Source organism: Isoptericola sp. NPDC019482 (assembly GCF_040632295.1).
In the GTDB taxonomy this organism is placed as follows: domain Bacteria; phylum Actinomycetota; class Actinomycetes; order Actinomycetales; family Cellulomonadaceae; genus Isoptericola.
On the sequence record NZ_JBEYBQ010000031.1, the window covers coordinates 1 to 54,708 of the forward strand.

Here is a 54,708-nt window from a genome sequence, read left to right on the forward strand (position 1 = left end):
GGGGCGCCCCCCCCCCCCCCGCCCCGTCCACCCGCACCCCCCCGCGGTTTTTTCTCGTCCCGGCGCGGGCCGGCGGGGGCGGCGCCCCGTCCGGGCTTCTCTATCTCGGCGTCAGGAGCGCTTCTGCTTCTTCAGCGCCTTCTCGCTGACCGGCGCGGTGCCGTCGGCCCGCTGCTGCGCGTAGTACGCGCGCGCCTCGTCCTGCCGCTCCGCCTCGATGCCGGACGCGATGACGGCCCGGAGGTGGTCCTGGCCGTAGCCCCACGCGTCGACCAGGTCGACGGCGTGCGGGCGCAGGCGGTCGAGCAGCCGGTTCACGTACGACGTCACGGTGCGCGCGCGCTGCACCGACAGGCGGCCGTTGACGAGGTACCAGGCGAGGTTGCGCTCGATGAGCGTGAGCCCGAAGACGTCGCGCACCCAGGTCATGACGCGGCGCGTCCCCGGATCCTCGATCTGCTCGAGCGCGTCGGTGAACGCCGACCAGCGCAGCAGGTCCGCGTGCGCCTTGGCCGCCTCGACGAGCTGCACCTGGTTCTCGTCGAAGATCCGCGCGGCCGTCGCGGGGTCGGCCTTCTGCGCGGGGCGCAGGGCCATGGCGACCTCCTCGACCATGGTCGCGACGCGGTCGGCGAGCAGCTCGCGCTGCGTCTCGGAGTCGCGCAGGTGCCCGGCGGCGCGGCGCGGGTCGCCGGCGTCAGCGAGCGCCTGGCCTGCGCGACGCAGGCCGGTGCGGTGCAGCGCGGCGTCCGCGGCGCGGTCGACGACGAACCGGGCGATGCCGGCCGGCGTCGACGTGGCCCCCTTGAGCGCCTTGGCGTAGTCGCCCACGAGGCGCTTCGCGACGAGCTGCAGCAGCACCGTGTTGTCGCCCTCGAACGTGGCGTACACGTCCATGTCGTGGTGCAGGCTCGTGATGCGGTTCTCGGTGATGAAGCCGGCGCCGCCGCAGGCCACGCGGGCCTCCTGCAGCGTCTCCAGCACGAACGTCGTCGACGTCGCCTTGAGCGCCGCCGCCATCGTCTCGAGGTCCTCGCGGTTCTCGGGGGTGTCCTTCTCGCCGGAGAAGACGTCGTCGAACAGGTCGAGCAGGCGGTCGTGCGCGAAGTGCGTCGCGTACGTCTCGGCGATGCGCGGGAACAGGCGGCGGCGGTGCGTCGCGTAGTCCAGCAGCACCGTCTCCTCGATCGGCGACGACGAGGTGAACTGGCGACGCTCGGCGCCGTACTTCACGGCGATGGCCAGGCCCAGCTTGGACGCCGTCGACGCGGCACCGTCCAGCGACACCCGGCCCTGCACCAGCGAGCCGAGCATGGTGAAGAAGCGGCGGCCGGGGCTGTCGATCGACGACGAGTACGTGCCGTCGGCGGCGACCGCCCCGTAGCGGGCCAGGAGGTCGGCGCGCGGGATGCGCACGTGGTCGAACGCGAGGCGCCCGTTGTCGACGCCGCGCAGGCCGCCCTTGAGCCCGTCGTCGTGCCCGCTGATCCCGGGCAGGAACGCCCCAGCCCGGCCGTCGGGCCCCGTCTCGCGCACCGGCACGTAGAAGCAGTGCACGCCGTGGTTGACGCCGTTCGTGATGAGCTGCGCGAAGACGGTAGCCGCCGTGGCGTGCACCGCCGCGTTGCCGAGGAACTCCTTCCACGCCGCGCGGAACGGCGTGTGGATCTCGAACTCCTCCGTCTCCGGGTCGTAGGTGGCCGTGGTGGCCACCGACGCGACGTCCGAGCCGTGCCCGATCTCCGTCATCGCGAACGCGCCCGGCACGGACAGGTCCATGGCGCCCGGCAGCAGGCGGTCCTGCTGCTCCGGGGTGCCCAGGTGCAGGATCGCCGAGCCGAAGAGGCCCCACTGGACGCCCGCCTTGATCTGCAGCGACGGGTCGGCGACGGCGAGCTCCTCGAAGCCCGCCAGGTTCGCGCCCGGGGAGTCGGCGCCGCCGAGGCGCGTCGGGTACCCGAGCCACACCTGGTGCTTCGGGTCGGTCGCGAGCAGCTTCATCTGCTCGAGCACGCGCTCGCGGTGCTCCGCCATCGAGAGCGACTCGTCCTTCCAGAAGGTCGGGTCGGTCGAGCGGGCGCGGGCGTGGCGGCGCCACTCCGGCCACCGGCCGAGCAGCTGCTCGGACAGGCCGGCGACGTCGACGCGCGGGGTCGCCTTGGGGGCGGGCGCGGCCTGCGTCGTCGCGGGGCGGTCGGACGTCGTGGTCATCGGTTCTCCTGCGGTTGTGCGGGGTGGGAGGTCGAAGGGACGGGAGGCGTCACGCCCTCGTGGTGGAGGACGCCGACGGGGCCGGTCCACAGCCAGAGCGTCACCTGCTCGGTGAGCTCCTCCCGGGTGAGCCGGTCGGCCCCGGCAGGTCCCGAGCCGTGGCCGAGCCACCACTCGCCGGCGCCGCGCACGAATCCGACGGCCCCGGCGGCCCACGCCGCCGCGAGCGCCGGCGGCACCTGCACGGCCTTGGCGAAGGGCTCGGCCACCAGCTCGATGACGGAGTCGAGGTACGCGCCGAGCGCCTCGACCTGGCCCGTCCCGGCGGCGCCGGGCGCGGGCTCGTTGCCGCCGATGGCGGTCCGGGTGACGAACCAGTAGACGTTGGGCGAGTGCTCGATCATCTCGAGGTACACCCGCACCATCGCGCGCAGCGCGGCGTGCGGGGTGGGTGCGGCCTCGGCGGCCTCGCGCAGGGCGTCGTGCATCGTCGCGACGACGTTCGCGGCCACGGCGAGGCGCAGTCCCGCCTTGTCCTCGAAGTACCGGTAGACGATCGACTTGGACGTGCCCGCCTCGCCGGCGATCTCGTCCATGGAGACCCCGGGGCCCTCGCGGTGCACCGCCTTGCGCGCGGCGTTGACGAGCTGCGCCCGCCGCGCGGCACGATGGTCGTCCCAACGGGTCGAACGACCGTCGAGGGCCGACCGCGCGTCCGGGGTCGAACGGGCGTCGAGCTGTTCCGCGGCCCTCATCGGCCGCACCTTGTGACTCGTCTCACGAGACTGAGAGTATCAGGTACTGTGAGTCCTACCTGACCGACGGAGTGAAGGATCTACCCCTGTGGCTACACGCAAGCCGTCCGGCACCTCCCGGAACACCCGCGAAGCGAACCCGTCCGCCCCCGCCGGCGTGCGCGACGCCGTGATCGTGGGCGGCAACCGCATCCCGTTCTCGCGCGCCGGCAAGAAGTACGCCGACGCCTCCAACCAGGAGATGTTCACCGCGGCCCTCGAGGGCCTCGTGGCCCGCTTCGGCCTGCAGGGCGAGCGCATCGGTGAGGTCGTGGGCGGCGCGGTCCTGAAGCACTCGCGCGACTTCAACCTGGTCCGCGAGTCCGTGCTCGGGTCGTCGCTGTCGCCCCAGACCCCCGCGTTCGACCTGCAGCAGGCGTGCGCGACCGGCCTCGAGGCCGCGATCACCGTCGCGAACAAGATCCGCCTCGGCCAGATCGAGTCGGGTATCGCCGGCGGCACGGACACCGTCTCCGACGCCCCCGTCGCCGTGAGCGAGGGCCTGCGCCGCGCGCTGCTCGACGCGTCGCACGCCAAGACCCTCCAGGCCCGGCTCAAGGCCTTCGCCAAGATCCGGCCCTCCGACCTCAAGCCGCTCACCCCGGCCACCGACGAGCCGCGCACCGGCCTGTCGATGGGCGAGCACCAGGCGATCACCACCGCCCGCTGGGGCATCTCCCGCGCCGCGCAGGACGAGGTCGCGCTCGCCAGCCACCAGCACCTCGCCGCAGCGTGGGACGCCGGGTTCTTCGACGACCTGGTCACGCCGTTCCGCGGCCTGACCCGCGACGACAACCTGCGCGCGGACAGCTCGCTGGAGAAGCTCGCGAAGCTCAAGCCCGTGTTCGGCCGCGGCCTGGCCGAGCCCGCCGAGCCGACCATGACGGCCGGCAACTCCACCCCGCTGACCGACGGCGCCTCCACGGTGCTGCTGTCGTCGGCCGAGTGGGCCGCCGAGCGCGACCTGCCGGTGCTCGCGCGCCTGGTGGACGCCGAGACCGCCGCCGTCGACTTCGTGCACGGCCACGACGGCCTGCTCATGGCGCCCGTGCACGCCGTGCCGCGCCTGCTGGCCCGCAACGGCCTGACCCTCGACGACTTCGACTTCTTCGAGATCCACGAGGCCTTCGCGTCGACCGTCCTCACGACGCTCGCCGCCTGGGAGGATGCCGACTACTGCAAGACGGAGCTCGGCCTCGAGGCGCCGCTCGGCAGCATCGACCGGGAGAAGCTCAACGTCAACGGCTCCTCGCTCGCCGCCGGCCACCCGTTCGCCGCCACCGGCGGGCGCATCCTCGCCACGGCCGCCAAGCTCGTCGCCGCGAAGGCGGCCGAGACCGGCCGGCCGGCCCGTGCCCTGATCTCCATCTGCGCCGCGGGCGGCCTCGGTGCCACCGCCGTCGTCGAGTCCGTCTGATCGGGAGAGGAACGAGATGACCGACTCCTACACCAAGGCCGTCAACTCCGGCTTCACCAAGACGCTCGCGAAGAAGCTGGGCCTGCCCCGGCCCGCGATCCTGCGGCGCTTCCGCGCGGGCGACCCGCTCACCGTCGGGCCGGTGCTCGTCGTCTCCGACGATGCCTCGACCACCGACGCGGACGCGCTCGCGAAGGAGCTGCTCGGCTGGGGCCTCGACGTGCGCCGCCAGCCCACCGACGACGCCCGCTGGGGCGCCGTCCTGCTGGTGCTCACCGAGACTCAGCGCCCCACCGACGTCTCCGCGGCGGTGCTGGCCACGGGCTCGGTCCTGCGTCGGCTCGCCACCAACGGGCGCGTCGTCACCGTCTCGCGCGCGGCCGCCGACGGCGACGCCCCGGCCCTGGCCGCGGCGCGCAACGGCGTCGACGGCTTCCTGCGCTCGCTCGCGAAGGAGCTGCGCGCCGGCGCCACCGGCAACGGGATCGTGCTCACCGACGGCGCCGCCGTCGACGACACCTCCGCCCTCGCGACGCTGCGGTTCTTCTTGTCCGCCCGGTCGGCGTACGTGGACGGCCAGCTGCTGCCGGTCGGGCCGGCGGACGCCGAGACTCCCGCCGACTGGGACCGACCGCTGGCGGGGAAGGTCGCCGTCGTCACCGGGGCCGCGCGGGGCATCGGCGCCGCGATCGCGAAGACCCTCGCCCGCGACGGCGCCACCGTCGTGTGCGTGGACGTGCCCGCGGCCGGCGAGGGCCTGGCCCGCACCGCCAACGCGGTGGGCGGCACGGCCCTGCAGCTCGACGTGACCGCGGACGACGCCGGGCGCCGGATCCTCGAGCACGCGCGCACCCGTCACGGCGGCCTCGACGTCGTGGTGCACAACGCCGGGATCCTGCGCGACAAGCTGCTGGCCAACATGAAGCCGGCCCAGTGGGACGCCGTCATCGCGGTCAACCTCGAGGCCCAGCTGCGGATCAACGAGCAGCTGCTCGGGCTCGACGGCGGGGACCGCGTCGAGGGGCTGCGCATCGTGTCGCTCGCGTCGACGTCCGGCATCGCCGGCAACAAGGGCCAGACGAACTACGGCTACTCCAAGGCGGGCGTCATCGGGCACACCCGCGCCACGGCGCCGCTGGCCGCGGCCCACGGCGGTACCGCGAACGCCGTCGCGCCCGGCTTCATCGAGACCGAGATGACGGCGTCGATCCCCTTCGCGACCCGCGAGGTGGCCCGGCGGCTCAACTCGCTGCAGCAGGGCGGACAGCCGGTCGACGTCGCCGAGGCGATCGTCTTCCTCGCGTCGCCGGCGTCCGCCGGCGTCAACGGCCAGGTGCTGCGCGTCTGCGGCCAGAACCTGGTGGGGCGGTGACGGCGAGCAGGCCGGCGCAAGGGCCGGCCACCAGCGCCGGCGAGCCGCTGCGCGTCGAGACCCTGCCCACCCTGCCGGGCCTCGGCAGCCTCTACGCGCGCGGCGCCGCCGCTTCGGGCCGCATCGCCGCGGGGCGCGCGATGCCGGGCCTGCCCGTCATCGGCCAGGGCCGGTCGGAGGTCGAGGGCGAGGCCGCACCGCTGACCCTGCCCGACGTCGCGTACCGCGTCACCGGCGTCCCGACGGCGGACCTCGCCCATCACCTGCACGACTACCAGCGGCTGCTGCACGAGCCGGTCACCGACGTGCTGCCCGCGGGCTACCTGCACGTGCTCGCCTTCCCGCTGGCGACCGCGGTCATGGTGCGCGGCGACTTCCCGCTGCCGCTGCTGGGGATGGTGCACCTGGCGAATGCCGTCGAGCTGCGCGGGCCCGTCGTCGCGGGCGACCTGCTCGAGGTGCGCGCGTGGGCCGAGCACCTGCGCCCGCACAAGCGGGGCGTGCAGGTGGACCTCGTCGCCGAGGTGCGGCGCCAGGCCGACCCCGGCGCCGGGCCGGTGTGGCGGGGCGTGTCGACCTACCTCGCCAAGGGCTTCCACCTGCCCTGGTCCGACGAGGCGGAAGCCCCGCGGGACGAGGCGGCGGACGCCGAGGACCGCGCGCCCGCGGGCACGTGGACGCCGCCGCTGCCGACCGGTCGGTGGGCGCTCGGGCCGGGCACCGGCCGCGCGTACGGCGCCGTCTCGGGCGACCGGAACCCCATCCACCTGTCGGCGCTGTCCGCGAAGGCGTTCGGCTTCCCGCGCGCCATCGCCCACGGCATGTACACGGCGGCGCGCGCCCTGGCCGACGTCGGGCACGCGCGCGGCGACGCCTACCGCTGGACGGTCGAGTTCGCCTCCCCCGTGCTGCTCCCCGGCACCGTGGACGTGGCCGTGACGCCCGACGACGACGGCTTCGCGTACGTCGGATGGAACGGCGGCCGGCGCCGCCAGCACTTCCGGGGCACGGTCACCCCGCTCTGACCGGGCTCCGCCCGACGCCGAACAGGCGGTTGACACCGTTATCGTGCTCCCCCAGGCCCGATAACGGTGTCCCCCGCCTGTTCGGCATCCCGGTGCGAAAAGTCCGTGCGGGCAGGCGCACGCGTGCTGGCGGTCGAGCTGCACCCCGGCCGCGCTGCTGCCCTGTGCCGCCGGGCGCGCGCCACGCGCGCCGGTTCGTGCTCGACGTCGGCGCGCCCGTGCCGCGGCGCGCGTTCCGGCCCCTGCCGCGCGTGGACTCCGCCGTCCTGCGCGTCCGCCGTCGCTGATCGGGGACTACCTCGGCAGCATCTGTACTACCTCGTGGGATCCGGTACTACCTCGACGGACGGGACTGGGGCAGGATCGGCCCATGGTGACCCTCGGCTGCATCCTCGCGCCCTACGGCAACCCGCCCTCGCGGTTCGTCCCGTTCGCCCGCACCGCCGAGGCCGCCGGCCTCGACGAGGTGTGGCTGTGGGAGGACTGCTTCCTCGAGTCCGGCCCGTCCGCCGCGGCGGCGATGCTGGCCGCGACGGAGCGCCTGCGCGTCGGGATCGGCGTCATGCCGCTGCCGCTGCGCAACGTGGCCCTCACCGCGATGGAGACGGCAACGCTCGACGGCATGTTCCCCGGCCGCTTCGTCCCCGGCGTCGGGCACGGCGTGCAGAGCTGGATGGGCCAGGTCGGCGCCCGGGTGGCGTCGCCGCTGACGCTCATGCGCGAGCAGGTCGGCGCCCTGCGCGCGCTGCTCGCCGGGGAGCACGTCACGACGTCCGGGCGCTACGTGACGCTCGACGACGTCGCGCTCGACTGGGCGCCCGCCGTCGCGCCCCTCGTCGTCGCCGCGGCGAAGGGGCCCAAGTCGCTGCGGCTGGTGGGCGAGATCGCCCAGGGAGTGGTCATCGACGGCGACACGGGCGTCTCCGGGGCCCGTCAGGCGGTCGCGCTCGTGGACGAGGGACGCGCTGCCGCCGGCCTGCCGCCCGTCGCCGAGTCCGCGCCCGAGGGCGAGCACCCGTTCCGGACGGTCGCGTTCGCCCAGGTCGCCACCGGCGACGGCGCGGCCGACCGGCTGCGCCGGTCCCTCGCGCGGTGGGACGTCGACGCCACGTCCGACGACGTGCTCGCCGACCACGCGAGCTGGGGGACCGCGGAGGAGGTCGCCGACGGGCTGCGCCGCTACGTCGACCTGGGCGTCTCGACGGTCGTCGCGCAGCCGACCCTGGACGAGCCGGACCTCGACGCCTTCGCGGCCTTCCTCGGGCAGGAGGTCGCGCCCCTGCTGCGCTGACCCGCGCCGAACAGGCGTCGAGGTCGGGGGTCAGGCGAGTCGTGCCTCGAGGCCCGCGCGGACGTCGGGCCACTCGTCGTCGACGATCGAGAAGTACGCGGTGTCCCCCACCGTGCCGTCGGCGGCGACGCGGTGCTTGCGCAGCACGCCCTCGGGCTTCGCGCCGAGCCGCTGGATGGCCCCGCACGATCGTGTGTTGCGCGAGTCGGCGCGCAGCGCGACCCGGCGCATCCCCCACTCCTCGAACGCGTGCCGCAGCAGCAGGAGCTTGCACGCGGGGTTGGTCGTGCCGCCCCACCAGTCGCGCCCGTAGAACGTGGTGCCGATCTCCACGCGGCGCGGCCCGGGGGCCAGCTCGTAGAAGCGGGTGGACCCGCGGACCGCGCCGTCGTCGCCCACGACGGCGAACGCCATCGTGCCCGGCGTCGCGACGCCGGCGGCGATCCACGCCTCGAGGTCCTCGACCGTCGTCGGTACGGGCGAGGTCATGCCGAACCAGAGGTCGGCGTCGACGAGGGGCAGCAGCGCGGCGGCGTGCTGCGGGCCGAGCGGCTCCAGCCGCACGCCGTGGCCGGCGAGGACGAGGTCGTGGGTCACGCGCCCCATCCTCGCCGAACAGGAGGTTGATGCCGGAATCCGTCCAAGATCGTCGCGATCACGGTGTCAACCGCCTGTTCGGCGCCCGGAGGGGCTGGATAGGTAGCGTGCGGAGCATGGACGACGCCCTGCACGAGATGACGGCCGCCCGGCTGCGTGACCTGCTGCGCGCGGGAGAGCTCACGCCGACCGAGGTGGCCGACCACTTCCTGGCCCGGATCGAGCGCGCCAACCCCGCGCTGGGGGCCTTCGTCAGCGTCACCCCCGCGGCGGCGCGCGAGCGGGCGGCCCGCCTCGAGCGGGACGGCGCGGAGACCCGGGGCGTGCTGTGGGGGCTGCCCGGCGGGGACAAGGACCTGTGGCTGCGGGCCGGCGTGCCTGCCGGGTTCGGCTCCCGCGCCTTCGCGGGCGACGACGCCGTGGTGGCGCCGGTGAGCGACGAGATCGTCGACGTCCTCGACGCCGCCGGCATGGTGAGCCTCGGCCGCACGACGGCGCCCGAGCTCGGCTTCCCCGCGTACACGGAGCCGCTGGCCGGGCCGGTGGCGCGCAACCCGTGGGACCCGTCGCTCGGGGCGGGCGGGTCGAGCGGGGGCGCCGCCGTCGCCGTCGCGGCAGGCCTGCTGCCGTGCGCGCCCGGGTCCGACGGCGGCGGGTCGGTGCGCATCCCCGCCGCGGCGTGCGGCGTCGTCGGGCTCAAGCCGAGCCGCGGACTCGTGCCCGCCGGGTCGGGGCAGGAGTCGCTCGGCGGTCTGGTCGTGGACGGGCCCCTCGCCCGCACCACGGAGGACACCGCGCTGCTGCTCGAGGGGATGCTCACCCGGACGCCCGACGGACGGGTGGCCCACCCGCTGACGCTGCGCGCGCCGTCGGCCCGCGCCGGGGAGTACCTGGCCGCGGCACGGCGAGGCGAGGTGGCGGGCAGCGGCGGCGAGGACGTGCAGGGCAGGTTCCGGGTGGCCGTCACGACCGACTCCGCCTGGGACGACTTCTACGCGATCACGACGTCGGACGAGGCACGCGACGCCCTCGACACCGGCGTGGCGACGCTCACCGGGCTCGGGCACGAGGTGGACGGCCTGTCCCTCGAGCCCGAGCCGACGTACGGCCCCGCGTTCCGCACCCTGTGGATGGCGGGCGCGTCCGCGGTGCCGATCGACGACCCCGCACGCCTCGACCGCCTCGAGCCGCTCACCCGGTGGCTCATCGGCCGCGGCCGCCAGGTGCCCGCCCGCGAGCTCACCGAGGCGCTGCGCGCCCTCACCGCCTTCGAGCGCCGGTTGGTCGCGCAGGTGTCGCGGTTCGACGCCGTCGTCACCCCCGCGCTCGCGATGACGCCGCGCCCGCTCGGCTGGTTCGACCCCGAGGACCCGGAGCGCAACTTCGAGCAGCAGTGCCAGTACACGCCGTGGACGTCGATGCTCAACGTGGCCGGCCTGCCCGCGATCACCGTGCCCACGCGGTGGACCGACGACGGGCTGCCGATGGGCGTGCAGCTGATCGGGCGGCCCGGCGGGGAGACGACGCTCCTCGCCCTCGCCGCCCAGCTCGAGGACCGGCTGCGCTGGGCGGACCGGCACCCGGCGGCCTGGTGACGGCGGACGCTGACCAGGGCACGGACCACGACCTGAGACGTCGGCGTGCGAGGCGGCGGACAGGCGTTTACCGTCGATTCCCGAGGTCGTTCGTACGACGGAAGGAGCCCCGATGGGACTGGGAGACAAGGCCAAGCACCTGGCGGAAGAGGCCGAAGGCAAGGCCAAGGAAGCCACGGGCAAGCTCACCGACGACGAGAGCAAAGAGGCCGAGGGCAAGGCCCAGCAGGCCAGCGCGAACCTCAAGCAGGCGGGCGACGACGTCAAGGACGCGTTCAACCGGTGACCCGCTGACACGACGGGGCGCCACCGCAAGGTGGCGCCCCGTCGTCATGTCCCGGCCCGTCGCGTCCTGTCGCGGGCGGGCGGGACGGCGGCGGCTCAGACGTCGTCAGGCAGGCAGCCGAACGCCTCGTCGGCGCCCAGCGCGGCGGTGGCGAGCAGCCCCTCCAGGCCGGAGCCCTCGGGCACGGGGCGCGGGTCGTCGACGACGACCCACAGGCCGTCCACGACGTCGTACTGCGCCTGCGGGCCCTCGGTGACGAGCGAACGGACGGCGGCGACGAGCCGCTCGACCTCCTCGCCCGCGGTGCCGAGCCCCACCGACGCGCGCACGGCGCCGGCGTCGAACCCGAGGCGACCGAGCAGCGGGTGGGCGCAGAACCGGCCGTCGCGCACGCCGATGCCGTGCTCCGCGGACAGGTACGCGGCGACGAGGCCCGGGTCGTAGCCGGTGACGGTGAACGTCACCACGCCCACCGGGTCGACGGCGTCGTCCCACACGTGCACGACCTCGACGCGGTCGATCTCGCCGAGCCCGTCCACGAGCCGGCGCCGCAGCGCGTCCTCGTGCTCGGACGCGGCCCACGGGTCGAGGGCGGCGAGCTCGTCGCACGCGGCCGCGAGCGCCACCGCGCCCACGACGTTGGGCGACCCGGCCTCGTGCCGGGCGGGGCCCTCGTGCCAGTCGGTCGTCGTGGTGCGCACGCGCCGCACGGCGCCGCCGCCGGCCAGGTACGGGGTGCCGGCGTCGAGCCAGTCGCGCCGGCCGACCAGGACCCCCGCCCCGAAGGGCGCGTACGTCTTGTGGCCCGAGAAGGCGACGTAGTCGACGCCCGTGGCCGCGAGCGAGAAGCGGCGGTGCGGCACCAGCTGGGCGCCGTCGAGCACGACGCGCGCGCCCGCGCCGTGGGCGGCGGCGACGACGTCGGCCACGGGCAGCGCCTCGCCCGTGACGTTGGAGGCGCCGGTGAGCGCGAGCAAGGCGTAGGGCCGGCCCGCGGCCGCGGCGGAGCTCAGCTCCTCCTCGAGCTCCGCGAGGGTGGCGGACACCGACGGCCCGCCCGTGACGACGGTCGCATCGGTGACGCGCTGCCAGGGCAGCAGGTTGGCGTGGTGCTCGATGTCGAGCACGAGGACGCGGCCCGGCTCGCCGGTGGCCGGGTCGGCGGGCACGCAGCCCGCGAGCAGGTTGAGCGAGTCCGTGGTGTTGCGGGTGACGATCGTGAGGTCGTCCTCGCGGGCGCCGACGAACGCGCCGATCGTGCGGCGCGCCGTCTCGTACAGGGCGGTCGAGACCTGGGACAGGTAGCCGGCGCCGCGGTGCACGCTGGCGTACAGCGGCAGCACGCGCGCGACCCGGTCGGCCACGGCCTGCAGGGCGGGCGCCGACGCCGCGACGTCGAGGTTGGCGTACGGCACCTGGCGGCCGTCGACGAGCGGCACGAGCGTGTCGCCGCCGACGACGGGCAGCACGGGGGCGACGTCGTGCACGGCGGCGGCGCGCACCACAGGCACAGTGGGCACCGCAGGCGCAGTGGTGAGCGTGGTCATGCGTGGTCCTCCTCGGTCGTGCCGGGGAGGTGGCTCCCCGCGCTTGCCCGCACGCCGGACGGCGTGGGGCCAGGTCGTCACCCGGGGCACCCCGCCGCGAGAGGAGGGTTGCCGGCCAGCGAGCCGGGGCTTCGCGCTGGCGCTCTTGACCTGCCGCCCATGGTGCGTGCGCAGCACCACACGGTCAAGCGGAGACCTGGCCCTTCTCACGATGCGGGCGCGTGAGACACCGGACCCGTGCCCCGCGCACCGTCCTGGCCTCCGGCGCGCGCCCGCAGGCCCACGTCGGCGAAGACGACCGACCGACCCGTCGAGGGCGGACCGTGGGTCAGATGCCGGGGCCGCTGCGCCAGCCGAGCACGTTGTCCGCGCCCTGGGGGTACGGCGCCTCGTGGGGGCGCCCACCCTCGGGGCCCGGCGGAGGCAGGTCGCGCGGGCGCTCGAGCGGCTCCTCCCGCTCGCGCCGGAACCAGCCCTTGATCGTGCTGAGGATCGACATGGCCCCACCTCGCGTTCGACGTGATCTTGCCCGGAATCTGACCGCAACTTTACCGGCCGGGGGCGTCCGGGCGCATAGAGGTCCGGCGCCGCTCGGGTCGCGAGACGGGGTGACCAGCACGCGGACGGCTGTCGTACGATCGCCGTGACCATCCCGAGCGGCCGAGTGACGTGGCACGTCGACGCCGCAGCAACCCGCGGGCCGGGCGCCGTCGACGGCGTCCGGGACGGACGAGGGTGCTACCGCCACGACCGATGGGAGGACTGCGATGAGCACCCAGATCGATCCCCGCCCCGCCGAGGGCTACGCCGGCGACCTCACCCCGCAGCAGGCGTGGGACCTGCTCGCCGGCGACCCCGACGCCGTCCTCGTGGACGTGCGCACCGAGGGCGAGTGGCGCGCGATCGGCGTGCCGGACACCGCGACCGCCGGTAAGAAGCCCCTCTTCGTCGAGTGGGTGCAGGCGGGCGGGCGCCCGAACGCCGGCTTCCTCGCCGAGCTCGCCGCCGCGGGGCTGACCGCGGACCGGCCGATCGTCTTCCTGTGCCGCTCCGGCCAGCGCTCGATCGGTGCGGCGCGCCTCGCGACGTCGTCCGGCCTGGGGCCGGCGTACAACGTGCTCGAGGGCTTCGAGGGCGGCCCCGGCTTCGACGGCGTGCGCGACCGCGAGGGCTGGAAGGTGCGCGGCCTGCCCTGGGGCACGTACGACGCCGCGACGCGGACGACCCCGCAGCAGCCGGAGCAGGCCCGATGAGCGACACGCAGGTCCCGACCGGCCCCGGCGCCGACCCGACGACCTTCGGTGGCTCGCGCCCGCTGCCCGCCACGGTCCGCCCCGCGACCCTCGCCGTGCGCGGCGGGCACCGTCGCTCGGACTTCCAGGAGATGTCCGAGGGCCTGTTCCTCACCCAGGGGTACACGTACGGCTCGGCGGCGGACGCCGAGGCGGCGTTCGCCGGCGAGCGGTCCCAGTTCCTGTACTCGAGGTACGGCAACCCGACGGTGCACACGTTCGAGGAGCGGCTGCGCCTCATCGAGGGCGCCGAGGCCTGCTACGCCACGGCGTCGGGCATGTCGGCGGTCTTCAACGCCCTCGCCGCGCTGGTCTCCAGCGGTTCGCGCATCGTGTCGGCACGAGCCCTGTTCGGGTCCACCAACGTCATCTACGACGAGATCCTCGCCAAGTGGGGCGTGCGCGTCGACCTGGTCGACGGGCACGTGATCTCGCAGTGGGAGGAGGCCCTGGCCACGCCGGCCGACGTCGTGTTCTTCGAGTCGCCGTCCAACCCCATGCAGGACCTCGTGGACGTGCGGCGGGTGGCGGAGCTCGCGCACGCCGCCGGCGCCGTCGTCGTGGTGGACAACGTGTTCGCGACGCCGGTGCTGCAGAAGCCGCTCGAGCTCGGCGCCGACGTCGTCGTGTACTCGGCCACCAAGCACATCGACGGGCAGGGGCGCGTGCTCGGCGGCGCGATCCTCGGCTCGGAGGAGTTCCTCTCCGGGCCGGTGCAGACGTTCGTGCGCAACACGGGCCCGTCGCTGAGCCCGTTCAACGCGTGGGTGCTGCTCAAGGGCCTCGAGACGCTCGACGTGCGCGTGCGCGCCCAGAACGCGGCGGCGCTGGAGGTCGCGACCGCCCTCGAGGCGCTCGACGGCGTGACCGGGGTGCGCTACCCGTTCCTGCCCTCGCACCCGCAGCACGAGCTGGCGAAGTCCCAGCAGTCCGGCGGCGGCACGGTCGTGACGTTCGACCTCGCGGTGCCCGAGGGCACCGAGCCGGCGGAGGCGAAGAAGCGCACGTTCGCGTTCCTCGACGCCCTGCAGGTCGTCGACATCTCCAACAACCTCGGCGACGCGAAGTCGATCATCACGCACCCCGCCACGACGACGCACCGCAAGCTCGGCCCCGAGGGCCGCGCCAAGGTGGGCATCGCCGAGACCACCGTGCGCCTGTCGATCGGCCTCGAGGACCCGCGGGACCTCGTCGAGGACGTGGAGCAGGCTCTGCGCGCCTGACACCTGCCAGACCTGGTGCAGACGCGCGTCTACACCAGGTCTAGCCTGGGGTACGTGAAGACCGTCGGCACCCGCGACCTCAAGCAGAACCCTGCCGCCGCGATCCAACGCGTCCTGGAGTCCGGCGAGGCCCTGGAGATCACTGCCTACGGCAAGGCGACCGGCGTCGTCCTCGCTCCGGAGAGCACCGCCCCTGCCCGGTGGGTCTCCGGGACCGTCCTGGCGGACCTGACCCCGATCGCCCCGGCAGAGGCCGAACGGTGGCACGCGGACACCGCGCGCGACCTCGACGACGACGTCAGCGACCCCTGGGCCGGCCGTCGATGATCCTGCTCGACACGAACGTGCTCATCGACCTGGAGCACTACCGCTTCGACCCCGACGATGCCTACGGAGCGAGCATCCTCTCGCGCGCCGAGCTCGAGTTCGGCGTCGAGGCCGCGCCGTCCCGGGAGTCGATGGCGGTCCGCGCCCGCCGGCTGGCTGAGCTCGACGACCGGTTCCGGTGGATCGAGTTCGACCTCGCGTGCACCCGCTCGTACGGGATCATCGCCGCCGGAGCCCGGGCGACCGGGGCGCGCGTCCGCAGCAAGGACGCGCTCATCGTCGCGCAGGCCCACCGCCACGGCGCGGCCGTGATGACCGCGAACCTGGACGACCTCGCCCCGTTCGACCACCTCGTGCGCGTCCTGGCCCCGACACCGCGAGACGCCTGAGCCGGCCCTCCGTCAGCGTGCGGTGCGGACGACCATCTTCCCGGTGTTGGCGCCGGCCATCATGTCGAGGAACGCCTGCGGGGCGTTCTCGATGCCGTCGACGACGGTCTCGTCGTAGGCGATCTTCCCGTCGGCGAACCAGCCGGTCATGAGCTCGCGGAACTCGGCGCCGTGCTGGAGGTAGCCACCCAGCGTGAAGCCCTTGAGCATCAGGCCCCGGGTGATGAGGTTGGCCATGTTGTCCGGGCCGGGCAGGCGGTCGATGGCGTTGTAGCCGGCGATGGCCCCGCACAGTGCGACCCGGCCGCCGTCGTTCATCACGTCGAGCGCCGCGGTGAGATGGTCGCCGCCGACGTTGTCGAAGAAGACGTCGACGCCGCCCGGCACCAGCGCGGGGAGCTGCTCGCGCACCGGCGCGTCCTTGTAGTTCAGGGCGGCGTCGTAGCCGTACTTCGAGGTGAGGAGCTCGACCTTCTCGGCCGACCCGGCCGACCCGACCACCCGCTCCGCGCCGAGCCGGCGCGCGATCTGGCCGGCCGCGGTGCCGACGGCGCCCGCGGCGCCCGAGACGAACACCGTGTCGCCGGCCTGCATACCGGCGATCGCCGTGAGGCCCACGTAGGCCGTGAGGCCCGTCATGCCGAGGATGCCGAGGTGCAGCGACAGCGGCACGCCCGGGAGCTCCGGCACGACGCGGAAGCCGCGCGCGTCCTCCTGCGCGACGTCGCGCCAGCCGTGCTGGTGCAGCACCACCGCGCCCACCGGGACGTCGTCGGACGCCGACTCGAGGACACGCCCGATCGCGCCGCCCGTCATGGTCTCCCCCAGCGCGAAGGGCGGGGTGTAGCTCTTCACGTCGTTCATGCGCCCGCGCATGTACGGGTCGACGGAGACGAACTCGTTGGCCACGCGGACCTGGCCCGGCTCGAGGTCGCCGTACGTGACCTGAACGGTGCGGAAGTCGTCCAGGCCGGGCCACCCGGTGGGGCGGGCGGCGAGCTGGACCTGGGTGCTGACGATCGAGGACATGCGGTGGAGCCTTCTTCCGGAGTGCGGGGACGGTGTCGCGTCAGAGCGCGAGTCCGACGACGAGCGAGATGACGGCGAGCAGCGGCAGGGCGCCCTGCGTGACGGCGGCGCGGCGCTTGTCGGGGGACGACAGGAACAGCACGAGGGCAGCGGCGAGCATGCTGCCGGTGCCGGCCAGCGCGAGGGCCGCGCCGGCGCCTGTGGTCCCGGCTGTGCTTCCGATCGCGACGAGCGCGATGCCGACCGCGGTCATGACGGCGAGGAACAGGTTGTAGAAGCCCTGGTTGAAGGCCAGCTCGCGCGTGGCGGCGGCCTCCTCCTCGGTCGTGCCGAACGTGGCCCGCGCCCGGGGCGTGGTCCACGCGACGGACTCGAGCCAGAAGATGTAGACGTGCAGCGCGGCGGCGGCTCCCGCCAGGATCAGTCCTGTGGCGACCATCGGATCCCCTGCCTCGCCCGGGCGCACCGGCCCCGTCGATTCTGAAACGTACGGTTCACAATCTAGAGTTGAACCGACCGTTCCACAAACCGGGAGGCACGATGGGCAGGGCGCAGGGGTTCGAGACCAGGAACGCGGTCCGCGCCGCCCGCGAGGTGTTCTGGCGGGACGGCTACGCCGAGGCGTCCGTCCCCGCGCTCGAGCGCGCCACGGGTCTGAACCGGTCGAGCATCTACCACGCCTTCGGGTCCAAGCGCGGGCTCTTCGACGCCGCCGTGCAGAGCTACCTCGACGAGGTCGTGCGGCCGCGCCTGCGCCCGCTCGTGGCCGACGAGGTCGCCCCCGATGCGCTCGTGGGCTACCTCACCGGGCTGCGCGCGGCGCTGGCCCGCGCGGACGAGGTCCAGGGCACCTCGGGCTGCCTGCTCGTGAACACGTCAGGCTCCCCCATCGCGGCCGACGACACCGTGCGCCGCACCGTCGCCGACTACCGCGCCGAGCTGCGCGCCGCCCTCCGGCGCGGGGTGGTCGCGATGCGGCCGGACGACACGGATGCCGACGCCGACCGGCTCGCCGACGTCTGCACCGCCCTCGTCATCAGCGCGTTCACCCTCGTGCGCGTGGACCCGCCGAGCGCGCTGCACTGCCTGGACACCGCCGTCGACGTGGTCGAGCACTGACGCCGCCGGCCGTGCCCACCACCGGCACGTCCCTCAGCCCAGGGGAAGGCCGAGCACACGACGCAGGTAGTCGTTGCGGAACCGGTGCTCAGGGTCGGCCGCCTCGGCCAGAGCGCGAAACTCCTCCAGACGCGGGTACGACGGCGCCACCTCTGCGGCGCCCAATGTGAACCACTTGCCCCAGTGGGGTCGCGGCTCGAACGGGGCGAGCGCCCTCTCGACGACGGGGAGCACCTCCAGCACCTCCCCGGGCGCATTGCGCCACGTCAGATGGATCCCGAGCGCATCGCGGCCGCCCGTGGGGCTCAGCCAGAGATCGTCGGCGGCCACCGAGCGGAGCTCCGAGACGAGCACGAGGTGAGCGAACCGGTCGGCGACCTCCCGCAGGGCCCGCAACGCGTCGGCGGCGCACAGGCGGTCGACGAAGTACTCCGTCTGGATCTCGTCGCCACGGCTCGGGCTGGCGTCCGGGCGAAAGTGCGGGAGCCGCTGCCACCATGGACCCGGGACGCCCCCTTGCACGGTCTGGTTGGGTTTCTGCCCCTCGGCGAGCTCGCCCTCCTCGGCGCGGGCCCACCTGGCGCCGAGCCGGCCGGGGTCCAGGCCTGGGTCCCACGCGTCGGTCCGCGACTTGAGCCAGACCTTCCCGGCCACGTCGGGGTCGCCCCAGCGCGGCATGACCGACACGCTGAACGCGGCGCCCATGACCTCGTCGAGCCGGTCGAGCAGGACCGACCAGGGCAGGTCGAACCAGACGTCCTGACGGACGTCGAACGTCGGCACCAGGTCGAGAGTGACCGCGGTGACGACGCCGAGAGCACCCAGCGCGAGCACCCGGCCGCCGAAGTCCGCCTGGTCCTCACGCGTCCACCGCCGCAGCTCGCCGTCGGCGGTCACCACCTCCACTGCCGAGACAGCGCTCGAGAGGTTGCGGTTCCCGTCTCCTGAGCCGTGCGTGCCCGTCGCGCACGCCCCGGCCACGGAGATGTGCGGCAGGGAGCCCATGTTGTGCAGCGCCCATCGAGACTCCCCCAGACCGGCCGCAACCTGGCCGTACGTGCTGCCCGCCGAGACGGTCACCGTCGCGGCGTCGTCGTCCAGCTCGAACCGGGCCGGCAGCCCCTGCACGCTGACGAGCGCCCCGGTGGTGTCGGCGACGTCGTTTAAGGAGTGCCGGGACCCGAGCGCCCGGACCTTGCCGGCCGTCCCGACGCCGTCCTGCAGCTCCTCGACCGTGCGCGGCGCCCACACCCCGCGGGCCGCGAACCGATGGCACCCGGACCATGTCGCGCCCGAGGTGGCGAGGTCGCTGAGCGCGCCGGGCCTCGCGGTCATGCGGACACCGCCCGGCCGGTGCTCGCGGGGCGGGCGTCCGGCACAGCGTCCCCGCCCACGTCGGCCAGGTCGGTGCGGAACGTCTCGCCCGCTCGCCAGATGCACAGGGCGCTGATCACGCAGGCGAGGATCAGGTAGCCGCCGGCGGGCCACCACGAACCGGCCGCGGCCGTGAGCGCCACCGCGATCGCCGGGGTCGGCCCGCCCCCGATCAAGGCCGAGCCCTGGTACACGACACCCAGGCCGGTGTAGCGCACGCGCGTGCCGAAGAGCTCCGCGAACAGCGCGCTCTGGATGCTGAACATCAGACCGGTGCCGACGGCGTGCACGACGACGATGATCGCCCAGGTCGCGAAGGTGTTCCCGGTCTCGATGATCGGGAAGTAGAGGAGGCCGCCGCCCACGGCGCAGATCGCGACGCCGGTGAGGTACACGGGACGGCGTCCGACCCGGTCAGAGATCCGGCCCGCCAGAGGCAGGACGCCGAGTTGGACGGCTGACGAGATCACGAAGCCGGTGAGGATGACGTCGCTGCTCATCCCGAGGTACGTCGTGACCCACGAGACCGCGAACACGTTGATCACGTTGAACGTGACGGCGTCGGCCATCCGGGCCCCGATGCCGAGGAGAACAGCCTTGGGCTGCTCGCGCAGCAGGGCCAGGAACGGGGACTTCCGCTCGGCCTGGGCGTCCGCGCGGAAGGCGGTCGTCTCGGGCAGGTTCTTCCGGATGTAGAACCCCAGGGCCAGGAAGGGGCCACTCAGCAGGAACGGGATCCGCCACCCCCAGCTGAGAAGCTGATCCTCCGGCAGCTGCTCCACGAGCGCGAAGATCCCCGTGGAGGCGAGCAGCGCCGCCGGGGTGCCGAGCTGGTGGAAGCTGCCGGCGAGGCCCCGCTTGCCCTGCGGCGCGTTCTCCAGCGCGAGGAGCGACCCGCCGCCGTACTCCCCACCGATGCCGACGCCCTGCACGAGCCGCAACAGGACGAGCAGGACCGCGCCCAGAGAGCCGGCGACGGCATAGCTGGGCAGCAGGCCCATGAGGAACGTGCCACCCCCGATGAGGAACACCGTGACCAGCAGCACCGGCTTGCGCCCCACCTTGTCCCCGAAGTGCCCGAAGAGGATCGCGCCCAGGGGTCGGGTGAGGAACGCGACCGCGAAGGTCCCGAAGGACTGCAGCAGCGCGACCGTGGGCGACGCCTCGGGGAAGAAGATGCGGGGGAAGACCAGTGCCGCGGCGGTCCCGAAGATCCAGAAGTCGTACCACTCCAGGAACGCCCCGCTGAACGCGGCGACGGTGGCGCGGCGGGACGTGACGGGAGCCGGCTGCTCCGTCTCTGGGCGGGGGCGTGAAGACGTCATCGTCGACCTTCCTTCGAAATCGGGCGCCGCGGTGGGCACCGCCGACGTGGTCCGCCGACGGATACCGCCGGCGCGATCTCCAGGACGCTAAGAAGCGTGCTTTTTTCCGTCAACAACCTGACAGAAAAAAGCACCAAGAGATTCCCGACACCTCCGCCCGCCCAGCCGCGAACCACACGGACATGGCACCCCTGTCCCCGCACCGCCCACCGAGGCGGGTTGTGCCGCGCGCCCCGCTGTATTCACCACGTTTTTTGCCGCCCCCTTGTCGGAAAAAACCGGCCGTTCCTACCCTGGCGCGATGACGACCTCGACCGATGGCACCGCGCTCGTACGGTGGCGGCACGAAGCACGCGTGCTCGCCGCGCTCCGCGAGCACGGCGCGCTCCGGCGCGCCGAACTCGCGGCCGCCGCCGGCCTGTCGCGCACCACGCTCTCCGAGATCGTCGCCGACCTGGTCGGCCGGGGCGCCGTGCGCGTCGTCTCGACCGATGCCGCGCGCCGACGGGGATCCGGCCGGCCCGCGGAGGTGCTCGCCCTCGACCCGTCGTCCGGCCAATACCTGGGCATCGACCTGGCGCACGCCGCCGTGCACGTCGCCGTCGTCGACGCAAGCCACGACGTCATCGCGTCCCAGCAGCGCGACGTTGCCCCTGGGACCGCGTGGAACGAACGGATCCGCACAGCGCTCGACGTGGTGGACGCCATCGCCAGCTCCGGGACGCGACTCGACGCCCTCCAGGGCGTCGGCGTAGGACTCCCCGGCCCGTACTCCCCCGCGTGGTCGGTGGACCGCTCCGGGGCCCGCGACTCGTCAGCCGCCGCGCGCAACGCCGTCGAGGACGCTGTCGGACGCCGGTTCGGCGTCGCGCCCCTCCTCGACACCAACACGAGGCTGGCCGCGCTCGCCGAGGCCGTCCGGACCCCCGGCACCGGCGAGGACCTCGTCTACCTGCGTATCGCCGCCGGCATCGGCGGCGGCATCGTCGTGGGAGGCCGGCTGGTGCACGGAGGACGCGGGCTGTCGGGCGAGCTCGGGCACGCGACCGTCCGGCCGGACGGCCCGCGCTGTCGCTGCGGCAAGCGCGGCTGCCTGGAGACGGTCGCGTCGGTCCCGGCCGTCCTCGCCGCGTGCGTCGAGCGCGGCGTCGAGCTCCGCGGACTCGCCGACCTCGAGCAGGCGGTCGACCGCGCCGACCCGGTCGTCGAAGCCGTGCTGCGCGAGGCGGGAGTCGCCACGGGCCAGGTCCTGGCCGGCACCGTCCTCGCCCTCAACCCCACCGACGTCGTGGTGGGCGGGGCGCTCGCGAGCGTCGCGCCACCGTTCGTCCAGCAGGTCGCGTCCACCATCACGTTCGAGGTGCACCCCATCGACGGCGCGCGCCCCCGCGTCCGCCCCTCCGACCTCGGGGACTCCGGCGGCGCCGTCGGCGCGATCGTCGCCCTGCAGCACCGCACCTCTCTGCTCGTCGACTACCCCGGAGGCCACGACGCCTCCATCGTCACGTCACCACCACGAAGGAGCACCTCATGACCGCAGCAACCGGGCCGAGCGACACGAGGCGCACGAACGTCCTGTTCCTCATGACCGACCAGCACCGGGTGGACACGCTGGGCGCCTACGGCAACCGGATGGCGCAGACCCCCACCCTCGACGCCCTGGCCGCGAGCGGGACCCGGTTCGACCGGTGGTACACCCCGACGGCGATCTGCACGCCGGCGCGCGCCAGCCTGCTCACCGGACAGGCGCCGTTCCGGCACCGCGTGCTGGCCAACCACGAGCGCAACGTCGGGTACCTGGAGGACCTGGAGGACGGCACGTTCACGTTCGTCGAGGCGCTGCGCGAGCACGGCTACAACACCGGCCTGGTGGGCAAGTGGCACGCCGGCACGGTGAAGAACGCGGCCGCGTTCGGCTTCGACGGCCCCGACCTGCCGGGGTGGCACAACCCCGTCGACCACGAGGACTACCTGGCCTACCTGGCCGAGCGCGACCTCCCGCCCTACGAGATCAGCGACCGCATCCGCGGCACCCTGCCCAACGGCGGCCCTGGCAACCTGCTCGCGGCACGGCTCCACCAGCCGCTCGAGGCCACGTTCGAGCACTACCTCGCGACGCGCACGATCGAGATGCTCGAGCGCTACGCCGACGACTTCCGCAGCGGGGCGAGGCCGTTCTTCCTCGAGCTCAACTTCTTCGGCCCGCACCTGCCGTACGTCGTCCCGGACAAGTACTTCGACCTCGTCGACCCGGAGACCGTCCCGCTGCCCCGCTCCATCGCGGAGACCTTCCAGGGCAAGCCACCCGTGCAGGCGAACTACAGCGCGCACTGGACGTTCGACACGATGCCGATCGAGACCACGCGCAAGCTCATCGCCGTGTACTGGGGCTACGTGGCGATGATCGACCTCGAGATCGGGCGGGTCATGGCGGCGCTGGAACGGCTCGGGCTCACGGACGAGACCGCGGTGTTCTTCTCCTGCGACCACGGCGAGTTCACCGGGTCGCACCGCCTGCACGACAAGGGGCCCGCGATGTACGAGGACATCTACCGCACCCCGGGCATCCTGCGGGTCCCCGGCGGGCCGGCGGGGCAGGTCCGCACGGAGTTCGTCAGCCTCCTCGACTGCACGGCCACGATCCTCGACCTGGCCGGCATCGACCCCGCCCCCGCGGTCGACTCCCGGTCCCTTGTCCCCCTGGCGGCGGGCGAGCACCCCGAGTGGGCGGACGACATCGTGTGCGAGTTCCACGGCCACCACTTCCCGTACCCCCAGCGCATGCTGCGCACGGACCGCTACAAGCTGGTAGTCAACCCCGACTCCACGAACGAGCTGTACGACCTCGAGACCGACCCCGACGAGCTCCTCAACGTGTACTCGCACCCGGAGATGGCGGGGGTACGGCACCGCATGATGCGCCGCATCTACCAGGTCCTGCGGGAACGGGGTGACAACTTCTACCACTGGATGACCACGATGTACGACGTCGGCGATGTCGACCACGACCCGACACAGTCCGGGCTCGACGAGACCACCTACGCCGTGGCGCCCGCATGACCCAAGCACCGGCTCGGGAGACGGTCGGGACGCGGCCGCCGTCTCCCCGCTGGGTGTACGCGGAGGGCGCCGACCCGGACCCGAGGTTCTCGCTCGCGAACGAACGCACCTTCCTCGCGTGGATCCGCACCACGCTCGCGCTGGTCGCCGGAGGAGTCGCCCTGGAAGGACTCGACCTCGCGTTCCACCCGGGTCTGCGCGCCGCTGCCGCGCTGCTCCTCCTAGCGATGGGGGTGTGCCTCCCGTTCGTGGCGTACGCCCAGTGGGGCCGCGTCGAGCGCGCGCTTCGCCGCGCGGAGCCACTTCCGGCGAACCACACCGGGCTGGTCGTCGCGGCCGGGACGGTGCTCGTCACCGCCCTGCTCGCGGCCAGCCTCCTGCCATGGTGACACCCTTCGACCCGGGCCTGCAGCCGGAGCGCACCGCGCTCTCCTGGCAGCGCGCCGCCACGGCGTTCACCGTGGCCGGGCTGGTCGTGCTGCGCTGCTCCGCGCACCTCGGCACGCTGCCCGTCGTCGCCGCGTGCTGCGCCCTCGTCCTCGCGGCGGTTGCCGGGTGGACCGGGGGACGACGACGGCGGGCGGTGCGCGAGGCGCTCGCACAGGACCGGCACCCGGGAGGCGGTGCGGCGCTACTCCTGCTCGCCCTGCTCACCGCCGCTGCCGCGGCCCTGGGTGCCGTCGCGGTGCTTGCCGGCACGTCCGCCGGCGGCCCGGCCTGACGACGATCAGCCGTCGGCGCCCCGCCGGCAGCCCGGGGGACGGCGGAGCCCGCCAGGAAGTTCGGGACTAGCCTTCGACCATGTCGGCCGAGACGACCCCCGCCACCGCGGGACGACGGCGTCCCGTCACGCGGTGGCTGCCCCTGGCGTTCGTCGTCGTGGTGGTCGCGTTGGGGGTGGCGCAGATCCTGCCGCTCCCCCGGACCGCCGACGTCGCGGTGCCGCCCGCGGACACCACGGCCGAGGAGGTCGTGCGGGCCCACCTGGAGGCGATCGATGCGCACGACTGCGGCACCGCGCTCGAGCTCGCCGCGCCGTCGTTCGCCACGACCACGGAGTCCATGTGCCGCGACGCCGCGAGCCTGACGACCACCGACCTGCAGACGGTCGGCACCGGCCAGGTCTTCGCCGACTTCGACGTCGACTGGCGGTTCCTCGCCGAGGACGTCTCCATCCCCGAGGGCGGGTTCGGCTGGACGTACTACCTCGACCGCGGCGCGGACGGGTGGCGCATCGAGGACGCCGGCAACGGCTGAGCGGAGCGGTCAGGCGCCCGGGACGACCAGCCCGGCGTCGTACGCCCACACGACGAGCTGCACGCGGTCGCGGGCGCCGGTCTTGGTCATGATCCGGCTGAGGTGCGACTTCACCGTGCTGGGCTCGAGGAACAGCGCCGCGGCGATCTCGGCGTTGGACGAGCCGCGGCACAGCAGCGAGACGATCTCCCGCTCGCGCGCGGTGAGCAGCCCGGTCGCGGCCGGGTCGGCGACGACGGGGCCGCGCCGGCGCGCGAACTCGTCGATGACCCGCCGCGTGAGGGTCTGGTCCACGAGGCCGTCGCCCGCCGCGACGCGCCGCACGGCGTCGACGAGCACCTCCGGCTCGGCGTCCTTGAGCAGGAAGCCGGACGCGCCGGCCTCCAACGCGCCGAAGACGTAGTCGTCGAGGTCGAAGGTGCTCACCACCAGCACGGGCACCGGGTCGACCACGCCTGGGCCGGCGAGCTCGCGCGTCGCGGTGATGCCGTCGCCGCCCGGCATCCGCACGTCCATGCACACGACGTCGGGGCGCTCACGTCGCGCCACGCGCACGGCGTCGGCGCCGTTCGACGCCTCGCCCACCACGTCGATGCCCTCGCTCTGCAGGATCACGGTGAACCCGGCGCGCACCACCGCCTGGTCGTCCACCAGCACGACGCGCGTCACCGGGCATCCCGCCCCGCGGCCACCGCGCGCGCGTCGGCGCCCTCGGGGCGCGGCACGACGAGGCGCACCAGCCAGCCGCCGCCCGACGTGCGGCGCGCGGTCAGGCGGGCCCCGACGAGCTCCGCCCGTTCGGTCATGCCGATGACGCCGTGGCCCGGGCCGGCCCCCTGCGGGGGTGCTGTGGTCACCGACCGGTCGGCGGGCCCGTTGCGCACGGTGACCGCCAGCTCGTCCGCGTCGTAGGCGGTCTCGACGTCGACGGCGCTGCCCGGCGCGTGCCGGCGGGCGTTGGCGAGCGACTCCTGCAGCACCCGGTACACGGTGAGCTGCACGGTGGGCGGCAGGTCGTAGGGCTCGCCGCGCCGCGTCTCCTGCACGCGCGTGCCGGTGCTGCGGGCGAGGTCGAGCAGGGCGGGCACGTCGGCGAGCGTGGGCTGCGGCGCGGACGGCGCGTCGTCGCCCTCTCCTGTGTCGCGGAGGATGCCGACGACGAGGCGCAGGTTCTCGAGCGTCTCCCTGCCCTGCCCGCGGATCCAGCGCAGCGACTCCTTCGCACGATCCGGGTCGTGGGCGACGAGCCGCTCGGCGGCGGCCGCCTGCACGACGATCCCCGACAGGTGGTGCGCCGCGACGTCGTGCAGCTCGCGGGCCATGCGGCCGCGCTCCGCGAGGACGGCCTGCGCGGCGAGCGCCTCACGCTCGCGCTCGGCCTGCGCCACCCGCGCCCGCAGCTGCGCCAGCAGCTCCCGCCGCGTGCCGACGTACGCCCCGACGAGGACCGCGCCGAGGTAGACCACCAGCGTGGACACCAGCCCGCCCCACAGCTGGGTGCCGACGGGCACGCCGAGCTCCGCCACCGACGCCGGCCCGCCCAGCACGTACCCGAGCAGCACCTGCACGACGGCGGCGCCCGCCGCCGCGCCGAGGGCCGGGCGCCGCGGGGCGTGCATCCCCACGGAGTAGGCGGCCACCAGCGTGGCAGGTGTCTGGAAGCTCATATACGCCGGCAGCAGCGGAACCAGGGCCACCTGGCCGAGCAGCACGAGCGCGAGGCACAGCATCGGGAACCGGCGCCGCAGGGTGAGCGCCATCGCCTGCCCGACGAGCACGACGCAGGCGGCCACGAGCGCCCCGGTGCTCATGTCGTCGAACGACGCCTGCGCGCCGAAGGTCTCGCCGAGGCTCGACGACACCACCTGCAGCACCGTCAGGAACAGCGCGACGGACAGCGCCGCGACGACGGCGCCGAGCAGCGCGTCGCGGCCCGTCGGGGTGCGGACGCCCAGGGCGTCGAGCCGCCGGCGCAGCGCGTCGAGCACAGGTCCTCCGAGCATGTTCGAGAGCTTTCACGTGGGATGTCGAGCCCGGCCCACGGTACGCCTCCGAGGGCCGGGCAGGACGTATCGTCGCTGGTCAGGCGGGTATCGATCTGATATCAGGCGAGGTCACGCCGGCGGAAGACGGCGCCCGCCGTGACGAGCAGCACCACCGCCCAGGCGAGCAGCCCCGCCAGCGCCGCGGCAGCGCCGAGCGCCGGGCCGGCGTCCGTCGTCGCGCCGAAGAGCTGGGCCGCCCCCTGACCTGCCGACGCGAGGGAGCCGAGGGTGATCGGCAGCCACGACGTCGCCGTCGTCGCGCCGCCCGTGAGGACGAGCGCGGCGGCCTGGATCATCGGTTCCACGAGGGCGAGCCCGACGACCACGACGATCGCCGCGACCTGCCCCCGCACGAGGGTACCGACCGCGAGCCCGAGCCACGCGAGCAGCACCATGACCGCGAGCCCGCGCGCCCACACGCCGAGCGCCTCGCCCGGCCCGATCGCCAGGCCCGCGCCCGGCGTCGTCGCGATCGCGACGACCAGCCCGACCGCCGTGACCAGCGCGAGCGCCACCCCGATCGCGAGGGCCGCCGTCGCCGTCGCGCCGGCCTTGCCGCCGAGGATCCGCAGCCGGTCCGGCACGGCGAGCGCGGTGGGCACGATGCCGCCGGTGCGGAAGTCGGTCGTGGCCGCGAGCGCCCCGAGCAGCAGCACGCACAGGGCCGTGACGCCGCTCGAGGACGACGCCGGGCCCTGCCCGAGGAGGTCGAGCATCGACCGCTGGGCCGCGGCGGAGCCGAGGTCGGTCGCGGCGGCGAGCCCGGACAGGAGCTCGCTGGTGTCCGCCGGGGACATCTGCGCCCCGACGTGGAACCCGGCGTCCGACCCGCCCAGCGCCTCCAGGGTGCGCAGGGTGCGGGGCAGCACGAGCGTGAGGGCCTGGGTGAGCAGCATCCCCGCGACGGCGACGGCCCCGATCACCCAGGGCGTCCGGGTGGTGCGCAGCTTGAGCAGCTCGGCGCGGAACGCGGCGGACATCAGCGGACTCCTTCGGTGGCGGCGGTGAGGTCGAGGTACACGTCCTCGAGGCTCCGGTCGGGGGTGACGAGCTGGCCCAGCGTGCCCGCGGCGACGACCCGGCCCTGCCCGACGACGACCAGGTCGTCGGCCACCTGCGCCACCTCGCCCAGCACGTGGCTGGCCAGCAGCACCGTGCCGCCGTCGTCGGCGAAGGTGCGGAGCAGCTCGCGCAGCCACCGCATCCCGGCGGGGTCGAGGCCGTTGGCGGGCTCGTCGAGCACCAGGACGTCGGGGCGGCCGAGCAGGGCGGTGGCGATGCCGAGGCGCTGCTTCATGCCGAGCGAGTAGGTGCGCACGCGGCGGTCCGCGGCGGGGACCATGCCGACGGCGGCGAGCACCTCGTCGACCCGGCCGGCCGGGAGGCGCGACGCCGCGGCGAGCACCCGCAGGTGGTCGCGGCCGGTGCGCCCGGGGTGCAGCCCGCCCGCGTCCAGCAAGGCCCCGACCACCTGCGCCGGGCGCTCCAGCTCGGCGTACCAGCGGCCGTCGAACGTCGCCGTGCCGGCGTCCGCCCGGGCCAGGCCGAGCAGCACCTGCAGCGTCGTGCTCTTGCCCGCGCCGTTCGGGCCCAGCAGGCCCACGACCCTCCCGGGCTCCGCGGTGAACCCGACGTCGTGCACGGCCGCGAAGCCGCCGTAGGACTTGTGCAGCCCCTCGATCCGGATGGTGGTCATCCGTCCCCTCCCTCGTCGTCCGGCGCTCCGTCGTCTCACCGGCGCCGGTAACCCGAGCCTCCCGGGCGACCGGGAGGCTGGTCTTGAGGCGGAGGGCGGAACCTGGGTTGCGTCTTTCGGGGGAGGTCGTGCTTCTCGGGGGGCGTCGGGGTGCGCGCTCAGGCCGCGGCGAAGAGGCGGTCCAGGTGCTGGTCGACGGCCGCCAGCGCGGCCTCGGGCCCGATGACGCCGAGATCGAGCAGGGGCGTGAGACCGGTCAGCGCCAGGAGCAGGTCCGTCTCGACGTCGGGGTCGCGGTCGGGGGCGAGCCGACCCTGCCCGATCGCCTGCCGGACGAGGCGCTCGACCGTGGCGCGGCCGTCCCGGAGACCGAGGCCCGCCTGCCGGCGCAGGGCCGGGTCGTGCAGCGCCTCCAGGACGTACGCGGCGCTCATGCGGGACGACGCGCGGGCATCGGGGTGCAGGGGCAGCATCTCCGTGAGCACCACGCGCAGCACGTCCCGGGGGTGCGGCGGTTCCTCGAGCGCGGCGAGCCCGCGTGCGACCCGGTCGGCGGTGCGCTCTGCGGCGAACTCCATCGCGAAGGTCAGCATCGCCGCGCGCGACGCGAAGTAGTGCTGCAGCTGTCCCAGCGACACCCCCGCCTCGCGGGCCACCTCGCGCAGCGTCGCGCGGCTCCAGCCGCGCTGGTCGACGACGCGCCACAGCGCGTGCGCGATCGCCTCGCGTCGCTCCTGGTGGTCCACCAGCTTCGGCACCTCTGCTCCTCCCTGGATGTCCTACGCTTATCACAATACGCTTGACCGAAAACAAGCCTGGACGGGAGGCACGATGACCGACGAGCAGCCTCCGGCAGCCTTCTTCAACCCGTACGCCGTCGCCATCGACGACGAGGTGGCCATCGCGCTGCTCGCCGAGATGCACATCCGCAAGGCGATCGAGCGCGGCGACTTCGACGACCTGCCCGGCAGCGGCAAGCCCCTCGAGCTCCAGGACCTCCACGACCCGGACTGGTGGCTGAAGGCCTTCATGCGGCGCGAGAAGCTCCTGGTGCTGCCGCCCTCGATCCAGCTGCGCAAGGACGACGCCGCCCTGGACGGGCGCCTCGACGAGCTGTGGAGCGAGGACGACGTCCGCGAGGAGGTCGAGGAGTTCAACCGGAGCGTCCTGCGCGGCCGCTACCAACCGGCCGCCGGGCCGCCGCTGGTCACCATGCCGCGCGACGTCGAGGCGACGGTCGCCGCGTGGGCGCAGCGTCGTGCGGCGCGGGCCGCGCAGGCGCGGGAACGGCGTCAGGCCGAGACGCCGGACGGCGGTCGACGCCGTCGGCGCTCCCGCCGGCGGGGACGGCCCGCCGGACACCAGCCCGGAGGCGGACGAACCGACTCGTCGACGGCGAGCGGACGAGATCGATGAGGTGCGTGACGTCGGCCCCGACACCGTCGGCGCCGAGGCTGCCTGGGACCGTCCTGTCTCGCTGTTCCCGCCGCCGCACAGCCGGCCGGCCCCGCTAGGCTCCGACCATGTCGGGGTTCGCGTGGCGGCGGAGCTGCAGAGTTGTCTTGGCCGTGGCGTCTGGCGGCGCAGCCTTGGGCGGCTGCGTCGGCGCACCCGCCGGTTCCTTGGTGGCCACACCAGCACCCGACGCCGCGCCAGCTCAGGTGGTCCAGGCGTTCGTCGACGCCGTGAACGACCGCGACGTGGAAGTCGTCGGAGAGCTGGTGACACCGGACTTCCGCGACCACCTGGATCAGACCTGGTTGGCCCGCGGGTACCTGACCGACGCGACCATCGGCGCGACTTTCGAGGACGCCGGACCGGGAACTGCCTACAGCGAGGGGAAGACCGCCTCGGTGAACCTGACGTTCACGCCCGAGCAGGCCGACCCCTCGATGACGAACGGGGAGTCAGTTACCTGGTCGGTCTTGCTCGTGGAGCAGGACGACCGCTGGGTGGTCTTTGACATGGGAGCCGGCTAGGGATGACCGTGATGAACGGTCGCCCTCTGCGCTACCTCCGGTAGGGGTGCGTCGGTGGGTTGGCTCGACGTCGACGCCGAGGTGATCAGGGGAGGCGTCGGATCCCGCCGCGCGGGTCGCTGACGAACCGCCCCGACCGGCGCCAGTTCAACGTCCGGTCGTCCGCGACGAGCTCCCAGGCGGTCCATCGGTCGTCGTCGCGCCGGCGCACGACGGTGCCGGTCGTGAGGTCCGCGAGGGCCACCTCGGACAGGCTCATGACCCGGTCCGGCCGCAGCCCGACCCTGAACTGGGACTTGCGGACACCACCCTCGCGGAGCCGCCGCACGGCCGCGGCCTTGTCGGGGGCGACCACGCCGAGCTCCGAGTGACACGACGACGCGTCGGCGTCCTCGACCTCGAAGACAAAGATCTGGTCCATCGCCGGAGTGCGGCACGGCACCGGCGAGCGTCGAAGGCGATGCCTGTGGATGACCGACTGCCCATGTCGGCGCAGGCCCGTAACCTGGCCGACGTGCTGCACGTCCATCGGTCCGAGCGCTCCGACGCGCTGGTCGCTCCCCTCGCCGACGTGCTCGCCGTGCCGCCGGACGACCCGTTCACGCCCGACGTCGTCGCCGTGCCCACGCGCGGCATCGAGCGGTGGCTGGCGCAGCGGCTGTCGCACCGGCTCGGCGTCCCCGGGGGCTCGGGCGCGGGCATCTGCGCCAACGTGGACTTCGCGTCGCCGTCGCGGCTGGTCGCGTCGGCCGTGACGGCCGTGACCGGCGTCGAGCCCGACGACGACCCGTGGCGCCGCGCCCGGCTCGTGTGGCCGGTGCTGGAGACGATCGACGCGTCCCTCGACGAGGGCTGGGCGGCGCCGCTCGCGCGGTACGTGGGTGAGGACGGCGACGGCGTGCGGCGCTCGCGCCGGGTCGCGCTCGCGCAGCGTGTGGCGGAGCTGTTCGCCGCGTACGCGCAGCAGCGGCCGAGCCTGCTCGCCGCGTGGCTCGACGGTCGCGACGACGACGGCGCGGGCGCGCCCGTCCCCGACGACCTCGCGTGGCAGCCGCGACTGTGGCGGCGGGTGCGGGAGCGGGTGGACGCGCCCGGCCCGGCGGAGGTGCTGGCGGAGGCGACGGCCGCGCTGCGCGCCGAGCCCGGCGGCGTCGACCTCCCCGCCCGGCTGTCCGTCTTCGGCCCCACCCGGCTGCCGGAGGACCAGCGGCAGGTGCTCGCCGCGCTCGCGCTGCACCGCGACGTCCACCTGTGGCTGCCGCACCCGTCGCCCGCGCTGTGGCAGTCGGTCGAGGGCCTGGTGGCCCAGGGCGCCGTCGCCGGGGCGCGTCGCGACGACCTGCCCCCGGCCGCCCGCCACCCCCTGCTGGCCTCGACCGCACGCGACTCGGTCGAGCTGCAGCTGCGGCTCTCCGGTGCCCTCGACGCCGACGAGGACGGAGCCCCCGAGGTCCGCGTCTCGCCACACCCCGCGCCGGACACGCCGGGCACGCTGCTCGGCGCGCTCCAGGCGGCCCTGCGCACCGACGACCCCGACGCCGCACCGCGGCCCGTCGCCCCCGACGACCGCACCGTCCAGGTGCACGCCTGCCACGGCCGCGCGCGCCAGGTCGAGGTGCTGCGCGAGGTGCTCACCGGGCTGTTCGCCGCCGACCCGACGCTGGAGCCGCGCGACGTCATCGTCATGTGCCCCGACGTCGAGTCGTTCGCCCCGCTCGTGACGGCCACGTTCGGCGCCGCGCCCGACGGCGTCACCCAGGTGCACCCCGGCCAGCGGCTGCGGGTCAGCCTCGCCGACCGCGGGCCCGGCGTGATCAACCCCGTGCTCGGCGTGCTGGCGACCCTGCTGCGGCTCGCCGACGGGCGTGTCACGGCGTCCGAGGTGCTCGACCTCGCCACGACCGAGCCCGTGCGCCGCCGCTTCCGCCTCTCCGACGACGACCTCGACCGCTGGCGCGACTGGGCCGTCGAGGTGGGGGTGCGCTGGGGCGAGGACGGGTCGCGGCGCGAGCGGTTCGGCATCGACCCGCGGGTGCGGCAGGGCACCTGGGACGCCGCGCTGGACCGGGTGCTGCTGGGCGTCGCGATGGCCGAGGAGGACTCGCGGTTCGTGGGCCCGGCGCTCCCGCTCGACGACGTCGGTTCGACGGACGTGGACGTCGCGGGCCGGTTCGCCGAGCTGGTCTCGCGGCTGACCGGGCTGCTCGCCGACCTCGACGGCACGCACCCGCTGGAGCACTGGCTCGACACCCTCGACCGGGCGGTCACGCTGCTCGCCGACCCGGCGCCGGACGACGCGTGGCAGTCGCTGCAGGCGCACCGGGTGCTCGGCGACGTGCGTGCTGCGGGCGCGGGCCGGGCCACCGCGGGCGACGGGCTGCGGCTGGAGGACGTGCGCGCCCTGCTCGCCGACCGGCTGGCCGGCCGCCCCACGCGCGCGGGCTTCCGCACCGGCGCGCTCACCGTGTGCTCGCTGGAGCCGATGCGCGCCGTCCCGCACCGCGTGGTGTGCCTGCTGGGCATGGAGGACGGCGCGTTCCCCCGCTCCGCCACGCCCGACGGCGACGACCTCCTCGCGCGCGACCCGCTGCTGGGCGAGCGCGATCGCCGCAGCGAGGACCGGCAGATCTTCCTCGACGCGCTCACCGCCGCCCGCGAGCACCTGGTGGTGCTGCACTCGGGCGCCGACGAGCGCACGGGCGCCGCCCGCCCGCCCGCCGTGCCCGTCGCCGAGCTGCTGGACGCGCTCGACCGCGTCGGCGAGGTGTCGGACGGCGGACCCGTGCGGCGGCAGGTCGTCGTGCGGCACCCGCTGCAGGTGGTGGGCGAGCGCAACTTCGAGGCCGGCGCGCTCGGCGCCCCGGGCCCGTTCAGCTTCGACACGGCGGCGTTCCGGGGCGCGGAGGCCGGACGCGGGGCGCGCGTCGAGCCGGGGCTGCTCGTGCCCGAGCCGCTCGTCCTCGAGGCCGCCCCCACCACGGAGGTGGACCTCGACGACCTCGTCGCCATGCTCGAGCACCCGGTCCGGTGGTTCCTGCGGACCACGCTCGACGTGCGCGTCGCGCAGGACGAGGACGAGGTCGACGACCGCCTGCCCCTGACGATGGCGCCGCTCGCCGCGTGGGGCGCGGGCGACCGCATCCTCACCGCCGTGCTCGGGGGCACCGACCCGGGCCGGGCGTTCCAGGCGGAGTGGCGGCGCGGCCAGGCCCCGCCGCGCGAGCTGGGGCGGACCGCGCTGCGCGACGTCGTCGAGCGGGTGCAGCCGGTGGAGACGATGGCGCGGCAGGTCCGCGCCGATCAGGCGGCGCGCGCCGTCGACGTGTCCGCCGCGCTCCCCTCGGGCGTCCTCGTCACCGGGACCGTCCCCGGCGTGCACGGCGGCCGCGTCGTGCGCGCGGAGTACTCGAAGCTCGGCCCGAAGCACCGCCTGCGCGCCTGGGTGCAGACCCTCGCCCTCGCGGCCTCTGGCGCTTCGACAGGCTCAGGACGGCGCGGCGACGACGGGCTGCCCACTGGGCAGCAGTGGCACGCGGGGACGGTCGGCCGCGCACCGGGCCGCGGCGCGAAGGCGGCGTGGAGCCTGATCCAGGCCCCCGAGCCCGCCGAGGCGGCCCGCCTCCTCGACGACCTCGTCGCCCTGCGCGCCGAGGCCGCCCACGCGCCGCTCCCCCTGCCGCCCGACGCGTCGCACGCGTACGCGGTCACGCGCGGCGGCGGCACGGGCGATCCCGGGCAGGCGACGAGCGAGGCGCGCTTCACGTGGAACGGCGGCTTCGAGAAGTCCGACGCCTACCACCTCATGGTGTGGGGTGAGGGCGCGTCGTTCGATGCGGTCGCGGGCGTGCCGGCGGACGACGACCGGCGCCGGTTCCCCGACGAGCCCTCCCGGCTGGGCGCGCTCGCCCGTCGGGTGTGGGACCCGTTGCTGGCGCACGAGCAGAAGGGCACGACATGACGGCGGGGACAGGCTTCGGCACCGAAGCAACCGGGGGTCTGGCGGGAGTCCCCGAGCGCCCGGTCTTCGACGTCTGCGGCCCGCTCCCGGAGGGGACCACGGTGCTGGAGGCGAGCGCCGGCACGGGCAAGACGTTCACGATCGCGGCGCTCGCGACGCGGTTCGTCGCCGAGGGTCGCGCCGAGCTGCGCGAGCTCATGCTGGTGACGTTCGGGCGCGCGGCGACGTCGGAGCTGCGCGACCGCGTCCGCGAGCGGCTGGTGAGCGCCGAGCGGGCGCTGCGCGGCGCGGACCCGGCGGCCAGCGACGACCCGGTCGTGGCGCTGCTCGCCGACGTCGACGCCGAGGAGCTGGACCGCCGCCGCGCGCGCCTGACCGCCGCGCTTTCCCAGCTCGACGCCGCGACCATCACCACGACGCACGGCTTCTGCCAGCAGATGCTCACGTCGCTCGGCATCGCGGCCGACGTCGACCCCGCGGCGACGTTCGTGGCCGACGTCGCCGACCTCGTGCGCGAGGTGTCCGACGACCTGTACGTGCGCCGGTTCTCCGACGAGGCGCACCCCGCGCTCACCCCCTCGATGGCCGCCGACCTCGGCCGCGCCGCCGTCAGCGACCACCAGGCCGTCGTCGAGCCCGCCGAGCCGGGCGGGGGTGCGCCGTCCACCCCGGGCGCGCTGCGGCGGGCGGTCGCCCAGGAGACCCGCGACGAGACCCTGCGCCGCAAGCGCGCGCAGCACCTGCTGGACTACGACGACCTGCTGGTCATGCTGCGCGACGCGCTCGCCGACCCGGAGCACGGCCCCGTCGCCGCCGAGCGCGTGCGCTCGCGGTTCCGCGTGGTGATGGTCGACGAGTTCCAGGACACCGACCCGGTGCAGTGGGAGATCCTGCGCACCGCGTTCCACGGCCACCGCACGCTGGTGCTCATCGGCGACCCCAAGCAGGCGATCTACGCCTTCCGCGGCGCCGACGTCGTCGCGTACCTCGACGCGCAGCAGGACGCGACCGCCGTCGCCACGCTCGGCACCAGCTGGCGCAGCGACGAGCCGCTCCTGCGTGCCCTCGACACGCTGCTCGGCGGGGCGGCGCTGGGCGACGAGCGGATCGTCGTACGGCCGGTGGACGCCGCGCACCGCGGGTCGCGCTTCGACGGCGGCGCGCCGCTGCGGCTGCGGCAGGTGACGCGCGCGTCGCTCGGCATGTCCCCGGGCGAGACACCGCCGGTGGGGCCGCCGCGGCAGCTCGTCGCGGCAGACGTGGCGGCCGACATCGCCGGCCGCCTGGGCCGCGACCGGCTGGCAGACCGGGACACCGGGGCCGAGCAGGGCGCGTGGCGCCCGCTCGAGCCGCGCGACGTCGCCGTGCTCACCCGCACCAACGCGCAGGCCGAGGCGGTCCGGTCGGAGCTGACGAAGCGCGGCGTGCCCGCCGTCGTCTCCGGGCTGTCGAGCGTCTTCGCGACGCCGTCGGCCCGCGACTGGCTCACCCTGCTCGCCGCGCTGGAGCAGCCGGGCGCCCACGGACGCGCCGCCGCGCTCGCCCTGACGCCGTTCGTCGGCTGGGACGCGGAGCGACTCGCGACCGCGGACGACGCCGCGCACGACGCGCTCGCCGACACCGTGCGGCGCTGGTCGCGACTGCTGTGGTCGCGCGGCGTCGCCGCGCTCCAGGAGGCGGTGACGCGCGACGGCCTGGCGGAGCGGCTGATGCGCACCAGCACCGGCGAGCGCCACCTCACCGACCTGCGGCACGTGGGCGAGGTGCTGCACGCGGCGGCGGTCACGGAGGGGCTGGGGGCGTCGGCACTCACGGCGTGGCTGCGCCGGCGCATCCGCGAGGCCGCACAGGACTACGACGAGGAGCGCAGCCGCCGCCTGGAGACCGACGCCGCGGCGGTACAGGTCGTCACGGTGCACGCCAGCAAGGGTCTGGAGTTCGGCGTCGTCTACGTGCCGTTCGCGTGGGACCGGTTCGAGCCGCGCCAGCCCGAGGTGCTGCGGTTCCACGCCGGCGACGGGCGCCGCATCCTGCACGTGGGCGGCCCCGGTTCCTTCGGGTACGACGCCGCGCTGGAACGGCACCGGCGCGAGGAGGGCGGCGAGGACCTGCGCCTGTTGTACGTGGCTTTGACGCGCGCCCGGCACCAGGTGGTGGCGCACTGGGCCCCGTCGAAGGCGAACACCGCGAAGGCGGGCCTGACGCGGGTGGTGCTGGGCGACCGCACGCTCGGCGGCGAGCCCGCGCCGCACGCCCCCCAGCAGGCCATGCGCGACGACGCGGTCCGGGCGGCGCTCGGGACGCTCGCCCAGGACGCGGGCGGCACGATCGCCGTCGAGGAGGTGCTCGCGGCCCCGTCCACCGAGCGCTGGCAGCCGCCGGCCGAGGACGAGCCCGAGCTCGGCGTCGCCCACCTCGACCGGGTGCCCGACCCGACGTGGCGGCGCGCGTCGTACTCCGCGCTCACCGCCGCGGCCCACCACGGGGGCCGGTCGGGCGCCGCGGCGACCGCCCCTGCGACGGCAACCGGTGCCGCACCGGGCGGGGTCACCTCGGAGCCCGAGGGCGGCGGGATCCAGGACGAGCCGGCCGAGGCGGCGCCGACGGCGGTGCGGCCCGGCGGCACCGTCGACCCCGGAGACGCGCCGGGCGCCGACCTGCCGTCGCCGATGTCGGGCCTGCCGGCGGGCACCGGCTTCGGCACCCTCGTGCACGAGGTGCTGGAGTACGCGGACACCGCCGCGCCCGACCTCGACGCCGAGCTGCTCGCGCGGTGCGCGGCCGCGGCGACCACGCGGGTGCCGGGCACGGACCCGGCCGAGCTGGCCGCCGCGCTGGGCGTCGTCGCGCGGACTCCGCTCGGCCCCCTGGCGGGCGGTCGCACACTTGCGGAGATCACGCCGCGCGACCGGCTCGCCGAGCTGGAGTTCGAGCTGCCCCTCGCCGGGGGCGACGACGCCGGCACCCACGGCGGCGCCCCGCAGAGCAGCGTCCCCACCCCCGAGGGCGCCACCCTGGCCGGGATCGCCGCGCTGCTGGGCCGCTACCTCGGCGACGACGACCCGTTCGCCGGTTACCCCGCCGTGCTGGCGGAGCTCGCTGCCGCGGATCCCACGGCTCGTCCCCTGCGCGGCTACCTCACGGGGTCGATCGACGCGGTGCTGCGCGTGCCCGGGGACGACGGCGCCCCGCGCTTCCTCGTCGTCGACTACAAGACGAACCGGCTCGGCACGTTCGACGCCCCGCTCACGGCGCACGACTACCGGCCCGAGGCCACGGTCGACGCGATGCTCCACGCGCACTACCCGCTGCAGCTCGTGCTCTACCTCGTGGCGCTGCACCGCTACCTGGCGTGGCGGCTGCCCGCCTACGACCCGGAGGTGCACCTCGGCGGCGGGCTCTACCTGTTCGTGCGCGGCATGTGCGGCCCGGACACCCCCACGGGCCCCGACGGCGCGCCGCACGGCGTCGTGTCGTGGGTTCCGCCGCGCGGGCTCGTGCCCGCGCTGTCCGCGCTGCTGGACGGAGACGACGCATGACCGGCACCACCACCCTCCCGGCCGGCCCGGCCGAGCGAGCCGGAGTCTTCGGCGACGTCCGCCTCGCCGCCGCGGCGCCCGGCCTGCTGCGGGAGTTCAACGCCGCAGGGCTCGTCGCCGCGACGGACGTGCACGTCGCGACGCGGCTCGGCCGGCTGACGGGAGAGGACGACCCGACGGTGCTGCTCGCCGTCGCGCTCGCCGTCCGCGCGCTGCGCGGTGGGTCCGTGTGCGTGCGGCTCGACGACCCGGACGAGCTCGCGACACTGGCCCTGCCGGAGGACGCCGACCGGGGCGAGGCCCTCGCGGACGGCACCGGGGATGCCGCTCCCCCGCCGTGGCCGGAGCACGCGGCGTGGGTGCGGGCCATCGAGGCCAGCCCCCTGGTGGCCCTCGGCGCAGAGGGCCCGGAGGACCGGCCGGCGCGCTGGGTCGGCGGGCGGCTGTACCTGGACCGGTACTGGCGCGACGAGCTCACCGTGCGACGACTGGTCGACGCGCGCCTCCAGGCCCCGCCCCTCGCGCCCGCGGGCGCAGACCGGCTGGAGGCCGCCCTCGCCCGCCTGTTCCCCGAGGCCGGCGACGTACGGCAGCGGCTCGCCGCGGCCCACGCCGCCGGCCGCAGGCTCACGGTGCTCACCGGCGGGCCGGGCACGGGCAAGACGACGACGGTCGCGCGGCTGCTCGCCGTGCTGCACGACGTCGACGGCCCCGCCCTGCGGGTCGCCCTCGCCGCGCCGACGGGCAAGGCCGCCGCCCGGCTGCAGGAGGCGGTGCGCGACGTCGTCGGCGACCTGTCGCCCGAGGACCGCGACCGCACCGGCAGCCCGGAGGCCACGACGGTGCACCGCCTGCTCGGCTACCGCAGCGCCACCCGGTTCCGGCACCACGCCGGCCACCACCTGCCGCACGACGTCGTCGTCGTCGACGAGACGTCGATGGTGCCGCTGTCGCTCATGGCGCGCCTGCTCGAGGCGCTGCGCCCGGACGCGCGGCTCGTCCTCGTCGGCGACCCGGACCAGCTCGCGTCGGTCGAGGCCGGGGCCGTGCTGGGCGACCTCGTCGCGCGGCCGCCGGTGGTCGAGCGCCTGACCGGGCACGTCACCACCACCCCGCCGGCCGGCGAGCCGGACGGGGACGCGGCCCTGGCCAACGGCGTCGTGCGGCTCGTCACGGTGCACCGCCAGGACGAGCGCTCCGCGATCCTGCCGCTCGCGGCCGCCATCCGGGACGGCGACGCGGACGCCGTCCTCGACGTCCTGCGCGCCGGCGCGGGCGGCGTCGAGCTGGTCGAGGCGGACACCGAGCGCCTCGACGAGGCGGCGGTGCAGGGCCTGCACGCGGACGCCGTCGACGCGGGCCGGCGTCTGGTCACGGCAGCGCGCGCGGGCGACGCGGCCGGGGCGCTGGAGGCGCTGGGCGCGCACCGGGTCATGGTGGCGCACCGTCGCGGGCCGGTCGGCGTGGCCCGCTGGGCGGCGCAGGTCGAGGCCTGGGTCGAGGAGGCGACAGCCGACACCGCCCTGCCTCCGGCGGCATCGGGGACGCCGTGGGTCGTGGGCCGCCCCCTGCTCGTGACGACCAACGACGCCGACGTCGGCCTCTACAACGGCGACACCGGCGTGCTGGTCGCCGAGGGCGACCCTGCCGACGGCGCGGTGGTCGCGGCGTTCGGCGACCCGCGCGCACCCCTGCGCGTGCGCACCCACCGGCTGCCACCCGTCGAGACCGTGCACGCCATGACGGTGCACCGCGCGCAGGGCAGCCAGTTCCGCCGCGTCTCCCTGGTGCTGCCGCCGCCCTCGTCGCCGCTGCTCACCCGTGAGCTGCTGTACACGGCGGTCACCCGCGCCCAGGAGTTCGTGCGCGTGGTCGGCACCGCCGACGCCGTGCGCGCGGCGGTCGCGCACCCCGTCCGCCGCGCGAGCGGGCTGCGCGAACCGTTGCCCGGGGGCGCGGCGTGACGACGGTGCGGGTCCTGATGGTCGACGTCGACGGCGTGCTCGTGCGCCGCCCGGACGGGCGCCGCTGGGACGCGGACCTGCACGCCGACCTGGGGATCGACCCGGCAGGTCTTCAGGACCTGTTCTTCCACGCGCACTTCGACGACGTCCTCGCGGGGCGCGCGGATCTGTTCGAGCGGCTGGACCTGGTGCTGCCCGCGCTCGGGCCGGTGACCTCGCGGGAGCTCGTCGACTACTGGTTCACGCACGACGCCACGCTCGACACGGAGCTCCTCGACGACCTCGCGACGCTGCGATCCCGGGGGACCGACCTCCAGCTCGCCACCGTGCAGGAGCATCATCGGGCCCGCTACCTCTGGCACGACCTGGCGCTCCGCGACCGCTTCACCGCGATCCACTACGCCGCCGACGTCGGCCACCGCAAGGGAGACACCGGGTTCTACCGCGTCGTCGTGTCGCGTACCGGTCTGGAACCGTCGGAGCACTGCCTGGTCGACGACCGCCTCGGGAACGTCGAGACGGCCCGGGCGGCGGGATGGCGCGCCGTCCTCTGGACCCCAGGGCTCCGGATCGCCGACGCGCTCGCCGCCGTGGGGCACGCCACCTCCCACGACGGCGGTGACGAGGAATAGGCACGACGTCGCCGAGGGTTGTCCCAGGCGATGAACGCCGCCGCCCCCGCCCCCGCGCCCACGTCCCCCCGACTGTCCGTGCTGGACCTGGTCCCGGTCCGCACCGGCCAGTCCAGCCCGCAGGCGCTGGCCGCCTCGCTCGCGCTGGTGCGCCGGGCGGACGAGCTGGGCTTCGAGCGGTTCTGGTTCGCCGAGCACCACAACATGCCCGCCGTGGCGGCCTCGACGCCGCCGGTGATGATCGCAGCGGCCGCCGCCGTCACCGAGCGCATCCGCGTCGGCTCGGGCGGGGTCATGCTGCCCAACCACGCACCGCTCGTCGTGGCGGAGCAGTTCGCCGCGCTCGAGGCGCTGGCCCCCGGCCGCGTGGACCTCGGCATCGGCCGCGCCCCCGGCTCCGACCCGGTGGTCACCGCGCTGCTGCGCCAGTCCGGCCCGACGTCCGACGTCGAGCGGTTCCCGCAGCACGTGCGCGACATCCTCTCCCTGATGAGCCCCGACGGCGCCGCCCTGCGCCTCGGCGACGGCAACCTCTACGACGTGCACGCCACCCCCGCCGCCGACGGCACCCCCACGGTGTGGCTGCTCGGCTCCAGCGACTACTCCGCCCGCCTCGCCGCGGAGCTGGGCCTGCCGTACGTGTTCGCGAACCACTTCTCGGGCGCGGGCGTCGACCAGGTGCTCGCGCTCTACCGGGACAACTACCGCCCCAGCGCCGCCCACCCGGAGCCGCAGACGTTCCTCACCGCGAACGTCGTCGTCGCCCCCACGGCCGTCGAGGCGCACGAGCGCGCCCTGCCGCAGCTGCGGTCGATGGCCCGCCTGCGCACCGGCAAGCCGATGGGCCGCGCCGAGACGGTGGAGCAGGCCGCCGCCGACCCGCTGGACCCGATGGCGGAGCAGATCGTCGCGGACATGCGCTCGCGCTGGGTGGTCGGCGAGCCGCACCAGGCCGCCGCCCAGCTCCGCGACCTCGCCACCCGGCACGGCGTGGACGAGGTCATGGTCGTGCCCGTGGCCGGCTCCTACGAGTCCGAGCCGCTGGACGCCACGCCCGGCCGGATCCAGACCTTGGAGCTTCTTGCGGACAGTCTCGCTAGGTGACCATCGGCGCACGCGCACTGATGGACTAACCTGACTTAGTCTGATTGGTCCAGGAGGTGCTCGATGAAGACCGTCAACGTCCACGAGGCGAAGACCCACCTGTCCAGGATCCTCGCCGAGGTCGAGGCGGGCGAGGAGTTCACGATTGCCCGTGCCGGAAAGCCGGTCGCGCGCGTCACCGGGGTCGACCAGGAGCCGCTGCCTCGACGGCGCCTCGGCGCGCTACGCGGGCGAGCCGTCGTCCCAGACGACTTCGACACGTGGGCACAGGAGGAGATCCAGACGATGTTCGAGGGGTCCGGCGAGCAGGCAACCCCGTGAGATATCTCCTCGACACCAACCTCGTGATCCGCGCGTTCTACGAGCCGGAGAAGCTCTCCCCTGACACCGTGGACCTGCTGTCCGACCCGTCGGTCGACGTGCGGTTCAGCGCCGTCAACATCTGGGAGATCGCCATCAAGGCGGCGCTCGGCCGCCCGGACTTCACCGCGGACGCGCGCGCCGTACGGGACGAGGCGCTCGCGGCAGGCTTCGCGGAACTCGTCGTCGACGGCGCGCATGCAGCAGCGGTTGGCGACCTCCCCCCGATCCATTCCGACCCCTTCGACCGCCTCCTCATCGCCCAGGCGATCGTCTCGGACTCAGTCCTGCTCACATCGGACCGCACGGTCGCGCGGTACACGGCGCCGGTGCGGCTGAGCTGATGCCCGGCCGGTCGCGGTTCACCCACCCCGTCACCGTCGTCCGCGCAGACAATCCCGGACCGATGACGCTGGACGGCACACGCTCGTACGTCCTGCGCGCGCCGGGGACGCCGTCGTGCGTGGTCGTGGACCCCGGCCCGGACGAGGAGAGGCACCTCGCCACCCTGGCCGAGGCGGGCCCGGTGGAGCTGGTGCTGGTCACGCACCGGCACGCCGACCACACGGCCGGGTCGGCCCGCCTGCGCGCGCTCACCGGCGCCCCGGTGCGCGCCGCCGACCCGGAGCACTGCCACGGCGGCGACCCGCTGCGCGCCGGAGAGGCGATCGAGGCCGCCGGGGTGCGCATCGACGTCCTCGCCACGCCGGGGCACACCGCCGACTCGGTGTCGTTCGTCGTGACGGTGCCCGGCGGCGCCGGGACGGGTGCGCCCGTGGTCCTCACGGGCGACACCGTGCTCGGGCAGGGCACCACCGTCATCGCCGAGCCGGACGGGTCGCTGCGCGACTACCTCGCGAGCCTCGACGTGCTGGAGCGCGTCGGCGACGGCCACGTCGGCCTGCCCGGGCACGGCCCGGCGATCGACGACCTCGGCGTCGCGGTGCGCGCGTACCGCGCCCACCGGCTGGAGCGCCTCGACCAGGTGCGGTCCGCGCTCGCGGCGCTCGGCCCGACGGCGGACGCCGACGCCGTCGTCGCGCACGTCTATACCGACGTGGACCCGTCGGTGCGCCGCGCGGCGCGGCAGTCCGTCGTCGCGCAGCTCGCGTTCCTGCGCGACGAACCCGCCTGACCCGGGCGGGTGTCGGCGTCCCGCGGCACGATGGCTGGATGACGGTCACCCCTGCCCCGGAAGCCCGCCCCGCCGTCCGCCTCGGCATCGCCTTCGTCCCCACGATGGAACCGGAGTCGCTGCGGTCCCTCGCCACCGCCGCCGAGGCCGCCGGCCTGGACGACCTGTGGGTGTGGGAGGACTGCTTCAAGCAGAGCGGCGTCGCGTCGGCCGCCGCCGCGCTCGCCTGGACCGAGCGGATCCGCGTCGGGATCGGCCTCATGCCGGCCCCGTTGCGCAGCACGGCGGTGACGGCGATGGAGGTCGCCACGGTCGCGCGCATGTTCCCCGGCCGGTTCGTGCCGGCCGTCGGGCACGGTGTCCAGGAGTGGATGGAGCGGTCGGGAGTGCGGGTCAAGTCGCCCCTCACGCTGCTGCGCGAGCACACCGAGGCGCTCCGCGCCCTGCTCGCGGGCGACGAGGTGACCACGTCGGGGCGCTACGTGACGCTCGACCAGGTCCGCCTCGACTGGCCCGCGCCGGAGGTGCCGCTGGTGCTCGGAGGCGTCGGGCCCCGATCCCTCTCCCTGGCGGGCGAGCTGGGCGACGGCGTCATCCTCGCCAACGCCCTCACCTCCGACGACGTGCGCAGGGCCGCGGACACGGCCGGCGCCGGCGCTCAGGCGGCGGGCCGGCCCGCGCCGGGCATGTACGCCACGCTCATCGCCGCGACGGGCGACGGTGCGCAGCAGCGGCTCGACGCCGAGCTCCCGCTGTGGGGCGCGCGGCCTGGGAGCGGGGTCGGCGCGGCCGGCGACGCCCGCACCATCGCCGACGCCGTGCTCCGGCTGGCCGCGGCCGGCGCCTCCGCCGTCTCCGTGCAGCCCACGGCCGACGAGCCCGACCTCGCCGGCTTCGTCGACATGCTCGGCCGCGAGGTGCGGCCCCTGCTCGACCAGGCATGACCGCCCTCGACCGGTCCGCGAGATTCGCCCTCCCCGGGGACGAGTACCGGACCTACGATTCGGCCATGACGACGACGCCACCCGACCCGTTCGAGCGCCCGAGCACGCCGCCCTCGCCGGACCCGCAGGGCCAGCCGTTCCCCCCGGACGGCTCCACGGCCGGCGGCCCGCCGCCGTACGGCACGGGTGCCGTCGTCCCGTCACCGCCGCCGCCCGTCGTCTACCACCAGCAGCAGGCCTACCCGGCGCCCCAGCCCTACCCGCCGTACCCGCAGCAGCCGGTCCCCGCCAGCAGCGGCCTCTACGTCGCCGCCGCGGCGATCAACTGGGTCGTCCTGGCCCTCCTGACGGTCTCGACGTTCGGGATCGGCATCATCGCGGCGGCATGGATGATCCCGATGACGATCATGACCCACAAGGGCGCGAAGGACCGGTACCAGCACACCGCCCTCGCGGTCTGCACCCTGCTCTTCTGCGGTCTGATCTCCGGCATCCTCATGCTCGTCGACGAGGGCAACCGCCACCCGAGGCCGCTGCCGTAGAACGAACGAAGGAGCACACCATGGAGTGGAAGATCGAGCTGATCCACGTACCCGTGAGCGACGTGGACCGGGCGAAGGAGTTCTACGAGCGCGTCGGCTTCCACCCCGACCACGACCAGCAGGTGAACGACGACCTGCGGTTCGTGCAGATGACGCCGCCGGGCTCGGCCTGCTCCATCGCGTTCGGCACGGGGCTGGGCGGCACGCTGCAGCCGGGTCAGCTGGACGCGATCCAGGTGGTGGTGCCCGACGCCGACGAGGCGCTGGCGCACCTGCGGAGCGTGGGCGTCGAGGCCGACGGGGTGGACGACCAGGCCTGGGGCCGGTTCGTCACGTTCGCCGACCCGGACGGCAACTCCTGGACGCTGCAGCAGCTGCCCGCGTGGTCCGCGAACGCGGGCTGAGTCAGAGCCGCTTGCCGTAGCAGCGCTGCTGCTCGAAGTGCGCGTGGTCGCCGAACGACTCGATCGACTCGTACCCGATGGCCTCGTACAGCGCGATCGCCTCGGGCTGCGCGGTGCCGGTCTCGAGCACGAAACGGCGGAAGCCGACCTGGCGGGCGGCGCGCTCCAGCTCGGCCATCAGGCGCCGCGCGACGCCGCGACCGCGCACGTCGCCGTCCACGTACAGGCGCTTGACCTCGCCGGTCGCGGCCGGGTGGGTGGTGCCGCGGCCGCGCCGGTCGTCCGTGCCGGAGACGTCGCGCACGGCGGCGGTGCCGACGGGGCGCCCGTCCAGGCGCGCGACGAGCGTGACGACGATCGTCCGCGGGTCGATCGCCGGCGCCTCGTCGTCGCCGCCGTACCGCACGGCCATCTCCGCCTCCTGCGCGGCGCGCAGGGCTGCCGCGGCGGGGTCGTCCCACGCCACGGCGTCGACCGTCAGGCCCTCGGGCCCGACGGTCGTCGGGAGGATGGTGGTGGCGGTCATGCCGAGACGAGCGAGGCGAGCACCGACGTGAAGAAGCCGAGCCCGTCCGTGCCGGAGCGCGGGCCGGCCTCGCCGTCCGGGCCGAACCCGGCCTCGACGGCGTGCTCCGGGTGCGGCATGAGGCCGACCACGTTGCCGCGCGCGTTGGTGATGCCCGCGATGTCACGACGCGAGCCGTTCGGGTTCCAGCCCTGGTAGCGGAACACGACGCGGCCCTCGCCCTCGAGCTCGTCGAGGGTGCGGTCGTCGGCCACGAACTGGCCGTCCTGGTTCTTCAGCGGGATGGTGATGTGCTGGCCGGGCCGGTACTGGTTGGTCCACGCCGTCGACGTGTTCTCGACCGACAGCACCTGCTCGCGGCACACGAAGTGCAGGTGGTCGTTCTTCACCATCGACCCGGGCAGCAGGTGGGCCTCGGTCAGCACCTGGAAGCCGTTGCAGATGCCGAGCACCGGCATGCCGCCCTTCGCGGCGTCCACGACGGCGTCCATGGTGGGCGCGAAGCGCGAGATGGCGCCGGCGCGCAGGTAGTCGCCGTAGGAGAAGCCGCCGGGCAGGACGACGGCGTCCACGCCCTGGAGGTCGCCGTCGGCGTGCCACAGGGACACGGGCTCGCCGCCCGCGAGCCGCACGGCGCGCGCGGCGTCGCGGTCGTCGAGCGTGCCGGGGAAGGTGACGACGCCGATCCGCGCCGTGTCGAGACTGGCGAGGGTGCCGGCGGTCATCAGGCCACGCCCTCGGCGGTGATCGTCCCGGCGGCGTCGGTCGCGGCGTCCGCGACGCGCACGACGTCCTCGATGACCGGGTTGGACAGCAGCGTCTCGGCGGCCTGCTGCGCGGCGGCGAGCACCTCGGGCGTGACGTCGCCGTCCACCTCGAGCTCGAACCGCTTGCCCTGGCGCACCCCGCTGAACTGGGTGAAGCCGAGGCGGGGCAGTGCCCCGACGACGGCCTTGCCCTGGGGGTCCAGGATCTCGGGCTTGGGCATGACCTCGACGACGACGCGTCCCACGGGTGCTCCTTGGATCGTGACCGGTAGCTGGCCGGGTGGTCCAGCGGCCGCCGCTCCTCAGGTCCCGGCACGGACGGCACCGCGGGGGCGCGCGCGTGGCGGGCGGGGGCACGACGGCGGGATTCCGCGACGAGTCTACCGCCCGGCGCGCTAGCCTTCGGACGCCGTTCAGCGCGGCCGGGCGACGACGCCGTCGACGCCGCGTCATCCCCATCGCACCGACCCGAGGAAGCATGTCCGCACCCACCCCTCCGCCGTCCGGCGCCAGCGTCCCCGACCCCTACTCCACCCCCGGCGCCGACAGCCCGCCGGCGGCGCCGTACGACCAGCCCGCTCCGCCGCCCGGCGCTCCCACCGCCGGGACGACCACGCCGTACGGCGCGCAGCCGCCGTACGCGTTCGCCCCGCCCCGCAGGACGGACGGCGTGTCGATCGCGGCGCTCGTCACCGGCGTGCTCGGCATGGCGCTGATCCCGCTGGGCCTCGGCATCGCGGGCGTCGTGCGGACGAAGGACCCGGCCCGCTCCGGCCGCGGCCTCGCGATCGCGGGCATCGTCCTGGGTGCCCTGAGCACGATCGGCTGGGCCCTGGTCGCGACGCTCCTCGTCGCCGTCGCGACCGACGACGCCGTCCAGGACGCGATCGTCGACGGCTACCAGCAGGGGATCGAGCAGGAGCTGAGCTTCGGCTACGGCCAGGGCGAGTGCTTCGACCTGGCCGTCGACGCCGTCGACCTGAGCGAGATCGCCCCCGCCGACTGCGAGGGTTCGCACACCTCGGAGGTGATCGGCACCCACGACCTGGAGGGCGACGCCTTCCCGGGTGACGAGGCGATCGAGGAGACCTTCAACGAGCTGTGCCCGCGCACCTTCACGGTGTACGTCGGGTCGGACATCGCGTCCTCGAGCCTGACGATGTGGTACGTCGCGCCGAACGAGGCCACCTGGGCGCTCGGCGACCGCGAGCTGGTGTGCGTCGTCGAGAAGGGGGACGGCTCGCAGCTCACCGGCAGCGTGACGGCCTCGCGCATGTGACCCCCGCGCCGCTGCGCGGGCGGGCGTCACCGCCCGCGCTCAGCGCAGCGGCGCCCCGGTCAGCCGCTCGTACGCCTCGAGGTAGCGGTCCCGCGTGCGCTCGACGACGTCGGCGGGCAGCGCGGGCGGCGGCACGTCCGAGGCACGGTCCCAGCCGGAGGCGGGGGACGTCAGCCAGTCGCGCACCGACTGCTTGTCGAAGCTCGGCTGGGAGCGGCCCGGCTCCCACTCGTCCGCGGGCCAGAAGCGCGACGAGTCGGGCGTGAGCACCTCGTCACCCAGCACGGTCGCCCCGGTCGCGGGGTCGACGCCGAACTCCAGCTTGGTGTCCGCGAGGATCACGCCGCGCTCGCGCGCGGTCTGCTCGGCGCGGGCGTAGACCGCGAGGGTGAGGTCCCGCAGGCGCGTGGCGGCGTCGTCGCCGATCCGGCGCGCGACCTCCTCGAAGGGCACGTTCTCGTCGTGCTCCCCCACCTCGGCCTTGGTGGCGGGGGTGAAGATCGGCTCCGGCAGGCGCGACCCGTCGACGAGGCCAGCCGGCAGCGGGATGCCCGTGACCTCGCCGGACGCGCGGTACTCGGCCAGGCCGGACCCGGTGAGGTAGCCGCGCGCGACGCACTCGACGGGGAACATCTCCAGCCGGCGGCAGATCATCGCGCGGCCGGCGACCACGTCGGGCACGAGGCCGTCGCCGGGCTCGGCGCTCGCCTCGGTGGACACGACGTGGTTGTCCACGACGTCCGCGAGCTGCTCGAACCACCACAGGCTGAGCTGCGTGAGCACCACGCCCTTGTCCGGGATGCCGGGGGTGAGCACGTGGTCGTGCGCGGAGAGGCGGTCCGAGGCGACGACGAGGACGACGTCGCCCAGCGGGTGCACGCCGCCCAGAGCCGGCAGGTCCGGCTCGTACAGGTCGCGCACCTTGCCGGAGTAGACGTGCCGCCACCCCGGCAGGTCGAGCGGTCCACCCCCGAAGGCGTCGCTCTGGTCGGCACCGGGCTGGTTCACGTCGTGCGTCTCGGTCACGGCGCCCAGTCTCTCATCGCCCCGCGGGGCGACGCCGAGCGTCTCCAGCAGTCAGGATTCGGGCCTCGAATCCGGACCGGCAGAGACGCTCGCGCGGGTCCCGGGCCTCAGGGGACGGCGACCTCGCCGCGCTCGGCCTTGAGCGCGATGTCGCTGCGGTGGTGGGAGCCCTCCAGCGCGATCTTCGCGACCCCGGCGTAGGACGCCGCCCGCGCGGCGGCGAGGTCCGTGCCCCGGCCGACGACGGACAGCACGCGGCCGCCCGCGGACACCAGCGCGCCGTCGACGACGGCGGTGCCGGCGTGCAGCACGTGCACGCCGTCCAGCGCCTCGGCGTCGGCGATCCCGGTGATCGCGTCGCCCTTGCGCGGCGACTCGGGGTAGCCCTGGGAGGCGACGACGACGTTCACCACGGCGTCCTCCGACCAGTGCAGCGGCTCGATGCCGTCGAGGCGACCGGTGGCGGCGGCGAGCAGCACGCCGGACAGCGGGGTGCGCAGCCGCGCGAGCACGGCCTGGATCTCCGGGTCGCCGAAGCGCGCGTTGAACTCCACCACGCGGGTGCCGCGCGAGGTCAGCGCCAGCCCCACGTAGAGGACGCCCGAGAACGGGGTGCCGCGGCGGGCCATCTCGTCCACCGTGGGCTGCGCGATGCGGTCGACCACCTCGGCCACCAGGCCGGACGGCGCCCAGTCGAGCGGCGTGTAGGCGCCCATGCCGCCCGTGTTGGGGCCGGCGTCGTCGTCCCCCACGCGCTTGAAGTCCTGCGCCGGCACCATCGGCACCACCGTGGTGCCGTCGCACAGGCAGAACAGCGACACCTCCGGGCCGTCGAGGTACTCCTCGATCACGACGCGGCCGTCGTCGCCGCGCGCGTCGAGCGCCTCACGGGCGTGCGCGAGGGCGGCGTCGCGGTCCGACGTCACGACGACGCCCTTGCCGGCGGCGAGCCCGTCGTCCTTGACGACGTAGGGGGCGCCGAACGCGTCGAGCGCGTCGGCGACCTGGTCCAGGGTCGTGCACACGTGGGCCATGGCCGTCGGGACGGCCGCGGCGGCCATGACGTCCTTCGCGAACGCCTTCGAGCCCTCCAGCCGGGCGGCCTCGGCCGACGGACCGAAGACGGGGATGCCGGCCTCGAGGACGACGTCCGCGACCCCGGCCACGAGCGGTGCCTCCGGCCCCACCACGACGAGGTCGACGCCGAGCGTCCGGGCGAGGGCGGCGACGGCGCGGCCGTCGTTCGCGTCCACCGGGTGCAGCGCCGCCTGCGGCGCCATGCCCGGGTTGCCCGGGGCGGCGTGCAGCTCGTGCGCCGGCTCCTCCGACGCGAGGGCGTGGACGATGGCGTGCTCGCGGGCACCGGTCCCGACGACAAGGATCTTCACGGGCGACAAGTGTAGGAGGCGCGGGCGGGCGGCGTCGGTGGCGACCGCCATGCTGACGTCATGACCACCGCCGCTCAGCTGCTGCTGTCCCTGTCCGACCGGATCGACGCGCAGGACTGGGAGGGGCTGTCCGCCCTGCTCGCACCAGACTTCCGGGCCCGCTACGTGCACACCGGCGAGGAGTTCGACAGGGAGTCGTTCGTCCGGCTGAACCGCGACTACCCGGGCTCGTGGCGGTTCGAGCACGAGGACGTCGTCGACGGCGGCGACCGCGGCGTGCTGCGAGCCCGCGTCAGCGACGCGACAGGCGAGAGCGACGAGGTCTACCACGTGGCGTCGTTCGGCACCGCGGGCGACGACGGCCTGCTGCACGAGCTGGTGGAGGTGTGGGCCGACCAGGTGCCCGAGGCGCCCTCGCGCGGTCGCTCCTAGCCCTTCGGCGTCGGGACCGTGGCGTCCTGCCCCGACCGGGCGAGCGAGTCCGCGACGAAGCCGTCCGCGGTCAGCTCCGCGACGGCATCGCGCAACCAGGCCACGGCGACGGGGTCGCGGTCGCGGCCGGTCGCGACGGCCTGCCGGATCTCGGTGAACCGCGGCTCGACGACGCGCAGCCCGGGGTGCTCGGCGACGTACCGGGTCAGCGGCTGCCGGATGCCGGCCGCCACCTCGAGCCCGTGCTCCTCGAAGGCCAGCGTGCCGTCGGCGCCGCGCACCACCTCCGCGCGGGTCAGGGTGCGGCTGAGGAACAGGTCGTAGGCCGAGCCCTGCTTCACCCCGACGCGCACCCCGGGCCGGTCGACGTCGTCCGCCGTCCGCACGGGCGAGCCGTCCGGCACGGCGAACACGCCCTCGATGAGCACGTACGGCGCGGTGAACGCGACCTGCTCGGCCCGCTCCGGCTCGGCGGCGAGGAAGCCGACGTCGGCCCGGCCGTCCGCGACCGCCGCGAACGAGTGCCGTGCGGCGTCGACGCACTCCAGCGCGCTCTCGACGCCGAGGCGCCGCGCCAGCTCACGGGCCAGGTCGACGGTCACCCCGGACGGGTCCTGGCGGGTGCCCTGCGCGAGCACCGGGTTGCCGAGGTTGACCACCGCGCGCAGCGCGCCCGTGGGGGCGAGCGAGTCGACGACCTGGCCCGTCGCCGTCATGCGCGGGTGTGGATGAGGTCGTGCACCGGGATGATCTCGTCGCGCCGCGGGCCGACGCCGACCGCGGAGATGCGGCAGCCGGACAGCTCCTCAAGGCGCGCGAGGTAGGCCTGCGCGTTGGCGGGCAGGTCCTCGATGGTGCGGGCGTGCGAGATGTCCTCCCACCAGCCCGGCATCTCCTCGTAGATCGGCTTGGCGTGGTGGAACGCCGACTGGTCGTCCGGCATCTCGTCGTAGCGGGTGCCGTCCACGTCGTAGGCCACGCAGACCGGCACCTTCTCCAGGCCCGTGAGCACGTCCAGCTTGGTCACCACGAGGTCCGTGAGGCCGTTGATGCGCGACGCGTAGCGCGCGATGACCGAGTCGTACCAGCCGCAGCGGCGCGCGCGGCCGGTCGTGACGCCGTACTCGCCGCCGGTCTTGAGCAGGTACTCGCCCATGTCGTCGAACAGCTCGGTGGGGAACGGGCCCTCGCCGACGCGCGTCGTGTACGCCTTGATGACGCCGATGACGGAGTCCACGCGGGTGGGCCCGATGCCCGAGCCGGTCACCGCGCCGCCGGCGGTCGCGCTCGACGACGTGACGAACGGGTAGGTGCCGTGGTCGACGTCGAGCATGGTGGCCTGGCCGGCCTCGAACAGCACGTTCTTGCCCGCGTCGAGCGCCTGGTTGAGCACCAGCGGCGTGTTGGCGACCATCGGGCGCAGCCGCTCGGCGTGCGCCAGCAGCTCGTCGACCGTCTCGTCGATCTCGACGGCCCGGCGGTTGTAGACCTTCACCAGCAGGTGGTTCTTCTGGTCGAGGGAGCCCTCGACCTTCTCCCGCAGGATCTTCGGGTCGAACAGGTCGGCGATGCGGATGCCGACGCGGTTGATCTTGTCGGCGTACGCCGGCCCGATGCCGCGGCCCGTGGTGCCGATGCGGCGCTTGCCGAGGAAGCGCTCGGTGACCTTGTCCAGCGTGCGGTGGTAGCCCGCGATGACGTGCGCCTGGCTCGAGACCAGCAGGCGGGAGACGTCCACGCCCCGCGCGATGAGGTCGTCGAGCTCCTCGAACAGCACGTCGATGTCCACGACCACGCCGTTGCCGATGACGGGCACGACCCCGGGCGACAGGATGCCGGAGGGCAGCAGGTGCAGGGCGTACTTCTCGTCGCCGATGACGACGGTGTGACCCGCGTTGTTGCCGCCGTTGAACTTCACGACGTAGTCGACCCGGGACCCGAGCAGGTCCGTGGCCTTCCCCTTGCCCTCATCGCCCCACTGGGCACCGACGAGCACCACGGCTGGCATGTGAAATCTCCTCGCGTCGACGGGGCCCGGCGTGCCACCAGCATCTCCGTGAATCCCACGCCGCCTGAGGGGCGGGCCTCCTGGTCCGGGCCGCGCCCGAGTTTACCCGCCCGTGACCTGCCCGTCGGTCCGGCGCGCTCAGCCCGCCGGGTGGTGCGTGGCCGGGGTCGACGGCGCGGGCGCGGACTCGCACCGGTGGTCGCGGTCGATGCGGAACAGGTCGAGGGCCCCGCACACCTCGAGCACGAACAGGTCGCGCTCGTCCGCGCCGCGCAGCACCGTGGCGCCGCCGCGCTTGCGGCCGGCGTCGGCGAGGGAGATGAGGAACGCGGCACCGGTCGAGTCCATGAACGTGACGCGGCACATGTCGATCACCAGCAGCTGGCGCCGCAGCCCGACCACCCGGGTGGCGATCTCCGGGAACTGGTCGCGCTCCGCGAGGTCGAGGTCACCGGCGATCACGAGCGTCGTCGTCGTGGAAGACGTCGCGATCTCGATCATGGAGCGAGCGTACCCGCGACCGGCCTCGCGCGGTGCTCGAGGCGTCGATCTGTGGAGCAGGCGGGAGTCGGGCCAGAATGGGCGCCATGACCTCCCCTGTGGACGACCTGCTCGCCGGCCCGCCCCCGACCCGCCTGCCCGACGACCACCCCCAGGTCCGCGACGGCCTCGACGTCGGCGCTGACCCGGCCCAGCTCGCCGCGGACCACCCCGCGTCGTCCCTGGCCTGGGCCGTGCTGGCGGAGCGCACCCTCGACGGCGCGGGCGCCGAGCCCAGCGCCGCGCGGTCCGTCACGGCCTACGCGTACGCGCGCACCGGCTACCACCGCGGCCTCGACGCACTGAGGCGCGCAGGCTGGCGGGGCCAGGGCCCCATCCCCGCCGACCACGTCCCCAACCAGGGCTTCCTGCGTGCGCTCGCAGCCCTCTCCGAGTCCGCCGCGCAGATCGGCGAGGCCGACGAGGCGGAACGCTGCGCGCAGTTCCTGCGCGACTCCGGCACCTCGCCGGAGGAGGTCCGAGCGCTGCGCGACTGAGGGCGTCCGTGCCTTCCACCAAGGCAGGTCAGCGGGGCGCGACGGCGTCCGCGTGCAGCTTGGCCCACACGAGCTTGCCGGAGCCGGCGGGCCGCCAGCCCCAGTCGGCGAGCCGCTCGACGATCTGCATCCCGAACCCGCCGACGCGGTTGGGATGGCCGTCGGTCGTGACGGGCGGGGCGGGGTTGGAGTCCTCCACCTCGATGCGCAGGCCGTCCCCGGTGTCGAAGAGGCGCAGCGCGATGTTGCCCCAGCCGTGCAGCACGCCGTTGGCGACGAGCTCGGAGACCACGAGCTCCGCCGAGGCCGACTCCGGCAGACCCCACGCCTGGCAGGTGCGCAGCACGGCGTGCCGGGCGCGTCCGATGGAGGCGGGCTCGCTGGGCAGCAGCCACCGCCGCGACCGCGGGCTGAGCGGCTGCACCTGCGCGTCGGCGACCGGGTCGGGCACGCGCACGACGACGAGCGCGACGTCGTCCTCGGGGGCGTCGGCGAGCCGGGACAGCAGCTCCTCCCCCACGCCGGCGGCGTCGCGCGCGGTGATGCGCCCGGACGTCTCGACCAGCGCGTCCAGCCCGACCTTGAGCGACCGGTCGCGGCGCTCGATGAGGCCGTCCGTGTAGAAGAGCAGCACGTCGCCGCGGCGCAGCTCTGCCTGCCCGGTGGTGCGCGGCTTCGACCCGAAGCCCACCAGGGAGCCCGCCCCGCCCGCGAGCTGGGTGACCGTGCCGTCGCGCAGCAGCAGCGGCGGCAGGTGGCCGGCGCGCGTGTACTGCACGGTCCAGGCGTCGCCGTCCTGCTGGTGCCGGAGCGTGGCGTAGACCATCGACGCCGACCGCGGGATGCGCATCCCCGTGACGAGCTGGTCCACCCGGTCCACGACGATCCCCGGGGTCGCGAGCTCGAACGCGTACGACCGCACCACCGACCGCAGCTGCCCCATGGCCGCCGCGGCCTCGACGTCGTGCCCGACGACGTCGCCGACCACCAGCCCGACGGTGCCCTCGTCGATCTGCAGGACGTCGTACCAGTCGCCGCCCACCTGGGCGTGCTCGGCGTTGGGCGCGTAATAGGTCCACACGTCGAGGCCGGAGACGTCGGCCTGCTCGGGCAGCATCGCGCGCTGCAGCGCCTCGGCGAGGCGGTGCTCGCGGGCGTACAGGCGCGCGTTGTCGATGGCGGTGCCGGCCCGGCGCGCCACCACCTCGATCACCGTGTGCACGTGCTGCGGCTCGCCCGGGCCGGGCCGGACCTCCTCGGTGACGGTGCCGTCGGGGGCCACGCCCACGCCGTGCCACGTCGCGAGCAGCCCCAGCACCCGGCGGCGCCCCGCCACGGCGTGCACGACGACGGCGCGCGGCAGTGCCCCGGTCTCCTCGACCACGCGGCGCAGCAGGTCGCGGCGCAGCCAGC

At 74.8% G+C, this 54,708-nt stretch carries 56 protein-coding genes and 1 riboswitch (1 of these 57 only partly in view); of the genes, 32 read left to right on the forward strand and 24 right to left on the reverse strand.

Annotation, left to right across the window (positions count from 1 at the left end):
• Positions 1-111 precede the first annotated feature (111 nt).
• The gene (locus ABZ493_RS17005) at positions 112-2,211 is read right to left on the reverse strand and encodes an acyl-CoA dehydrogenase (RefSeq protein ID WP_430583333.1); all 2,100 of its coding nucleotides are present in this window, start codon (positions 2,209-2,211) and stop codon (positions 112-114) included.
• Positions 2,208-2,966, reverse strand: coding sequence for a TetR/AcrR family transcriptional regulator (locus ABZ493_RS17010; protein WP_430583334.1), 759 nt, complete (start codon positions 2,964-2,966; stop codon positions 2,208-2,210). The genes ABZ493_RS17005 and ABZ493_RS17010 overlap by 4 nt, the downstream gene beginning before the upstream one ends.
• 157 nt (positions 2,967-3,123) lie before the next feature.
• On the opposite strand from ABZ493_RS17010, the gene ABZ493_RS17015 reads away from it, so the two are divergent.
• The 4 genes from ABZ493_RS17015 to ABZ493_RS17030 all read left to right on the forward strand — a co-directional run bounded on the left by ABZ493_RS17015 (position 3,124) and on the right by ABZ493_RS17030 (position 8,110).
• Entirely contained in the window at positions 3,124-4,422 is a 1,299-nt protein-coding gene (locus ABZ493_RS17015) for an acetyl-CoA C-acetyltransferase (protein WP_430583385.1), read from the forward strand.
• A 16-nt stretch (positions 4,423-4,438) separates the two neighbouring features.
• Positions 4,439-5,794, forward strand: coding sequence for a 3-oxoacyl-ACP reductase (locus ABZ493_RS17020; RefSeq protein WP_430583335.1), 1,356 nt, complete (start codon positions 4,439-4,441; stop codon positions 5,792-5,794).
• Positions 5,791-6,819, forward strand: a complete 1,029-nt coding sequence (locus ABZ493_RS17025; protein ID WP_430583336.1) for a MaoC/PaaZ C-terminal domain-containing protein — start codon at positions 5,791-5,793, stop codon at positions 6,817-6,819. Before ABZ493_RS17020 ends, ABZ493_RS17025 begins: the two co-directional genes overlap by 4 nt.
• A gap of 370 nt (positions 6,820-7,189) precedes the next feature.
• Entirely contained in the window at positions 7,190-8,110 is a 921-nt protein-coding gene (locus ABZ493_RS17030) for an LLM class flavin-dependent oxidoreductase (RefSeq protein ID WP_430583337.1), read from the forward strand.
• Positions 8,111-8,140: 30 nt separating this feature from the next.
• Here the strand turns inward: ABZ493_RS17030 and ABZ493_RS17035 are convergent, their stop codons facing one another.
• The gene (locus ABZ493_RS17035) at positions 8,141-8,707 is read right to left on the reverse strand and encodes a GNAT family protein (RefSeq protein WP_430583338.1); all 567 of its coding nucleotides are present in this window, start codon (positions 8,705-8,707) and stop codon (positions 8,141-8,143) included.
• A gap of 116 nt (positions 8,708-8,823) precedes the next feature.
• On the opposite strand from ABZ493_RS17035, the gene ABZ493_RS17040 reads away from it, so the two are divergent.
• A complete protein-coding gene (locus tag ABZ493_RS17040) occupies positions 8,824-10,302 on the forward strand; it encodes an amidase (RefSeq protein WP_430583339.1) in 1,479 nt (492 codons plus the stop codon).
• A 112-nt stretch (positions 10,303-10,414) separates the two neighbouring features.
• Positions 10,415-10,588, forward strand: coding sequence for a CsbD family protein (locus tag ABZ493_RS17045; protein WP_430583340.1), 174 nt, complete (start codon positions 10,415-10,417; stop codon positions 10,586-10,588).
• 95 nt (positions 10,589-10,683) lie between these two features.
• Here the strand turns inward: ABZ493_RS17045 and ABZ493_RS17050 are convergent, their stop codons facing one another.
• Positions 10,684-12,135 (reverse strand): aminotransferase class V-fold PLP-dependent enzyme, encoded by a 1,452-nt coding sequence (locus ABZ493_RS17050; RefSeq protein WP_430583341.1) that lies wholly within the window; start codon positions 12,133-12,135, stop codon positions 10,684-10,686.
• A 34-nt stretch (positions 12,136-12,169) separates the two neighbouring features.
• A riboswitch (SAM riboswitch) is annotated at positions 12,170-12,286 on the reverse strand.
• Positions 12,287-12,463: 177 nt separating this feature from the next.
• Complete coding sequence (locus tag ABZ493_RS17055) at positions 12,464-12,634, reverse strand: hypothetical protein (protein ID WP_430583342.1); 171 nt, start codon at positions 12,632-12,634, stop codon at positions 12,464-12,466.
• 268 nt (positions 12,635-12,902) lie between these two features.
• Here ABZ493_RS17055 and ABZ493_RS17060 point away from each other — a divergent pair, with 268 nt between their 5' ends.
• From ABZ493_RS17060 to ABZ493_RS17075, 4 genes are read left to right on the forward strand one after another with little or no spacing between them, the layout of a single operon-like run.
• Positions 12,903-13,388, forward strand: coding sequence for a rhodanese-like domain-containing protein (locus tag ABZ493_RS17060; protein WP_430583343.1), 486 nt, complete (start codon positions 12,903-12,905; stop codon positions 13,386-13,388).
• Complete coding sequence (locus tag ABZ493_RS17065; protein ID WP_430583344.1) at positions 13,385-14,650, forward strand: O-succinylhomoserine sulfhydrylase; 1,266 nt, start codon at positions 13,385-13,387, stop codon at positions 14,648-14,650. Before ABZ493_RS17060 ends, ABZ493_RS17065 begins: the two co-directional genes overlap by 4 nt.
• A gap of 54 nt (positions 14,651-14,704) precedes the next feature.
• Complete coding sequence (locus tag ABZ493_RS17070) at positions 14,705-14,977, forward strand: hypothetical protein (protein ID WP_430583345.1); 273 nt, start codon at positions 14,705-14,707, stop codon at positions 14,975-14,977.
• Positions 14,974-15,366 carry a PIN domain-containing protein gene (locus ABZ493_RS17075; protein ID WP_430583346.1) on the forward strand — a complete coding sequence of 131 codons (393 nt, stop codon included), beginning with the start codon at positions 14,974-14,976 and terminating at the stop codon, positions 15,364-15,366. Before ABZ493_RS17070 ends, ABZ493_RS17075 begins: the two co-directional genes overlap by 4 nt.
• A gap of 12 nt (positions 15,367-15,378) precedes the next feature.
• Here the strand turns inward: ABZ493_RS17075 and ABZ493_RS17080 are convergent, their stop codons facing one another.
• Together ABZ493_RS17080 and ABZ493_RS17085 are read right to left on the reverse strand one after the other, a co-directional pair.
• Positions 15,379-16,395: an NADP-dependent oxidoreductase gene (locus ABZ493_RS17080; RefSeq protein ID WP_430583347.1), complete on the reverse strand. Its 1,017-nt coding sequence runs from the start codon at positions 16,393-16,395 to the stop codon at positions 15,379-15,381.
• A gap of 40 nt (positions 16,396-16,435) precedes the next feature.
• Positions 16,436-16,834: a DUF1304 domain-containing protein gene (locus ABZ493_RS17085; RefSeq protein WP_430583348.1), complete on the reverse strand. Its 399-nt coding sequence runs from the start codon at positions 16,832-16,834 to the stop codon at positions 16,436-16,438.
• Positions 16,835-16,935: 101 nt separating this feature from the next.
• On the opposite strand from ABZ493_RS17085, the gene ABZ493_RS17090 reads away from it, so the two are divergent.
• The gene (locus ABZ493_RS17090; protein ID WP_430583349.1) at positions 16,936-17,514 is read left to right on the forward strand and encodes a TetR/AcrR family transcriptional regulator; all 579 of its coding nucleotides are present in this window, start codon (positions 16,936-16,938) and stop codon (positions 17,512-17,514) included.
• Positions 17,515-17,547: 33 nt separating this feature from the next.
• On the opposite strand, the gene ABZ493_RS17095 is transcribed toward ABZ493_RS17090, so the two are convergent.
• Together ABZ493_RS17095 and ABZ493_RS17100 are read right to left on the reverse strand one after the other, a co-directional pair.
• Positions 17,548-18,849 carry a D-arabinono-1,4-lactone oxidase gene (locus ABZ493_RS17095; protein ID WP_430583350.1) on the reverse strand — a complete coding sequence of 434 codons (1,302 nt, stop codon included), beginning with the start codon at positions 18,847-18,849 and terminating at the stop codon, positions 17,548-17,550.
• A complete protein-coding gene (locus tag ABZ493_RS17100) occupies positions 18,846-20,213 on the reverse strand; it encodes an MFS transporter (protein WP_430583351.1) in 1,368 nt (455 codons plus the stop codon). Before ABZ493_RS17100 ends, ABZ493_RS17095 begins: the two co-directional genes overlap by 4 nt.
• Before the next feature lie 301 nt (positions 20,214-20,514).
• Between ABZ493_RS17100 and ABZ493_RS17105 the strand changes: the two genes are divergently transcribed.
• From ABZ493_RS17105 to ABZ493_RS17125, 5 genes are all read left to right on the forward strand, one after another.
• Entirely contained in the window at positions 20,515-21,747 is a 1,233-nt protein-coding gene (locus ABZ493_RS17105; RefSeq protein WP_430583352.1) for an ROK family transcriptional regulator, read from the forward strand.
• Positions 21,744-23,273, forward strand: coding sequence for a sulfatase-like hydrolase/transferase (locus tag ABZ493_RS17110; RefSeq protein WP_430583353.1), 1,530 nt, complete (start codon positions 21,744-21,746; stop codon positions 23,271-23,273). Before ABZ493_RS17105 ends, ABZ493_RS17110 begins: the two co-directional genes overlap by 4 nt.
• Positions 23,270-23,662 carry a DUF202 domain-containing protein gene (locus ABZ493_RS17115; RefSeq protein ID WP_430583354.1) on the forward strand — a complete coding sequence of 131 codons (393 nt, stop codon included), beginning with the start codon at positions 23,270-23,272 and terminating at the stop codon, positions 23,660-23,662. The genes ABZ493_RS17110 and ABZ493_RS17115 overlap by 4 nt, the downstream gene beginning before the upstream one ends.
• Positions 23,656-23,994 (forward strand): DUF202 domain-containing protein, encoded by a 339-nt coding sequence (locus ABZ493_RS17120; RefSeq protein WP_430583355.1) that lies wholly within the window; start codon positions 23,656-23,658, stop codon positions 23,992-23,994. Before ABZ493_RS17115 ends, ABZ493_RS17120 begins: the two co-directional genes overlap by 7 nt.
• An 80-nt stretch (positions 23,995-24,074) precedes the next feature.
• Positions 24,075-24,530 (forward strand): hypothetical protein, encoded by a 456-nt coding sequence (locus ABZ493_RS17125; RefSeq protein ID WP_430583356.1) that lies wholly within the window; start codon positions 24,075-24,077, stop codon positions 24,528-24,530.
• A gap of 9 nt (positions 24,531-24,539) precedes the next feature.
• Here ABZ493_RS17125 and ABZ493_RS17130 read toward each other — a convergent pair whose 3' ends face one another.
• From ABZ493_RS17130 to ABZ493_RS17150, 5 genes are all read right to left on the reverse strand, one after another.
• Positions 24,540-25,199 carry a response regulator transcription factor gene (locus tag ABZ493_RS17130; protein WP_430583357.1) on the reverse strand — a complete coding sequence of 220 codons (660 nt, stop codon included), beginning with the start codon at positions 25,197-25,199 and terminating at the stop codon, positions 24,540-24,542.
• Entirely contained in the window at positions 25,196-26,533 is a 1,338-nt protein-coding gene (locus ABZ493_RS17135) for a histidine kinase (RefSeq protein ID WP_430583358.1), read from the reverse strand. The genes ABZ493_RS17130 and ABZ493_RS17135 overlap by 4 nt, the downstream gene beginning before the upstream one ends.
• Before the next feature lie 101 nt (positions 26,534-26,634).
• Positions 26,635-27,555 carry a hypothetical protein gene (locus tag ABZ493_RS17140; RefSeq protein WP_430583359.1) on the reverse strand — a complete coding sequence of 307 codons (921 nt, stop codon included), beginning with the start codon at positions 27,553-27,555 and terminating at the stop codon, positions 26,635-26,637.
• Entirely contained in the window at positions 27,555-28,271 is a 717-nt protein-coding gene (locus tag ABZ493_RS17145) for an ATP-binding cassette domain-containing protein (protein WP_430583360.1), read from the reverse strand. The genes ABZ493_RS17140 and ABZ493_RS17145 overlap by 1 nt, the downstream gene beginning before the upstream one ends.
• 158 nt (positions 28,272-28,429) lie before the next feature.
• Entirely contained in the window at positions 28,430-29,029 is a 600-nt protein-coding gene (locus tag ABZ493_RS17150) for a TetR family transcriptional regulator C-terminal domain-containing protein (RefSeq protein WP_430583361.1), read from the reverse strand.
• Between the two features lie 73 nt (positions 29,030-29,102).
• On the opposite strand from ABZ493_RS17150, the gene ABZ493_RS17155 reads away from it, so the two are divergent.
• Both ABZ493_RS17155 and ABZ493_RS17160 read left to right on the forward strand, forming a co-directional pair.
• Positions 29,103-29,687 carry a DUF1992 domain-containing protein gene (locus tag ABZ493_RS17155; protein WP_430583362.1) on the forward strand — a complete coding sequence of 195 codons (585 nt, stop codon included), beginning with the start codon at positions 29,103-29,105 and terminating at the stop codon, positions 29,685-29,687.
• A 107-nt stretch (positions 29,688-29,794) separates the two neighbouring features.
• Entirely contained in the window at positions 29,795-30,250 is a 456-nt protein-coding gene (locus tag ABZ493_RS17160; RefSeq protein ID WP_430583363.1) for a hypothetical protein, read from the forward strand.
• 85 nt (positions 30,251-30,335) lie between these two features.
• Here ABZ493_RS17160 and ABZ493_RS17165 read toward each other — a convergent pair whose 3' ends face one another.
• Entirely contained in the window at positions 30,336-30,671 is a 336-nt protein-coding gene (locus ABZ493_RS17165) for a hypothetical protein (protein WP_430583364.1), read from the reverse strand.
• Positions 30,672-30,734: 63 nt separating this feature from the next.
• Here ABZ493_RS17165 and recC point away from each other — a divergent pair, with 63 nt between their 5' ends.
• From recC to ABZ493_RS17220, 11 genes are all read left to right on the forward strand, one after another.
• A complete protein-coding gene (recC, locus tag ABZ493_RS17170) occupies positions 30,735-34,208 on the forward strand; it encodes an exodeoxyribonuclease V subunit gamma (RefSeq protein ID WP_430583365.1) in 3,474 nt (1,157 codons plus the stop codon).
• Complete coding sequence (locus ABZ493_RS17175; protein WP_430583366.1) at positions 34,205-37,747, forward strand: UvrD-helicase domain-containing protein; 3,543 nt, start codon at positions 34,205-34,207, stop codon at positions 37,745-37,747. The genes recC and ABZ493_RS17175 overlap by 4 nt, the downstream gene beginning before the upstream one ends.
• Complete coding sequence (recD, locus tag ABZ493_RS17180) at positions 37,744-39,711, forward strand: exodeoxyribonuclease V subunit alpha (protein ID WP_430583367.1); 1,968 nt, start codon at positions 37,744-37,746, stop codon at positions 39,709-39,711. Before ABZ493_RS17175 ends, recD begins: the two co-directional genes overlap by 4 nt.
• Complete coding sequence (locus ABZ493_RS17185; protein ID WP_430583368.1) at positions 39,708-40,343, forward strand: HAD-IA family hydrolase; 636 nt, start codon at positions 39,708-39,710, stop codon at positions 40,341-40,343. Before recD ends, ABZ493_RS17185 begins: the two co-directional genes overlap by 4 nt.
• A gap of 30 nt (positions 40,344-40,373) precedes the next feature.
• Entirely contained in the window at positions 40,374-41,447 is a 1,074-nt protein-coding gene (locus tag ABZ493_RS17190) for an LLM class flavin-dependent oxidoreductase (RefSeq protein WP_430583369.1), read from the forward strand.
• A 63-nt stretch (positions 41,448-41,510) separates the two neighbouring features.
• Entirely contained in the window at positions 41,511-41,768 is a 258-nt protein-coding gene (locus ABZ493_RS17195; RefSeq protein WP_430583370.1) for a type II toxin-antitoxin system prevent-host-death family antitoxin, read from the forward strand.
• A complete protein-coding gene (locus ABZ493_RS17200; RefSeq protein WP_430583371.1) occupies positions 41,765-42,151 on the forward strand; it encodes a type II toxin-antitoxin system VapC family toxin in 387 nt (128 codons plus the stop codon). Before ABZ493_RS17195 ends, ABZ493_RS17200 begins: the two co-directional genes overlap by 4 nt.
• Positions 42,152-42,213: 62 nt before the next feature.
• Entirely contained in the window at positions 42,214-42,942 is a 729-nt protein-coding gene (locus ABZ493_RS17205) for an MBL fold metallo-hydrolase (RefSeq protein WP_430583372.1), read from the forward strand.
• 38 nt (positions 42,943-42,980) lie between these two features.
• The gene (locus tag ABZ493_RS17210) at positions 42,981-43,886 is read left to right on the forward strand and encodes an LLM class flavin-dependent oxidoreductase (RefSeq protein ID WP_430583373.1); all 906 of its coding nucleotides are present in this window, start codon (positions 42,981-42,983) and stop codon (positions 43,884-43,886) included.
• Between the two features lie 65 nt (positions 43,887-43,951).
• On the forward strand, positions 43,952-44,428 hold the full coding sequence (locus ABZ493_RS17215; protein ID WP_430583374.1) for a hypothetical protein: 477 nt from the start codon (positions 43,952-43,954) through the stop codon (positions 44,426-44,428).
• On the forward strand, positions 44,359-44,832 hold the full coding sequence (locus ABZ493_RS17220) for a GNAT family N-acetyltransferase (RefSeq protein WP_430583386.1): 474 nt from the start codon (positions 44,359-44,361) through the stop codon (positions 44,830-44,832). Before ABZ493_RS17215 ends, ABZ493_RS17220 begins: the two co-directional genes overlap by 70 nt.
• Before the next feature lies 1 nt (position 44,833).
• On the opposite strand, the gene ABZ493_RS17225 is transcribed toward ABZ493_RS17220, so the two are convergent.
• The 3 genes from ABZ493_RS17225 to purS are packed head-to-tail and all read right to left on the reverse strand — an operon-like array spanning position 44,834 to position 46,370.
• The gene (locus tag ABZ493_RS17225; RefSeq protein WP_430583375.1) at positions 44,834-45,358 is read right to left on the reverse strand and encodes a GNAT family N-acetyltransferase; all 525 of its coding nucleotides are present in this window, start codon (positions 45,356-45,358) and stop codon (positions 44,834-44,836) included.
• Positions 45,355-46,083 (reverse strand): phosphoribosylformylglycinamidine synthase subunit PurQ, encoded by a 729-nt coding sequence (purQ, locus tag ABZ493_RS17230; protein WP_430583376.1) that lies wholly within the window; start codon positions 46,081-46,083, stop codon positions 45,355-45,357. Before purQ ends, ABZ493_RS17225 begins: the two co-directional genes overlap by 4 nt.
• Positions 46,083-46,370 carry a phosphoribosylformylglycinamidine synthase subunit PurS gene (purS, locus tag ABZ493_RS17235; RefSeq protein ID WP_079575850.1) on the reverse strand — a complete coding sequence of 96 codons (288 nt, stop codon included), beginning with the start codon at positions 46,368-46,370 and terminating at the stop codon, positions 46,083-46,085. Before purS ends, purQ begins: the two co-directional genes overlap by 1 nt.
• A 233-nt stretch (positions 46,371-46,603) precedes the next feature.
• Here purS and ABZ493_RS17240 point away from each other — a divergent pair, with 233 nt between their 5' ends.
• The gene (locus tag ABZ493_RS17240) at positions 46,604-47,404 is read left to right on the forward strand and encodes a septum formation family protein (protein WP_430583377.1); all 801 of its coding nucleotides are present in this window, start codon (positions 46,604-46,606) and stop codon (positions 47,402-47,404) included.
• Between the two features lie 39 nt (positions 47,405-47,443).
• Here ABZ493_RS17240 and ABZ493_RS17245 read toward each other — a convergent pair whose 3' ends face one another.
• A complete protein-coding gene (locus tag ABZ493_RS17245) occupies positions 47,444-48,412 on the reverse strand; it encodes a phosphoribosylaminoimidazolesuccinocarboxamide synthase (RefSeq protein ID WP_430583387.1) in 969 nt (322 codons plus the stop codon).
• A 125-nt stretch (positions 48,413-48,537) separates the two neighbouring features.
• Positions 48,538-49,818, reverse strand: a complete 1,281-nt coding sequence (gene purD / locus ABZ493_RS17250) for a phosphoribosylamine--glycine ligase (protein WP_430583378.1) — start codon at positions 49,816-49,818, stop codon at positions 48,538-48,540.
• A 60-nt stretch (positions 49,819-49,878) separates the two neighbouring features.
• Between purD and ABZ493_RS17255 the strand changes: the two genes are divergently transcribed.
• Positions 49,879-50,250: a nuclear transport factor 2 family protein gene (locus ABZ493_RS17255; RefSeq protein WP_430583379.1), complete on the forward strand. Its 372-nt coding sequence runs from the start codon at positions 49,879-49,881 to the stop codon at positions 50,248-50,250.
• Here the strand turns inward: ABZ493_RS17255 and ABZ493_RS17260 are convergent.
• From ABZ493_RS17260 to ABZ493_RS17270, 3 genes are all read right to left on the reverse strand, one after another.
• Positions 50,247-50,966 carry a transporter substrate-binding domain-containing protein gene (locus tag ABZ493_RS17260; protein WP_430583380.1) on the reverse strand — a complete coding sequence of 240 codons (720 nt, stop codon included), beginning with the start codon at positions 50,964-50,966 and terminating at the stop codon, positions 50,247-50,249. The genes ABZ493_RS17255 and ABZ493_RS17260 overlap by 4 nt on opposite strands.
• Entirely contained in the window at positions 50,963-52,258 is a 1,296-nt protein-coding gene (locus tag ABZ493_RS17265) for an adenylosuccinate synthase (protein WP_430583381.1), read from the reverse strand. The genes ABZ493_RS17260 and ABZ493_RS17265 overlap by 4 nt, the downstream gene beginning before the upstream one ends.
• Before the next feature lie 138 nt (positions 52,259-52,396).
• Complete coding sequence (locus ABZ493_RS17270; RefSeq protein WP_429735554.1) at positions 52,397-52,759, reverse strand: STAS domain-containing protein; 363 nt, start codon at positions 52,757-52,759, stop codon at positions 52,397-52,399.
• An 86-nt stretch (positions 52,760-52,845) separates the two neighbouring features.
• Here ABZ493_RS17270 and ABZ493_RS17275 point away from each other — a divergent pair, with 86 nt between their 5' ends.
• On the forward strand, positions 52,846-53,295 hold the full coding sequence (locus ABZ493_RS17275) for a DUF3151 domain-containing protein (protein WP_430583382.1): 450 nt from the start codon (positions 52,846-52,848) through the stop codon (positions 53,293-53,295).
• Between the two features lie 28 nt (positions 53,296-53,323).
• Here ABZ493_RS17275 and ABZ493_RS17280 read toward each other — a convergent pair whose 3' ends face one another.
• On the reverse strand, positions 53,324-54,708 hold the 3' portion of the coding sequence (locus tag ABZ493_RS17280; protein ID WP_430583383.1) for a SpoIIE family protein phosphatase. Its footprint extends 817 nt past the window's final position; 1,385 of the gene's 2,202 nt are visible here — the last part of the coding sequence; its start codon lies off the right edge, out of view; the stop codon is at positions 53,324-53,326.

Bases quoted from the DNA above. Each gene is read 5' to 3' on its own strand.
- ABZ493_RS17005 (WP_430583333.1), bottom strand. From the start codon at position 2,211: ATGACCACGACGTCCGACCGCCCCGCGACGACGCAGGCCGCGCCCGCC.
- ABZ493_RS17010 (WP_430583334.1), bottom strand. From the start codon at position 2,966: ATGAGGGCCGCGGAACAGCTCGACGCCCGTTCGACCCCGGACGCGCGG.
- ABZ493_RS17020 (WP_430583335.1), top strand. From the start codon at position 4,439: ATGACCGACTCCTACACCAAGGCCGTCAACTCCGGCTTCACCAAGACG.
- ABZ493_RS17030 (WP_430583337.1), top strand. From the start codon at position 7,190: ATGGTGACCCTCGGCTGCATCCTCGCGCCCTACGGCAACCCGCCCTCG.
- ABZ493_RS17040 (WP_430583339.1), top strand. From the start codon at position 8,824: ATGGACGACGCCCTGCACGAGATGACGGCCGCCCGGCTGCGTGACCTG.
- ABZ493_RS17045 (WP_430583340.1), top strand. From the start codon at position 10,415: ATGGGACTGGGAGACAAGGCCAAGCACCTGGCGGAAGAGGCCGAAGGC.
- ABZ493_RS17050 (WP_430583341.1), bottom strand. From the start codon at position 12,135: ATGACCACGCTCACCACTGCGCCTGCGGTGCCCACTGTGCCTGTGGTG.
- ABZ493_RS17055 (WP_430583342.1), bottom strand. From the start codon at position 12,634: ATGTCGATCCTCAGCACGATCAAGGGCTGGTTCCGGCGCGAGCGGGAG.
- ABZ493_RS17060 (WP_430583343.1), top strand. From the start codon at position 12,903: ATGAGCACCCAGATCGATCCCCGCCCCGCCGAGGGCTACGCCGGCGAC.
- ABZ493_RS17065 (WP_430583344.1), top strand. From the start codon at position 13,385: ATGAGCGACACGCAGGTCCCGACCGGCCCCGGCGCCGACCCGACGACC.
- ABZ493_RS17075 (WP_430583346.1), top strand. From the start codon at position 14,974: ATGATCCTGCTCGACACGAACGTGCTCATCGACCTGGAGCACTACCGC.
- ABZ493_RS17080 (WP_430583347.1), bottom strand. From the start codon at position 16,395: ATGTCCTCGATCGTCAGCACCCAGGTCCAGCTCGCCGCCCGCCCCACC.
- ABZ493_RS17085 (WP_430583348.1), bottom strand. From the start codon at position 16,834: ATGGTCGCCACAGGACTGATCCTGGCGGGAGCCGCCGCCGCGCTGCAC.
- ABZ493_RS17090 (WP_430583349.1), top strand. From the start codon at position 16,936: ATGGGCAGGGCGCAGGGGTTCGAGACCAGGAACGCGGTCCGCGCCGCC.
- ABZ493_RS17095 (WP_430583350.1), bottom strand. From the start codon at position 18,849: ATGACCGCGAGGCCCGGCGCGCTCAGCGACCTCGCCACCTCGGGCGCG.
- ABZ493_RS17100 (WP_430583351.1), bottom strand. From the start codon at position 20,213: ATGACGTCTTCACGCCCCCGCCCAGAGACGGAGCAGCCGGCTCCCGTC.
- ABZ493_RS17105 (WP_430583352.1), top strand. From the start codon at position 20,515: ATGACGACCTCGACCGATGGCACCGCGCTCGTACGGTGGCGGCACGAA.
- ABZ493_RS17110 (WP_430583353.1), top strand. From the start codon at position 21,744: ATGACCGCAGCAACCGGGCCGAGCGACACGAGGCGCACGAACGTCCTG.
- ABZ493_RS17115 (WP_430583354.1), top strand. From the start codon at position 23,270: ATGACCCAAGCACCGGCTCGGGAGACGGTCGGGACGCGGCCGCCGTCT.
- ABZ493_RS17120 (WP_430583355.1), top strand. From the start codon at position 23,656: ATGGTGACACCCTTCGACCCGGGCCTGCAGCCGGAGCGCACCGCGCTC.
- ABZ493_RS17125 (WP_430583356.1), top strand. From the start codon at position 24,075: ATGTCGGCCGAGACGACCCCCGCCACCGCGGGACGACGGCGTCCCGTC.
- ABZ493_RS17135 (WP_430583358.1), bottom strand. From the start codon at position 26,533: ATGCTCGGAGGACCTGTGCTCGACGCGCTGCGCCGGCGGCTCGACGCC.
- ABZ493_RS17140 (WP_430583359.1), bottom strand. From the start codon at position 27,555: ATGTCCGCCGCGTTCCGCGCCGAGCTGCTCAAGCTGCGCACCACCCGG.
- ABZ493_RS17145 (WP_430583360.1), bottom strand. From the start codon at position 28,271: ATGACCACCATCCGGATCGAGGGGCTGCACAAGTCCTACGGCGGCTTC.
- ABZ493_RS17155 (WP_430583362.1), top strand. From the start codon at position 29,103: ATGACCGACGAGCAGCCTCCGGCAGCCTTCTTCAACCCGTACGCCGTC.
- ABZ493_RS17160 (WP_430583363.1), top strand. From the start codon at position 29,795: ATGTCGGGGTTCGCGTGGCGGCGGAGCTGCAGAGTTGTCTTGGCCGTG.
- ABZ493_RS17165 (WP_430583364.1), bottom strand. From the start codon at position 30,671: ATGGACCAGATCTTTGTCTTCGAGGTCGAGGACGCCGACGCGTCGTCG.
- recC (WP_430583365.1), top strand. From the start codon at position 30,735: ATGTCGGCGCAGGCCCGTAACCTGGCCGACGTGCTGCACGTCCATCGG.
- ABZ493_RS17175 (WP_430583366.1), top strand. From the start codon at position 34,205: ATGACGGCGGGGACAGGCTTCGGCACCGAAGCAACCGGGGGTCTGGCG.
- recD (WP_430583367.1), top strand. From the start codon at position 37,744: ATGACCGGCACCACCACCCTCCCGGCCGGCCCGGCCGAGCGAGCCGGA.
- ABZ493_RS17190 (WP_430583369.1), top strand. From the start codon at position 40,374: ATGAACGCCGCCGCCCCCGCCCCCGCGCCCACGTCCCCCCGACTGTCC.
- ABZ493_RS17195 (WP_430583370.1), top strand. From the start codon at position 41,511: ATGAAGACCGTCAACGTCCACGAGGCGAAGACCCACCTGTCCAGGATC.
- ABZ493_RS17205 (WP_430583372.1), top strand. From the start codon at position 42,214: ATGACGCTGGACGGCACACGCTCGTACGTCCTGCGCGCGCCGGGGACG.
- ABZ493_RS17210 (WP_430583373.1), top strand. From the start codon at position 42,981: ATGACGGTCACCCCTGCCCCGGAAGCCCGCCCCGCCGTCCGCCTCGGC.
- ABZ493_RS17215 (WP_430583374.1), top strand. From the start codon at position 43,952: ATGACGACGACGCCACCCGACCCGTTCGAGCGCCCGAGCACGCCGCCC.
- ABZ493_RS17225 (WP_430583375.1), bottom strand. From the start codon at position 45,358: ATGACCGCCACCACCATCCTCCCGACGACCGTCGGGCCCGAGGGCCTG.
- purQ (WP_430583376.1), bottom strand. From the start codon at position 46,083: ATGACCGCCGGCACCCTCGCCAGTCTCGACACGGCGCGGATCGGCGTC.
- ABZ493_RS17240 (WP_430583377.1), top strand. From the start codon at position 46,604: ATGTCCGCACCCACCCCTCCGCCGTCCGGCGCCAGCGTCCCCGACCCC.
- ABZ493_RS17255 (WP_430583379.1), top strand. From the start codon at position 49,879: ATGACCACCGCCGCTCAGCTGCTGCTGTCCCTGTCCGACCGGATCGAC.
- ABZ493_RS17260 (WP_430583380.1), bottom strand. From the start codon at position 50,966: ATGACGGCGACGGGCCAGGTCGTCGACTCGCTCGCCCCCACGGGCGCG.
- ABZ493_RS17265 (WP_430583381.1), bottom strand. From the start codon at position 52,258: ATGCCAGCCGTGGTGCTCGTCGGTGCCCAGTGGGGCGATGAGGGCAAG.
- ABZ493_RS17270 (WP_429735554.1), bottom strand. From the start codon at position 52,759: ATGATCGAGATCGCGACGTCTTCCACGACGACGACGCTCGTGATCGCC.
- ABZ493_RS17275 (WP_430583382.1), top strand. From the start codon at position 52,846: ATGACCTCCCCTGTGGACGACCTGCTCGCCGGCCCGCCCCCGACCCGC.